Annotated in this window: 53 protein-coding genes (2 of these 53 only partly in view); 25 read left to right on the top strand and 28 right to left on the bottom strand. The window is 65.6% G+C overall.

What is annotated here, in order from left to right; all coding sequences use genetic code 11:
- The 4 genes from ACZ9BC_RS03700 to ACZ9BC_RS03685 all read right to left on the bottom strand — a co-directional run.
- Positions 1–270: the 5' portion of a glycoside hydrolase family 65 protein gene (locus ACZ9BC_RS03700; RefSeq protein WP_476244774.1), read on the bottom strand. It extends 2076 nt beyond the left edge of the window; 270 of the gene's 2346 nt are visible here — the first part of the coding sequence; the start codon lies at positions 268–270; its stop codon lies off the left edge, out of view.
- 132 nt (positions 271–402) lie between these two features.
- Positions 403–1140 carry an HAD family hydrolase gene (locus ACZ9BC_RS03695; protein WP_476244773.1) on the bottom strand — a complete coding sequence of 246 codons (738 nt, stop codon included), beginning with the start codon at positions 1138–1140 and terminating at the stop codon, positions 403–405.
- An 18-nt stretch (positions 1141–1158) separates the two neighbouring features.
- Entirely contained in the window at positions 1159–1425 is a 267-nt protein-coding gene (locus ACZ9BC_RS03690; RefSeq protein ID WP_476244772.1) for a hypothetical protein, read from the bottom strand.
- Between the two features lie 148 nt (positions 1426–1573).
- Positions 1574–2191, bottom strand: coding sequence for an alpha/beta hydrolase (locus tag ACZ9BC_RS03685; protein WP_476244771.1), 618 nt, complete (start codon positions 2189–2191; stop codon positions 1574–1576).
- Between the two features lie 234 nt (positions 2192–2425).
- Between ACZ9BC_RS03685 and ACZ9BC_RS03680 the strand changes: the two genes are divergently transcribed.
- The 5 genes from ACZ9BC_RS03680 (at position 2426) to ACZ9BC_RS03660 (ending at position 7149) form a co-directional block, all read left to right on the top strand.
- On the top strand, positions 2426–2683 hold the full coding sequence (locus ACZ9BC_RS03680) for a DUF6458 family protein (protein WP_476244770.1): 258 nt from the start codon (positions 2426–2428) through the stop codon (positions 2681–2683).
- A 274-nt stretch (positions 2684–2957) separates the two neighbouring features.
- Positions 2958–3764 carry a DeoR/GlpR family DNA-binding transcription regulator gene (locus tag ACZ9BC_RS03675; protein ID WP_476244769.1) on the top strand — a complete coding sequence of 269 codons (807 nt, stop codon included), beginning with the start codon at positions 2958–2960 and terminating at the stop codon, positions 3762–3764.
- Positions 3761–4741 (top strand): 1-phosphofructokinase family hexose kinase, encoded by a 981-nt coding sequence (locus ACZ9BC_RS03670; protein ID WP_476244768.1) that lies wholly within the window; start codon positions 3761–3763, stop codon positions 4739–4741. Before ACZ9BC_RS03675 ends, ACZ9BC_RS03670 begins: the two co-directional genes overlap by 4 nt.
- A gap of 2 nt (positions 4742–4743) precedes the next feature.
- Positions 4744–6810 (top strand): PTS fructose transporter subunit IIABC, encoded by a 2067-nt coding sequence (locus tag ACZ9BC_RS03665; protein ID WP_476244767.1) that lies wholly within the window; start codon positions 4744–4746, stop codon positions 6808–6810.
- Between the two features lie 60 nt (positions 6811–6870).
- Positions 6871–7149, top strand: a complete 279-nt coding sequence (locus ACZ9BC_RS03660; protein ID WP_079598623.1) for an HPr family phosphocarrier protein — start codon at positions 6871–6873, stop codon at positions 7147–7149.
- A 123-nt stretch (positions 7150–7272) separates the two neighbouring features.
- On the opposite strand, the gene ACZ9BC_RS03655 is transcribed toward ACZ9BC_RS03660, so the two are convergent.
- From ACZ9BC_RS03655 to ku, 3 genes are all read right to left on the bottom strand, one after another.
- The gene (locus tag ACZ9BC_RS03655; RefSeq protein WP_476244766.1) at positions 7273–7704 is read right to left on the bottom strand and encodes an SRPBCC domain-containing protein; all 432 of its coding nucleotides are present in this window, start codon (positions 7702–7704) and stop codon (positions 7273–7275) included.
- Positions 7704–8549, bottom strand: coding sequence for a class I SAM-dependent methyltransferase (locus tag ACZ9BC_RS03650; protein WP_476244765.1), 846 nt, complete (start codon positions 8547–8549; stop codon positions 7704–7706). The genes ACZ9BC_RS03655 and ACZ9BC_RS03650 overlap by 1 nt, the downstream gene beginning before the upstream one ends.
- Before the next feature lie 192 nt (positions 8550–8741).
- Positions 8742–9920: a non-homologous end joining protein Ku gene (gene ku, locus ACZ9BC_RS03645; RefSeq protein ID WP_476244764.1), complete on the bottom strand. Its 1179-nt coding sequence runs from the start codon at positions 9918–9920 to the stop codon at positions 8742–8744.
- A gap of 40 nt (positions 9921–9960) precedes the next feature.
- Here ku and ACZ9BC_RS03640 point away from each other — a divergent pair, with 40 nt between their 5' ends.
- The gene (locus tag ACZ9BC_RS03640) at positions 9961–12522 is read left to right on the top strand and encodes an ATP-dependent DNA ligase (RefSeq protein ID WP_476244763.1); all 2562 of its coding nucleotides are present in this window, start codon (positions 9961–9963) and stop codon (positions 12520–12522) included.
- A 134-nt stretch (positions 12523–12656) separates the two neighbouring features.
- Here ACZ9BC_RS03640 and ACZ9BC_RS03635 read toward each other — a convergent pair whose 3' ends face one another.
- A complete protein-coding gene (locus ACZ9BC_RS03635) occupies positions 12657–12914 on the bottom strand; it encodes a hypothetical protein (protein WP_115524082.1) in 258 nt (85 codons plus the stop codon).
- A gap of 611 nt (positions 12915–13525) precedes the next feature.
- Here ACZ9BC_RS03635 and ACZ9BC_RS03630 point away from each other — a divergent pair.
- Both ACZ9BC_RS03630 and ACZ9BC_RS03625 read left to right on the top strand, forming a co-directional pair.
- A complete protein-coding gene (locus tag ACZ9BC_RS03630) occupies positions 13526–15115 on the top strand; it encodes an MFS transporter (protein WP_476244762.1) in 1590 nt (529 codons plus the stop codon).
- 285 nt (positions 15116–15400) lie between these two features.
- Positions 15401–16519 carry an FUSC family protein gene (locus tag ACZ9BC_RS03625; RefSeq protein ID WP_476244761.1) on the top strand — a complete coding sequence of 373 codons (1119 nt, stop codon included), beginning with the start codon at positions 15401–15403 and terminating at the stop codon, positions 16517–16519.
- On the opposite strand, the gene ACZ9BC_RS03620 is transcribed toward ACZ9BC_RS03625, so the two are convergent.
- Genes ACZ9BC_RS03620 through ACZ9BC_RS03600 form a run of 5 tightly spaced genes read right to left on the bottom strand, consistent with a single transcriptional unit; the run spans position 16487 to position 22738 of the window.
- Positions 16487–17260, bottom strand: a complete 774-nt coding sequence (locus ACZ9BC_RS03620; protein ID WP_476244760.1) for an SDR family NAD(P)-dependent oxidoreductase — start codon at positions 17258–17260, stop codon at positions 16487–16489. The two genes, ACZ9BC_RS03625 and ACZ9BC_RS03620, sit on opposite strands and share 33 nt — an antisense overlap.
- Before the next feature lie 45 nt (positions 17261–17305).
- Positions 17306–19186 carry an IucA/IucC family protein gene (locus ACZ9BC_RS03615; RefSeq protein ID WP_476244759.1) on the bottom strand — a complete coding sequence of 627 codons (1881 nt, stop codon included), beginning with the start codon at positions 19184–19186 and terminating at the stop codon, positions 17306–17308.
- Entirely contained in the window at positions 19183–19752 is a 570-nt protein-coding gene (locus ACZ9BC_RS03610) for a GNAT family N-acetyltransferase (protein ID WP_476244758.1), read from the bottom strand. The genes ACZ9BC_RS03615 and ACZ9BC_RS03610 overlap by 4 nt, the downstream gene beginning before the upstream one ends.
- Positions 19749–21134: a lysine N(6)-hydroxylase/L-ornithine N(5)-oxygenase family protein gene (locus ACZ9BC_RS03605; RefSeq protein WP_476244757.1), complete on the bottom strand. Its 1386-nt coding sequence runs from the start codon at positions 21132–21134 to the stop codon at positions 19749–19751. The genes ACZ9BC_RS03610 and ACZ9BC_RS03605 overlap by 4 nt, the downstream gene beginning before the upstream one ends.
- On the bottom strand, positions 21131–22738 hold the full coding sequence (locus tag ACZ9BC_RS03600) for a pyridoxal phosphate-dependent decarboxylase family protein (RefSeq protein WP_476244756.1): 1608 nt from the start codon (positions 22736–22738) through the stop codon (positions 21131–21133). Before ACZ9BC_RS03600 ends, ACZ9BC_RS03605 begins: the two co-directional genes overlap by 4 nt.
- Before the next feature lie 266 nt (positions 22739–23004).
- Between ACZ9BC_RS03600 and ACZ9BC_RS03595 the strand changes: the two genes are divergently transcribed.
- Both ACZ9BC_RS03595 and ACZ9BC_RS03590 read left to right on the top strand, forming a co-directional pair.
- Complete coding sequence (locus ACZ9BC_RS03595; RefSeq protein WP_476244755.1) at positions 23005–23349, top strand: hypothetical protein; 345 nt, start codon at positions 23005–23007, stop codon at positions 23347–23349.
- Positions 23350–23566: 217 nt separating this feature from the next.
- Positions 23567–23950 (top strand): hypothetical protein, encoded by a 384-nt coding sequence (locus ACZ9BC_RS03590; protein ID WP_476244754.1) that lies wholly within the window; start codon positions 23567–23569, stop codon positions 23948–23950.
- A gap of 76 nt (positions 23951–24026) precedes the next feature.
- Here ACZ9BC_RS03590 and ACZ9BC_RS03585 read toward each other — a convergent pair whose 3' ends face one another.
- The 7 genes from ACZ9BC_RS03585 to ACZ9BC_RS03555 form a co-directional block, all read right to left on the bottom strand.
- Positions 24027–24983 carry an NAD(P)/FAD-dependent oxidoreductase gene (locus ACZ9BC_RS03585; protein WP_476244753.1) on the bottom strand — a complete coding sequence of 319 codons (957 nt, stop codon included), beginning with the start codon at positions 24981–24983 and terminating at the stop codon, positions 24027–24029.
- Positions 24984–25071: 88 nt separating this feature from the next.
- Positions 25072–25398 (bottom strand): GNAT family N-acetyltransferase, encoded by a 327-nt coding sequence (locus ACZ9BC_RS03580; RefSeq protein ID WP_115524074.1) that lies wholly within the window; start codon positions 25396–25398, stop codon positions 25072–25074.
- Positions 25399–25510: 112 nt separating this feature from the next.
- Positions 25511–25930, bottom strand: a complete 420-nt coding sequence (locus ACZ9BC_RS03575) for a DUF1304 domain-containing protein (protein WP_476244752.1) — start codon at positions 25928–25930, stop codon at positions 25511–25513.
- 58 nt (positions 25931–25988) lie between these two features.
- On the bottom strand, positions 25989–26840 hold the full coding sequence (locus ACZ9BC_RS03570; RefSeq protein ID WP_476244751.1) for a class II fructose-bisphosphate aldolase: 852 nt from the start codon (positions 26838–26840) through the stop codon (positions 25989–25991).
- On the bottom strand, positions 26840–28306 hold the full coding sequence (locus ACZ9BC_RS03565) for a GntP family transporter (RefSeq protein ID WP_476244750.1): 1467 nt from the start codon (positions 28304–28306) through the stop codon (positions 26840–26842). Before ACZ9BC_RS03565 ends, ACZ9BC_RS03570 begins: the two co-directional genes overlap by 1 nt.
- Before the next feature lie 136 nt (positions 28307–28442).
- Entirely contained in the window at positions 28443–29345 is a 903-nt protein-coding gene (locus ACZ9BC_RS03560; RefSeq protein ID WP_476244749.1) for an NAD(P)-dependent oxidoreductase, read from the bottom strand.
- 19 nt (positions 29346–29364) lie between these two features.
- Positions 29365–30861, bottom strand: coding sequence for a four-carbon acid sugar kinase family protein (locus tag ACZ9BC_RS03555; protein ID WP_476244748.1), 1497 nt, complete (start codon positions 30859–30861; stop codon positions 29365–29367).
- A gap of 170 nt (positions 30862–31031) precedes the next feature.
- Between ACZ9BC_RS03555 and ACZ9BC_RS03550 the strand changes: the two genes are divergently transcribed.
- Positions 31032–31736: a FadR/GntR family transcriptional regulator gene (locus ACZ9BC_RS03550; protein WP_079598642.1), complete on the top strand. Its 705-nt coding sequence runs from the start codon at positions 31032–31034 to the stop codon at positions 31734–31736.
- 96 nt (positions 31737–31832) lie between these two features.
- Here ACZ9BC_RS03550 and map read toward each other — a convergent pair whose 3' ends face one another.
- The 4 genes from map to ACZ9BC_RS03530 all read right to left on the bottom strand — a co-directional run bounded on the left by map (position 31833) and on the right by ACZ9BC_RS03530 (position 36166).
- Entirely contained in the window at positions 31833–32600 is a 768-nt protein-coding gene (map, locus tag ACZ9BC_RS03545) for a type I methionyl aminopeptidase (RefSeq protein WP_476244747.1), read from the bottom strand.
- 64 nt (positions 32601–32664) lie between these two features.
- The gene (locus ACZ9BC_RS03540) at positions 32665–33690 is read right to left on the bottom strand and encodes a LacI family DNA-binding transcriptional regulator (protein WP_254865645.1); all 1026 of its coding nucleotides are present in this window, start codon (positions 33688–33690) and stop codon (positions 32665–32667) included.
- A gap of 17 nt (positions 33691–33707) precedes the next feature.
- Positions 33708–35285: a glycoside hydrolase family 43 protein gene (locus ACZ9BC_RS03535; protein ID WP_476244746.1), complete on the bottom strand. Its 1578-nt coding sequence runs from the start codon at positions 35283–35285 to the stop codon at positions 33708–33710.
- Entirely contained in the window at positions 35282–36166 is an 885-nt protein-coding gene (locus ACZ9BC_RS03530) for a DUF6807 family protein (RefSeq protein WP_476244745.1), read from the bottom strand. The genes ACZ9BC_RS03535 and ACZ9BC_RS03530 overlap by 4 nt, the downstream gene beginning before the upstream one ends.
- Positions 36167–36459: 293 nt before the next feature.
- On the opposite strand from ACZ9BC_RS03530, the gene ACZ9BC_RS03525 reads away from it, so the two are divergent.
- From ACZ9BC_RS03525 to ACZ9BC_RS03500, 6 genes are all read left to right on the top strand, one after another.
- The gene (locus ACZ9BC_RS03525; protein ID WP_476244744.1) at positions 36460–37764 is read left to right on the top strand and encodes an ABC transporter substrate-binding protein; all 1305 of its coding nucleotides are present in this window, start codon (positions 36460–36462) and stop codon (positions 37762–37764) included.
- 55 nt (positions 37765–37819) lie between these two features.
- Positions 37820–38851 (top strand): carbohydrate ABC transporter permease, encoded by a 1032-nt coding sequence (locus ACZ9BC_RS03520; protein ID WP_476244743.1) that lies wholly within the window; start codon positions 37820–37822, stop codon positions 38849–38851.
- Complete coding sequence (locus ACZ9BC_RS03515; RefSeq protein ID WP_079598648.1) at positions 38740–39645, top strand: carbohydrate ABC transporter permease; 906 nt, start codon at positions 38740–38742, stop codon at positions 39643–39645. The genes ACZ9BC_RS03520 and ACZ9BC_RS03515 overlap by 112 nt, the downstream gene beginning before the upstream one ends.
- A gap of 102 nt (positions 39646–39747) precedes the next feature.
- The gene (locus ACZ9BC_RS03510; RefSeq protein ID WP_476244742.1) at positions 39748–41760 is read left to right on the top strand and encodes a pectinesterase family protein; all 2013 of its coding nucleotides are present in this window, start codon (positions 39748–39750) and stop codon (positions 41758–41760) included.
- Between the two features lie 36 nt (positions 41761–41796).
- Positions 41797–43098: a pectate lyase family protein gene (locus ACZ9BC_RS03505; protein ID WP_476244741.1), complete on the top strand. Its 1302-nt coding sequence runs from the start codon at positions 41797–41799 to the stop codon at positions 43096–43098.
- 139 nt (positions 43099–43237) lie between these two features.
- Entirely contained in the window at positions 43238–43450 is a 213-nt protein-coding gene (locus tag ACZ9BC_RS03500) for a dodecin (RefSeq protein ID WP_275725568.1), read from the top strand.
- 85 nt (positions 43451–43535) lie between these two features.
- On the opposite strand, the gene ACZ9BC_RS03495 is transcribed toward ACZ9BC_RS03500, so the two are convergent.
- Positions 43536–43754 (bottom strand): hypothetical protein, encoded by a 219-nt coding sequence (locus ACZ9BC_RS03495; protein ID WP_476244740.1) that lies wholly within the window; start codon positions 43752–43754, stop codon positions 43536–43538.
- A gap of 126 nt (positions 43755–43880) precedes the next feature.
- Entirely contained in the window at positions 43881–44792 is a 912-nt protein-coding gene (locus ACZ9BC_RS03490) for a helix-turn-helix transcriptional regulator (RefSeq protein WP_476244739.1), read from the bottom strand.
- Between the two features lie 206 nt (positions 44793–44998).
- Between ACZ9BC_RS03490 and ACZ9BC_RS03485 the strand changes: the two genes are divergently transcribed.
- The 7 genes from ACZ9BC_RS03485 to ACZ9BC_RS03455 all read left to right on the top strand — a co-directional run bounded on the left by ACZ9BC_RS03485 (position 44999) and on the right by ACZ9BC_RS03455 (position 52517).
- Positions 44999–45820, top strand: coding sequence for an aldo/keto reductase (locus ACZ9BC_RS03485; protein WP_476244738.1), 822 nt, complete (start codon positions 44999–45001; stop codon positions 45818–45820).
- A gap of 60 nt (positions 45821–45880) precedes the next feature.
- Positions 45881–46852 (top strand): aldo/keto reductase, encoded by a 972-nt coding sequence (locus tag ACZ9BC_RS03480; RefSeq protein WP_476244737.1) that lies wholly within the window; start codon positions 45881–45883, stop codon positions 46850–46852.
- Positions 46846–47871 (top strand): SDR family oxidoreductase, encoded by a 1026-nt coding sequence (locus ACZ9BC_RS03475; RefSeq protein WP_476244736.1) that lies wholly within the window; start codon positions 46846–46848, stop codon positions 47869–47871. Before ACZ9BC_RS03480 ends, ACZ9BC_RS03475 begins: the two co-directional genes overlap by 7 nt.
- 148 nt (positions 47872–48019) lie before the next feature.
- Positions 48020–50572, top strand: coding sequence for a rhamnogalacturonan lyase (locus ACZ9BC_RS03470; protein WP_476244735.1), 2553 nt, complete (start codon positions 48020–48022; stop codon positions 50570–50572).
- Between the two features lie 28 nt (positions 50573–50600).
- Positions 50601–51434, top strand: coding sequence for an aldo/keto reductase (locus tag ACZ9BC_RS03465; protein WP_476244734.1), 834 nt, complete (start codon positions 50601–50603; stop codon positions 51432–51434).
- 133 nt (positions 51435–51567) lie between these two features.
- Entirely contained in the window at positions 51568–51834 is a 267-nt protein-coding gene (locus ACZ9BC_RS03460) for a GlsB/YeaQ/YmgE family stress response membrane protein (RefSeq protein ID WP_079598656.1), read from the top strand.
- A 113-nt stretch (positions 51835–51947) separates the two neighbouring features.
- A complete protein-coding gene (locus ACZ9BC_RS03455; protein WP_476244733.1) occupies positions 51948–52517 on the top strand; it encodes a hypothetical protein in 570 nt (189 codons plus the stop codon).
- Positions 52518–52676: 159 nt separating this feature from the next.
- Here ACZ9BC_RS03455 and ACZ9BC_RS03450 read toward each other — a convergent pair whose 3' ends face one another.
- A complete protein-coding gene (locus tag ACZ9BC_RS03450; protein ID WP_476244732.1) occupies positions 52677–53279 on the bottom strand; it encodes a DM13 domain-containing protein in 603 nt (200 codons plus the stop codon).
- Between the two features lie 217 nt (positions 53280–53496).
- Here ACZ9BC_RS03450 and ACZ9BC_RS03445 point away from each other — a divergent pair, with 217 nt between their 5' ends.
- Complete coding sequence (locus ACZ9BC_RS03445) at positions 53497–55716, top strand: HNH endonuclease signature motif containing protein (RefSeq protein WP_476244731.1); 2220 nt, start codon at positions 53497–53499, stop codon at positions 55714–55716.
- 237 nt (positions 55717–55953) lie between these two features.
- On the opposite strand, the gene ACZ9BC_RS03440 is transcribed toward ACZ9BC_RS03445, so the two are convergent.
- Positions 55954–56320: the end of a putative protein N(5)-glutamine methyltransferase gene (locus tag ACZ9BC_RS03440; RefSeq protein ID WP_476244730.1), read on the bottom strand. It continues 470 nt past the right edge of the window; the window shows 367 of its 837 coding nt (coding positions 471–837); the start codon falls outside the window, past its right edge; the stop codon is at positions 55954–55956.

Raw genomic sequence — 56320 nt, 5'->3', positions numbered from 1 at the left:
CGGGATGTACAGGATGCGCTGGCCCGTCCTGGCGAAACCAAAAGCGTTCTCGGCGTGCTTGATGTCCCAGATCTCGTGCAGGCCGTTGATAAAGCTGCCCGGCAGGTCGGAGTCGGCGGCAGCCCAGTGGGCACCGCGGATGCCCAGGTGCCCGTTGCCCAGGGAAAAAAGCGTCTCCAGGGTCCCGGCGTCACCCGGCTCGTGGCGTGTTTCCACAAGCTGCCAAGGGGTGTTCGGGAACCGCTCGCGGTCCGCGGTGATGATGGCCATGGTGTTGGGATCCTTAGGCGTGTGCTGTACAACCGGCACGGCCGGCACAGTGTATTCGTAGGGAGGGAGGTGCTTGGATTGCCGCTGCCGGGGGTGGCAAGCGGTGCCGCCCGGGGGAAGGCGGCGGGCGGGCTACGGCAGGAGTTCCTGGAGGTCGCTGACCACCAGGGTTGCCCCGGCGTCCAGGAGGGTTTGCCGTCCGGCGCCACGGTCCACTCCGATGACGGAATAGAAGGATCCGGCCTGGCCGGCCTGCACGCCGGACACGGCATCCTCCACTACCACGCACTCCTCGCTGGGCAACTCCAGCAACCGGGCGGCATAGTCGTAGGTGGCCGGACTGGGTTTTCCGGGCAGCCCTTCCTTCGCAGCCACCACACCGTCCACTACGACGGCGAAGTGGTGGCTCAGGCCGGCAGCTTCGAGGACCGCGGGGGCATTGCGGGAGGAGGAGACGACGGCGACCTTCAGGCCGCGGTCCAGCGCGGCTTTGAGGAAACGCACTGAGCCCTCGAACGGTTCCACGCCGGCGCTCACGATGTCGTTGAAGATCCGGTTTTTACGGTTGCCCAGGCCCTGGACCGTGGAGTTCGCGGGGTCGTCATCCAAAGGGCCTTCGGGAAGCACGATTCCGCGGGACGCCAGGAAGTCGCGGACACCGTCGAAGCGCGGCTTACCATCGATGTGGTCGAAGTAGTCGCTTTCGCTGTAGCCGGGCACCTGAGGCTGTGAGGCAAGGTAGCCCTCAAACAGTTCCTGCCATGCCTGCTCATGCACGGTTGCAGTGGGTGTGAGGACTCCATCCAGGTCGAACAGGATGGCGGAAGCCCCGGTCCAGGCGGCGGTCTCGGTTGCGGAAGGTGCAGTCATCAGCAGTACATTGTCCTTTCAGACGGCGGGCAGCCGTGAAGACGGGTTGGTGGCGTAAGTGTTGGCTTCGGTGCCCGGGGTGATCTGCACGTGCGGCGGGCGGCTGCCGGCGTAAGAAGCTGCGGCGCGCGGGGGCCGGCTAATCCAGATACTTCTTCCATGATGGGGCTGTTGGCCCCACGGAACAACCCGGCGGGCAAGCCCTGCCCGGCCGGTGTCGTGCAGGAGAGTGCCTGCAGCGGGACGGCCGGCGCAGGTGTTGCGGCCGCGGCATGGTGCCTGCATGTCACTGGCCTCCTCGTCCGCCCAGTTCAGGGCCGCGCTGTTACGGCCGAAGATGAGTGTAAGCGCTTACAAATTTGGCTGGCAACTGTTTTTTCGACCCGCCGGCCTGGCGCGCCAATGTGACGGAAATCTCGGAGGCGGGCAGCCCCTAGCGCAGGGCGTAGTGCCTGAGGAACGCGCTGACGTCCACCATCTCGGCCTTGGACATGGCATGCCCCATGCCAGGGTAGGTCCGGGCGGTCAGGAGGGTGTTCTTCTCAAGCCAGTCAGCGGTGTGGGCGATGGCTTCTTCATTGATCACCAGGTCCGCCTTGTCGCGGCCCCAGAAGAACGGCGGCTTGGGATCAAATGAGTCGGTCAGCGCCAGGAGCTCGTTGTCCAAAACGAAGCCGGACAGCCCCACCACTGCTTTGTACTCCTGCGGATGCAACCGCAGGAGCGTGCTCGCCATGGCCATCCCCTGCGAATATCCCATCAGGCTGACACTGGTGTGCTGGTCCCTGACGGACCTGATCCAGCCGTGAACCTTGCTGGTGATGGTGATGACGTCGGCGAAATCATTGGCCAGGAAGTAGTCCAGCAGGAACCAGCCATAGTGGTCGCCGATGGGCATCGGCGCCCTCAGCGCGGCGAAGGTGAATTCCGCAGGCAGGTAATCGAAGAGGCGGACCATGCGGGACTCGTCGGTGCCGTAACCGTGCATCATCACCAGCAGCGGAGTTCCTGCGCGCTGGTTCTCCGGCTTGGACCACACAACTGTTTCCATCCGCCCAGCCTAGCGATGCCGGTGACCCCCGGGACAAAGCCCTTGCGTCACTGCTTTCCCTCCTGCACCAGGCCTTTCCGCTGCCGGAGCACCGCGCGGGTCATTGAATCCGGCAACTCCGGGCTGTAGCGTGGCGCCTAACAGCAGCATGCTGAGCAGTTGATACGCAGGCAATACCGTTCCAACAATGCCCTACCGGCGCCGCACTTTCCGCGGCCTATAAAGGAGCACGTTATGAGAATCGGATCGTCAATCTTCCTCATCGCCCTGGGCGCCATCCTCGCCTGGGCCGTGGCCCCAGGACTTATCCCCTTTGTGGACCAGGTCCTGGTGGGCTACATCCTGATGGCCGTGGGCGTTATCGGGCTTATCGCCTCACTCATTCTCGCCTCCCCGGGCCGCAGCAGGCGCGTCAGCGAAACCCGCTCCGTGGTGGACCCCAACACTGGCGAGCGCATCACGCGCAACGAAAGCAGGGACGGCGAAATCTAGCCGGGCCGGAAGCGCCGGGAGAGCGCTGCAGGAGTGACCAGGCACGACGTGCCCCCAAGCCCGAAAGCCGGGCCGGACCACCATGGTCCGGCCCGGCTTTTCGCTTGCTCCGTGGCCGCACTCAGCACTCCAGAATCAGCAGGCATTTTGTTTCGTGTTGGTTTCCATTGACAAACCAACAGAATCAAAGATAAAGTCAAGTAACTCAACATCATGTGATGCCAGTCACGCCGAGTAGTCACCGCAATCCCAGCCACTACGCAACGGAGGGTACGTGTTCGCCGAGGAGCGCCAGCAAAAGATTGCCGAGCTTGTTGCCGGCAGCGGCCGGGTCAGCGTGACCCTCCTGGCCGAGCGCTTCCGCATCACTACCGAAACCGTCCGCCGGGACCTTGCCACCCTCGAAAACGCCGGAACCGTCCGCCGGGTCCATGGCGGCGCCGTGGCGGCCGACCGCTTCAGCACCACCGAGGAAAGCGTCAACGAGCGCGCCATCCAGCGGCCCGACCAAAAGGTCCGGATTGCCGAAGCCGCCCTGGCCCTCATCCCACGCAACTCCCCCGGCAGCGTCCTGATCGACGGCGGCACCACCACGGAAGTCCTGGCGGACATGCTCGCCCGGCGCACCGCCGTCGAACATTCCGATGGTGCCGGGCCACGGCCCGAACTGGTGGCCATCACCCATGCCGTGCCCATCGCCGGGAAGCTCTCCAGTGTTCCCGGGATTGCCCTGCACATCCTGGGCGGCCGGGTCCGCGGCATCACCCAGGTAGCCGTGGGCCAGGCAACGGTTGACGCCGCGGGAAGAATCCGCCCGGACATCGCCTTCGTGGGGACCAACGGCATCCACGCAGGCTTCGGCCTCAGCACCCCCGATCCTGAAGAAGCCGCCGTCAAGGCAGCCTTCGTCCAATCGGCACGCCGCATTGTGGTGCTGGCCGATTCCACCAAGCTGGACACGGAAACCCTGGTCCAGTTCGCCTCCCTGAAAGATCTGGACACCTTGATTACAGACAGCGAACCCGGACCTGAACTTGCAGCCGCCCTGGAAGAGGCCGGCGTCGATGTGGTGATCGCATGATCGTCACCTTCACGGCCAACCCCAGCCTGGACCGCACCGTCGCCCTTCCCGGGCCCCTCGAACGCGGTGAGGTGCAGCGCGCCGTCTCCGTCAGCCAGGAATCCGGCGGCAAGGGCGTCAACGTCTCCCGCGCCCTGGTGGCCTCCGGCCTGGAGTCGGTGGCGGTCCTTCCCGGTGCCGACAGCGATCCGGTCCTCGCCGGCCTCCGGGAGAGCGCGGTGCCCTTCGTCTCCCTGCCCATCGGCGAGCCGCTGCGGACCAACGTTGCGCTCACCGAGCCCGGCGGCGTGACCACCAAGATCAACGAGCCGGGCCCCCTGCTGGACGAAAACCAGCAGGAAGCCCTGATCAAGCTGCTGCTGGAAAGCTCCCGCGGCGCCAGCTGGGTGGTCATGGCCGGCTCCCTGCCGCCGGGCTTCCCCGCAGATTTCTACGCAACGGCGGCCCAGCGCCTCCGTTCCTCCGCAGACGGCGCCGCCCCGCGCATCGCCGTCGACTCATCCGGACAGCCGCTCGCCGCCGCCCTCACTGGCGGGGCGGCCGGCATGCCGGACCTCCTGAAGCCCAACGCCGAAGAACTGGCAGAACTGGCCGCCGCGGCCGGCTTTGCCCCGGCCACCGCTGACGAACTGGAAGCGGATCCGGCGGCTGCAGCGGCAGCCGCCGCCGCCGTCGTACGTACCGGTGTGGGTGCTGTGCTGGCAACTCTCGGATCCAAGGGAGCTGTGCTGGTAACGGCCGACGGCGCGTGGCTGGCCACGCATCCGCCGGTCGCCGCGGTCAGTACGGTGGGCGCGGGCGATTCCGCGCTGGCCGGTTATCTGCTCGCCCACGGCCAGGGCGCCGCCCCGGCCGACTGCCTTCGCCAGGCAGTGGCCCACGGTGCCGCTGCCGCCTCCCTGCCCGGTTCCACTGTTCCGGCAGTTCACCAAACCACCCCGGATGCCGTAACCATCACGGCCCTTCGAAAGGATTGACAGTGACTCAGCTCATCACCACGGAACTGGTCGAGCTCGACCAGAACCTGGGCAATGCGCCCGAGGCGGTGATCCGGCATCTGGCAAGCAAGGTAGCTGCCGCCGGACGCGCAACAGAGGTTGAAGGCCTCTTCGCCGACGCCTTCGCCCGCGAACAGAAAACCGCCACGGGCATCCCCGGCGGCATTGCCATCCCGCACTGCCGCTCGGCTGCCGTCACGGAGCCCACCCTGGCCATGGCCCGCCTGGACCCTAAGGTGGACTTCGGCGCCAAGGACGGCCCCGCCGACCTCATCTTCTTCATCGCGGCCCCGGACGGAGCAGACCAGGCGCACCTGAAGCTGCTCTCCAAGCTGGCCCGCTCCCTGATTAAAAAGGACTTCACCGCAGCCCTGCGCGCCGCGTCCTCCCAAGAGGAAATCGTCGAGCTGGTGGACGGCGCCCTCGCCGACAAGCCGGCCGCCCACGCTGCCGCCGCCCCGGCGGACGCAGCTGGATCGCTGAACGCGACCGGCCAGTCCGGGGCTTCGGCAGTGGCACATGCGGGCGCAGGTGCAGCAACTGGTTCCTCCGGCCCCAAGCGCCTCGTGGCCGTGACCGCCTGCCCCACCGGCATCGCCCACACCTACATGGCTGCCGACTCCCTCGTGGCCGCAGCCCAGGAAGCCGGCGTTGACCTGCAGGTGGAAACCCAGGGTTCCTCCGGGGCCAAGCCACTGGATCCCGCCGTCATTGCCGCAGCGGACGCCGTGATCTTCGCCGTGGACGTGGACGTGCGCGGCAAGGAACGCTTCGCCGGCAAGCCTGTCATCAACGCTCCCGTCAAGCGTGGCATCGATGAGCCGGCCAAGATGGTCCAGGAAGCACTGGCCGCCGCGGACAACCCGCACGCCCGGCGCGTCCCGCACTTCGGTGCCGAGGAACAGGCTGAGCACGACGCCGAGGAAAAGGGCGAGCACATCGGCCAGAAGCTGAAGCGTGCGCTGCTCACCGGCGTCAGCTACATGATTCCGTTCGTCGCCGGCGGCGGCCTGCTGATCGCCCTCGGCTTCCTGCTGGGTGGCTACGACATCACCGAAGTCGCAGATGACGTGGTTCTCAACAACAGCTTCGGCAACCTGCCCGAGGGCGGCCTGGCAATCTACCTCGGCGCGGTGATGTTCAAGATCGGCGCCCTCTCCATGGGCTTCCTGGTCCCGGCGCTGGCCGGCTACATTGCCTACGCCATTGCTGATCGGCCCGGCATCGCACCCGGCTTCGTTGCCGGTGCCGTCGCTGGATTCATGGATGCCGGCTTCCTCGGCGGCATCATCGGCGGCCTGCTGGCGGGCTACATCGCCCACCTGATCGGGACCTGGCAGGTGCCCCGCTGGCTGCGCGGCCTGATGCCCGTGGTGATCATCCCGCTGCTCGCTTCCATCTTCGCCTCCGGCCTGATGTTCCTTGTCCTCGGGGGCCCCATCGCAGGCCTGACGGCAGCCCTCAACGGCTGGCTCACCGGCATGAGCGGCGCCTCGGCCGTCGTCCTGGGCGTCATCCTCGGCCTGATGATGTGCTTCGACCTCGGCGGCCCGGTCAATAAGGTGGCTTACGCCTTTGCGGTGGCCGGCCTGAGTGCCGGCAACGCCGATAACCAGGCGCCATGGCTGATCATGGCAACCGTCATGGCTGCGGGCATGGTCCCGCCGCTGGCCATGGCCCTGGCTACGGTTCTGGACAAGAAGCTCTTCACCCTGAACGAGCGTGAAAACGGCAAGGCAGCCTGGCTGCTGGGTGCGTCCTTCATCTCGGAAGGTGCCATCCCGTTCGCCGCCAGCGATCCGCTGCGGGTCATCCCCGCCAGCATGGTGGGCGGTGCCCTCACCGGCGCACTGTGCATGGCTTTCAACGTCACGTCCCAGGCACCCCACGGCGGACTGTTCGTCTTCTTCGCCATCGGCAACTTCTTGATGTTCGTCGTCGCAGTCCTCGCCGGAACCATCGTCAGCGCGCTGGCCGTGGTGGCCCTCAAACGCTGGGCAGCCCCCAAGACCGCTGCTACGGTGGAAACCGTTCCAGCAACGGTCTGATCCGGCCAACTACCCATCCGGCGCTGAAGCACAGCAAGCCGAAAGACAAAAGGAGCAACAATGCCAGAACGCACCGCAACCGTCGCCAGCCGCGTGGGCCTGCACGCCCGCCCCGCCGCCATCTTTGCCGAGGCAGCCGGAGAGTTCGACCTGGACATCACCATCGCCCGTGAAGGCGAGCCGGCCGACGAGGCCATGGATGCCGCCAGCATCCTCTCCCTCATGAGCCTGGGCGCCTCCCACGGCGACGTGGTGGTCCTCCGCGCCGAAGGCGACGGCGCTGACACCGCGCTGGACCGCCTGGTCCAGATCCTGGAAACGGATCACGACGCCGAGTAGCAGCACAGCGTTGTGACAGCAGCGTGCCGGCGGCCGCCGTCGCGCGTGTCCCCCAGGGGATCCGCACGACGGCGGCCGCCGCTGTTTAATCCCGCCGCGCTAATTCCGCCGCGTCCGGGTAGATCAGCCGCGCTCGGCGATCTTCTTGACGTCTGCCACGAGCATGTCCCACATGCCCTGGGCGTGGGCGGCCGCCTCCTCGGTGGCGTTGTTGTCCTGGCTGAGGGTGAGCCTGGTGGCGCCGCCCTGGTCCTCGAGGGTCCAGGTCAGCGTGTGGTAGTTTTCCGGCTTGTCGTCTTCGCCGCCGAGCGGGCTGAAGTGCGTATGGACAAGCCTTTGGCCGGGCTCCACCTCGAGGATGTAGCCCTTGTCCTCATAGGCCTTGCCCTCCCACTCGCCGCGCCAAACGATGGGCCCGCCAACAATCCAGTCCGTCACCAGGTCCGCGCCGAACATAAACTCCTTGACGGCCCGAGGGTCGGTAATGACGTCCCAGACATGGCTCGCCGGAGCACCGATCACGATGGACGACGTTGCCACGTGGTTTCCCGGCATTAGCCAGCCTTCTTCGCGGTGAACAGCAAGTACTCCCACTCCATCTGGAACGGCGAATCGCCGTGCGCGTCCCCGAAGGAATCAGCCAGCTCCGTGAGGGCCTGGTCCAGTGCTTTGACCTTTTCCGGGTCCTCGCCGATGAACTTGTACACCGAGATGGTGGGTCCGTAGTGGGACTTGAAATAGCGGACAAAATCGGCTGGCTGATGGAAGCTGCGGACCGCCAGCGTCTGCTTGCGCGCCTTGGCCTCGGTAACCCTGTCCCCCAGCAGTTCCCGGACGTGCTCCTCGCTCCCCCACAGCGGTGCGGGCTGGGCACCGGGCGGGGGCGGCGGGGCGAAGGGCTTCATGGTGGCGAACATCTTGCCAATGAACCCTTCCGGGGTCCAGCTCAGCAGGCCGATGGTGCCGCCGGGCTTGCAGACCCGGACCAGTTCGTCGGCAGCAGCCTGGTGGTGCGGCGCGAACATAACGCCGAGGCAGGACATCACCACGTCGAACCCGGCCTCGCCGAACGGCAGGGCCTCGGCATCCGCCTCCTGCCAGTCCAGGCTGACTCCCCGGTTCGCGGCCTCCCGGCGGCCGGCCTCGAAAAGCTCGGGCGTGAGGTCGCTGGCCACCACCTTGGCGCCCATCATCGCCGCCGGAATTGCCGCATTGCCGGAGCCTGCTGCCACGTCCAGCACCCGGTGGCGGGACGTGATTCCGCATGCTTCCACCAGGATGGCGCCCAGTTCCAGCAGCATCTCGTCCGCCAAGGCCGGGTAGTCCCCGGACGCCCACATGGCCCGGTGCTTCTGCTTCAGCGCCCGGTCTGCCTCCGCCGTATCCGTCTGATCGTTCATGGTCCGCGCTCCTTTACTGGCCGCTCAGGTGTCAGCACGCTGTGGGCACAGCGGAGGCTGCGATGCGACTCATTGTGGACGCGCAGTAGCCCGCTGTAAAGATCGCACTGCTTCCGAGGCTGACCCAGGTGGATCGCTGGCCCGTCAGGCAGTCCCCATCCGGTCCCGCGGGTGTACTGCCCGGATCCCGGATCAGGCTGGCTTGCGGGCCCTGGTGGAGGTGGACTTCGCGGCAGGTTCAGCGGAGGCTTTGCCGGACGCCGTCTTGCTGGCGGTCTTGCTTGCTGTTGTCTTCGCTGCGGTCTTTGTCCCGGTTGATTTGGAGGCCGATGACTTCGCGGCGGTGGACTTCGTTTCGGCCGACTTGGCAGCGGTGGATTTTGCTGCCGTGGTCTTGGCGGTTCCGGCTTTGGCAGCCGTGGACTTTGTGGCCGGCTTTGATGCCGTGGAGGTGGTCCCCGCTTTTGCTGCCGCCGTCTTTGTTCCGGAGGCCCGGCGCGCGGGCTTGGCCTCCTCCTCGCCGCTGTCCTCCTCCTCATCGGACTCTCCGCCGGATTCATCGCCGGATGAGGCCGCCGCCCCGGCGCCGCGCTTCCGGTCCAAGCTCCGTTTCAGGGCTTCCATCAGGTCAATGACTTCGCCCTTGCCGCCTTCGCCTTCCTCCACGCCAAAGGTTGCTTCCGTATCCAGGGCGTCGCCCTGCTCGAGTTTGGCCTCGATCAGCTGGCGCAGCTGCACCTGGTACTCGTCCGTGAAGGAGACGGGATCGAAGTCCGCCGCCATGGACTCCACCAGCGCGGCTGACATCTCGCGCTCCTGGGGTGAGATCTTGACGGACGTGTCCAATGCGGGGAAGTTGGCTTCACGCACCTCGTCGGGCCACAGGAGGGACTGCAGCACCAGCACGTCGTCCTTGATCCGCAAGGCGCCCAGGCGTGTCTTTTCCCGCAGCGCGAACTGGACAATGGCCACCCGGTCCGTGTCCTCAAGTGCCCGCCGCAGCAGCACGTAGGCCTTGGGCGTCTTGGAATCCGGCTCCAGGTAGTAGCTTTTCTCGAACATCATGGGTTCCAGCTGCTCGGACGGGACGAACTGCACCACCTCGATCTCGTGGCTGTTCTCCGCCGGAATGGACTTGAGCTCGTCCTTGGACAGGATGACCGTCCGGCCGTCTTCCTCGTAGGCCTTCTCGATGTCCGAGTAGTCGATGACCTGGCTGCAGACCTCGCAACGGCGCTGGTAGCGGATCCTGCCGCCGTCGGCATTGTGAACCTGGTGCAGACTGATGTCATGATCTTCAGTGGCGCTGTAGACCTTCACGGGCACGTTGACCAGGCCAAACGCGATGGCACCTTTCCAGATGGCTCTCATTCCTACAGTCAACATCAGTCCGGGCCGGAGGTGAAGCCCTATGGCGGCAAGTAAGGAGCGTGTCCGCGTTGCCGGACGTGAACTCACGCTCACCAACCTGGACAAAATCATCTATCCGGAGACCGGCACCACCAAGGCCGATGTCCTTGCCTACTACGCCGCCGTCGCCCACGTCCTGATCCCCGCGGCAGCCGGCAGGCCGGCCACCCGCAAAAGGTGGGTCAACGGAGTGGGCACCGCGGAAAAGCCGGGCGAGGTGTTTTTCCAGAAGAACCTCGAGGACTCCGCACCGGGCTGGCTCCCCCGGGCCGCCATCACCCATAAAGACCGGACCATCCATTACCCCATGGTGAACGACCCCGCCACGCTGACCTGGTTCGGCCAGATCAATTCCCTGGAAATCCACGTGCCGCAGTGGCAGGTGGACTCCCACGGGAACCAGCTGAACCCGGACCGGCTGGTCCTGGACCTGGATCCCGGCGAGGGAGCGGGCATCGAGGAATGCGTTGAGGTGGCGCTCCTGGCCCGGGCCATCCTGCAGGACGTGGGCATGGACCCGGTACCGGTGACCAGCGGCAGCAAGGGCATCCACCTGTACGCCGCCCTGGACCGCAGCCAGAGCTCGGACCAGATCTCGGCGTTCGCCCGGGAGCTGGCGCGCGCTTTGGAGGCGGACCATCCGGACCTGGCCGTCAGCGACATGAAGAAGACCCTCCGCAAGGGCAAGGTGCTGGTGGACTGGAGCCAGAACAACGCGGCGAAAACCACCATCGTGCCTTACTCACTGCGCGGCCGCCCCACCCCCATGGTCGCCGCGCCCCGCACCTGGCGGGAAATCAGTTCTCCCGGGCTCAAGCACCTGGACTATAAAGCAGTCCTGCGGCGGGTGCAGGACGGCAAGGACCCGTTTGCCGCCGTCGTCCAGGCCGCGGGCCATCCGGCCGACGACGCAAGAGGGCACGACGTGAAAGGGCACGGCGGGAACGGGCATGGCGGCGGCGGGCACGACGGGAACCCGCGCCTGGGGAAGTACCGCTCCATGCGCGACCCGCAGAAGACGCCCGAACCGTTCAGCGGCGCGGCAGGCAGCGGCGACGCGTTCGTCATCCAGGAGCACCACGCCAGCCGGCTTCACTTCGACCTCCGCCTGGAGTATGAGGGCGTCCTGGTGTCCTGGGCGCTGCCCAAGGGCGTCCCGGAATCCGGCGGCAAGAACCACCTTGCCGTCCAGACCGAGGACCACCCGATGGACTACCTCACCTTCCAGGGGACCATCCCCAAGGGTGAATACGGCGCAGGCGAGATGACCATCTGGGACCACGGCACCTATGAACTGCATAAATGGATCAACGGCCGGGAGGTTATCGTCACCCTCACCGGGTCCGAGGGCGGGGGCCTGGGCGGGAGCAAAAAGTTCGCGCTGATCCACACCGGCCGCGGGCAGGGCAAGGACGCCGAGGGGCAGTGGCTCATCCACCTTATGGACACGGAGCATCAACGCGGACGACGGCGGCACGCGGCGCCGCCTCCAGAGCCGCCGGAGGTGCCGGAAGAGGAGCCTGAGGACGCGCCGGATAAGAAGGCGCCGGAGGACGCGCCGGAAGAGAAGGAGGCACCGGCCGCCGCTTCGCGCCCGAATCTCCCACCCCAGGATTTCGGGCCCATGATGGCCACGTCTGGTGACACCGCCGACCTCAAGGGCAGCAACTGGCAGTTCGAACTCAAGTGGGACGGGGTGCGCGCCATCATGGTCGCGGACGAAACCACTGTGCGCATTTTCAGCCGCAACGGCAACGACGTCACCCGGACCTATCCTGAACTGACCGACCGGCAGTGCTGGCCCGGGCAGCCGTTCGTCGCAGACGGTGAGATCATCGCCGTCGGACCCGCCGGCAGGCCTGACTTCGGACTGCTGCAGGGCCGGATGAAGCTGACCCGGCCGGCCGACGTCGCGAAGGCACGCACTGCCATCCCGGTCCGGCTGGTGCTGTTCGACCTGCTGTACAACGACGGGACGGACCTCCGGCGGTTGCCGCTCACCAAGCGGCGCCAAAGGCTGGAGCAGTTCTTTCGCCCCTCCGGCTGCCCCGCGGACCTTTCCCTTGTCCTCGAGGACAAGGTTGAACACATCCTGGAAAGCGCCCGGGAGCTGGGCCTCGAAGGCGTGATGGCCAAACGGACTGACAGCCGCTACGTGAGCGGACAGCGGACCCGCACCTGGATCAAGCTCAAAATTGAACAGACCCAGGAAGTGGTTGTGGGCGGCTGGCGGCCGGGCAAGGGCGGCCGCCAGGACACTGTGGGTTCACTGCTGGTGGGCATCCCTGATGGGGACAAACTGGAGTACGTGGGGCGGGTGGGCAGTGGATTCAGCACCCGGGAGCTCGCCGAACTCCGGCAGACGGTGGAGCGCCTCGCGAGGAAAACCTCACCGTTCCATGACGTCCCACGCCCCGACGCCGCGGACGCCCACTGGATTGCCCCGCAGCTCGTGGGTGAGGTGGCCTACAGCGAGTGGACCGGCCCCGGGCGGTTGCGGCATCCCGTGTGGCGTGGCTGGCGGCTCGACAAGGAACCGTCCGAAGTGGTCCGCGAAGCCTGAGCCGGGCCCGTGAAGCACACCTTCATCCGTGACGCGGAAATTGCCTGGCGACCACCACATAGTGGGGTCGCCAGGCAATTTCCGTGTCGGTGGTTATTCAGGGTGTCGCCAACGCGATGGTTGTCCGGGCCAGGTCAGGACGAGTGGGGCATCTGCGGCCGGCTGGTGCGGTGAACGGCCGTCACTGCCGCTTCGTGGCCCATCCTGCCAAGGCCGGAGCCGCGTTCCTTCGGGTGCCGCCGCTTTCCGTTGCCATCCGGCCACGCGTTCTGCTGTGGCATTCCGGTTGCACCGGCCACTGCGGGACCAGGCAGGTCCGGAGTGTTCATAGCCGCCGCCAGGTGGTCGGCAAGCTCGGGTTTGATGTGTGATGTACGGACTTTGTCAGCCATGTGATCTTCCTTTCCGCGATGAAACGAAGTGTTGCCCGTTGCCGCCACGGGGGCGTCCGGGGATCGCTGAAAATGCCAGCGGACTGTAATGCGCACCGTGCCCAGCAAGTGTTGCGGGCCTGACCGGAGGGGCGGGGCACAGCCGGACCCTGTCCGGCTGCACGCATCCGCCTACTCAAAAAGAAGGATTCCCATTGCTCCACCATAGGCACCGAGCAGCCGCCTGTGAACCCCTTGGCCCGAGGACGGAAAAGAAGGCCGACGGCGGTCCTTGAGGCCCGCGCCACGACGCCGCTGCGGGGACGGAAGGGAGGCACGGAGACTGGGTGAGGGCGCTCACTTTTGGCGACGGAGTACCCGCAAAAAGCATCCCAAACCGGGTTGCAGCCAAAAAAATTCGGTAACGATCCGTGCCGGCGGGCCCCATCCCTGTAATGACGCGGGAAAAGGCGGGAAAACAATGTGGGAAAAGTCAGCGTAAACGGCCCCAAAAGAGCTGATCCTACGGCATTTCGGGCGGGGAAGCCATGGTTTTCCCGTAAAATTGAAGGCCTGCCCGGAGCGGGGCAGCTACAAGTCGCAAGCAAATGACCTCCACAGGAGTTGCCCAAATGCCCACAGACCGAAGCATGACCGACTCTTCAGCAGGCGCCAGGAACGCCAGCGGAACAGACCAGGCAGCCACCACGGCTGCCAAGAAGCCCCGGCGGCTGCCACGCCGCCGGCTCAAGGAATCCGATGTCAACGTCGTGAACCAGCCGATGCTCAAAAAAGCACTCGGCGGCACCATCGTCGGCAACACCATGGAATGGTACGACGTTGGCGTTTTCGGCTACCTCATCACCACCATGGGGCCGGTCTTCCTGCCGGAATCCGACCCCACCACGCAGACCCTGTTCCTGCTCGGAACCTTCGCCGCCACGTTTATCGCCCGCCCCCTGGGCGGCGTGATCTTCGGCTGGATGGGCGACAAAATGGGCCGGCAGAAGATCCTTGCCGCCACTCTCATGCTGATGGCCGCGAGCACCTTCGCGATCGGCCTCCTGCCCGGCTACGCCCAGATCGGCCTGTGGGCCGCCGGCCTGCTGGTGCTGCTGAAAATCGTGCAGGGCTTCTCCACGGGCGGCGAATACGCCGGCGCCACCACGTTCGTCAGCGAGTACGCACCGGACAAGCGCCGCGGCTTCTTCGCCAGCTTCCTGGACATGGGCAGCTACCTGGGCTTCGCCCTGGGTGCCGCCCTGGTCTCCGCCCTCCAGCTCACCCTGGGACAGGCTGCCATGGAGGAGTGGGGCTGGCGCATCCCGTTCCTGGTTGCCGGTCCTTTGGGCCTGGTCGCCATTTACTTCCGGAGCAGGATCGAGGAATCTCCCCAGTTCCAGGCCACCCTGGATGCCCAGGAGGACATCGCCAAGAACGCTGCCGCCTCCGACGAGGCCGCTGCCAAGGGCCCGGTGGGCATCGTCAAGGCCTACTGGCGCTCCATCATCGTGGCCATGATCCTGGTGGCCGCAGCCAACACGGCCGGCTACGCCCTCACCTCCTACATGCCCACGTACCTCACCGAGGCCAAGGGCTACGACGAAGTGCACGGCACCCTGCTGACCATTCCCGTCCTGGTGGTCATGAGCCTCTGCATTCCGCTGACCGGCAAGCTGTCCGATCGGATTGGCCGCAGGCCGGTCCTGTGGATCGGCGCCCTGAGCACGGTGGTCCTGGCAACGCCGGCCTTTATGCTGATCGGCATCGGTGAGATCTGGTCCACCCTTGCGGGCCTCGCCCTGATCGCTTTCCCGGTGACCTTCTACGTGGCCAACCTGGCCTCCGCACTGCCGGCGCAGTTCCCCACGTCCAGCCGCTACGGCGCCATGGGCATCGCCTACAACTTCTCGGTGGCGATCTTCGGTGGGACCACCCCCTTCGTTGTTGCCGCCCTGATCAGTGCAACCGGGAACGACATGATGCCCGCGTACTACCTGATGGGCACGTCCCTGGTGGGTGCGGTGGCCATCTACTTCCTGAAGGAATCAGCGCAGCGGCCGCTGCCGGGCTCCATGCCCAGCGTTGACACCAAGGCCGAAGCCCGGGAACTGGTGGCCACCCAGGACGAGAACCCGCTGATCGACCTGGACCAGCTGCCATTCGAAACGCAGGACGTCACAGACGCCCGTGCGGCCGAAAAGGTTCCCACCGGGGTCTAGATTTCCGGCGGGAGGCAGGCGCGTCTTGTAGCCCACGCTTCAAAGGCCCGTCCGGCATGTTTCCTTGGGGGAAGCATGCAGGGCGGGCCTTTGCCGTGCCGCTTTTTCATTGCCCCGCGGCGGGACAGGCAGGCCTGTGTGCTGGGCCGGTCCTCTCCTGGGCCGGTCCATGTCCTAGTGTGTCCGTGCGGCGCCGAAGGATATGACTCCGTTCAGGGAGTCCGGCAATAACTTTTGATGGGGCCGTCAACGGGCCCGGACACACAACGGCGGGGATGGTGCGGGATGAAACGGGTGGTTGAGCAGGTCCGCGCCCTCCACCGGCTGGAGCCTGCCAACAATGACCACCTCGCGGCGCTCCGGGTGGCCGCCAGCGTGGCGGTCCCGTCGCTGGTGCTTCTGGTTGCCGGCCGGCCGGACCTCATCATCTATGCCGTGTTCGGGGCGCTGACGGGTATGTACGGGCGGAACGAGCAGCATCAACTGCGGCTCCGCCACCAGGCCCAGGCTGCACTGGTGCTCCTCTCCGGCGTAGGCGTGGGCGTGTTCCTGTCCGTCAACCATCTTCACTCCTGGTGGCTGGTGGCTGTTGAAGCCGTGCTTGCCGGGGTGGGCTCCGTGTATTCCGATCGGGTGCGGCTCAAGCCCAACGGCCCGTTCTTCGGCATCCTCGCGCTGGGTGCCTGCGCTTCCGTCCCCACGGTGGTTCCCTGGTACGTGGCCATGCTGATTGCCGCAGGCAGTGCCGCGTTCTCCCTGGCTGTGGGCTTCAGCGGCTGGCTGCGCCGGCGGTCCTGGCAACGCGGGGCCGCGAGGAATCCGGGTTCGGCCGGGCGCCGGGAGGTGATGCTGCACGCCACCAGGTATGTGCTGGCAGTGGGGGCCGCGGGTTCGCTGGGCGTCCTCAGCGGCAGCGGCCACCCGCACTGGGCCATGGTGGCGGCTGCCGTCCCGCTGGCCGGGGCAGACCTCCCCAGCAGCGTGCGCCGCGGCGTCCACCGCATCGTGGGGACGTTCGTGGGGCTGGCGGTCACCGCCGTCGTCATTCTCCCGGAACCGTGGACCCTCACTGGGCTGTTCCCCGGGCAGCAGGCCATCCTGCTGGCGCTGCTGGTGATCCTGTTCCAGTTCACCACTGAGCTGTTCATGACCCGGCATTACGGCTTTGCCATGGTCTCCTTTACACCCGTCATCCTGCTGATGACACAGCTTGCCGCACCCATCGACCCCGCCCTCCTGATCCTGGAGCGTGGCGTGGAAACGCTGGTGGGGGCGCTGGTGGGAATCCTGGTGGTGGTGGCCGTGCGGCGGGCGGGGTCGAGGACCCCTGCGGCCCTGCTGGGACGGGCTCCCCTGGTGGGGCGTCTGCCCTTATTTGGGCGTGCGGGGAGGCCCCGCCACTAGTTTGGCGGGAGCTACGCGCGCCACCGCGGCCACCACCTTGTACCGCTTGGACGGGATGGACACCGCCCGTCCGCGTTCGTTGTCGGCCAGGCCTTCGCGCACCACACGGCCGGCGTGCAGCCAGGCCCACGACGGCGCCACGGATTTGTCCATGCCCATCCGGTCGTGGAACTCGGTGTGGGTGAAGCCGGGGCAGACCGCCGTGACCTTGATGCCCTGCCTGCGGTAGGCGAGGTTGGCCCAGCGGCTGAAGCTCACCAGCCACGCTTTCGCCGCCGAGTACGTGCCCCGGGGCAGGAAGGCGGCAATGCTGGCCACATTGATGATCCGGCCCTCACCGCGCTCCAGCATGCCTTTGAGGGCAGCGTGCGTGAGCACCATGGCCGTTTCGCCGTGCAGCTTCAGGTGCTTTTTCTCCTCGGTGATGGAATTGTCCTCGAAGTTGTGCAGCAGCCCGATCCCCGCGTTGTTCACCAGGATGCCCACCGGCCGCTGCGAATCGGACAGGCGTCCGACGACGGCGGTCACGCCGGCGTCGTCGGTCAGGTCCGCGGGAAGCACCTCAGCCATGATTCCGTAGCGCCGTTCCAGGTCCGCCGCCGTATGTTCAAGGCGGGCCCGGTTCCGCGCCACCAGGACCAGGTTGGTGCCCTGCGCAGCAAGCTGGCGGGCGAACTCGGCGCCCAGCCCCGCGCTGGCCCCGGTGACGAGTGCGGTTGTTCGGGAAGTGGTTGGCATCATGCTGCCAGCCTAGCCACTTTGACCTCCGCCGGATGTTCCCTGCTTTTACCGCCCGGCGAACTTCGCCAGCGGGTTGGCAAGGCGCCCGGCCATCTGCAGCCCGCCCGAGGGATCCGCGAGGTCCAGCATCTGCTGGTTGTTGCGGAGCTGGAGCCGGTTGAGGCAGGACAGTTCGAAGTCCGGGGCGAACAGGTCGTGGCGGGCGAACTGGTCCGCCAGTTCCGGGTGCTGGCCCTGATAGTCCGTGATGGCGGCTGCTGCCGTGCGCCAGAAATCCTCCTGGCCCAGGATCCCGTCTTCTTCCAGGAGTGCTGCGAGGAAGCGGAAGATGCAGTCGAAGATGTCTGTGAAGATGGCCAGCACCTTTTCCCCGTCCGGGATGGCAGCCTGGATCCGGGACACCTCCTCGGGAAGGTCCAGCCGGTCCCCCATCACCACGATCTCCTCGGCGATGTCCTTCATGATGGCCTGGACGGGGACGCCGTCCTCGAGGACCAGGATGACGTTCTCGCCGTGCGGCATAAACGCCAGCTCGTACTGGTAGAGGCAGTGCACCAGCGGAACCAGGTAGGCCTCGAAGTAGCGGCGCAGCCAGTCCGCCGGCGCCAGCCCGGAGCGCCTAATCAGCGCGGAAACCATCGGCTTGCCCGCGGAATCGGCATGCAGGAGGGAGGCCATGGTGGCCAACTGCTGCCCGTCCTGCAGCAGCGGCAGGGGGCTTTCCCGCCACAGGGCAGAGAGCATCTTGCGGTAGGGGGATCCGGGAGCCGACCCCGCCTCGTAGTAACCGTTGTGGTAGCCAAGGGCGGCGATTTCGCCGATCATGGTGAATCCGCGCTGCTGCAGCGCCCCGTCATTCTCGATCAGGGTGCGCAGCCAGTCGTTGATGGCCGGTGTTGCCTTCATGTACTGCGGCGACAGCCCGCGCATGAACCCCATGTTCAGGACGGACATGGCGGTTTTGACGTAGCTCCGGGCCGGGGCGCTGGTGTTGAAGAAGGTGCGGATGGACTGCTGGGCCTGGTACACGTCCGTCCCGGCCCCCAGGTAAATGATGCGGCGGCGGGCGATCTCCGCCGCGAAGGTGACCGTGAGTTTGTTTTCCCACTGCCACGGGTGGACGGGCATAAAGAAGTACTGCCCGGGGTCCAGGCCCTGGAGCTGCAATTCGTTGGTGAAGTCGCCGGCCAGCGGGCCGAGTTCGGCATCCAGGTGCGCCCGGTAGTCCAGCCCTGCACTTGAGGTGAACACGGCGTGGCTGCGGTGGACGGCGATCCATTGCAGCCGGACCGGGGCGCCGGTCTCCGGGGCAAACGCATGGTAGTCGCTGATGCCGAAGCCCAGCCGGCCGTTGTTGGCCACGAAGCAGGGGTGGCCCTCGGTCATGCTGCGTTCGATGGCCTGGAAGTCGGCGGCGGCATCGCGCCCGCCCGTAACGCCGGCTGCGAGTTCGGCGGCGGACGGCTGGCCGGCCCACTGCTTGTAGGCGTGGCTGGCCAGGGTGCTGCTGATCTCCTCCAGGTAGACCGGGAGCATCTGGATGGTGATGCCGAGGGTGGTGTGGAACGCCGTGATGAACTCCAGCACGTCCAGCGGCGCTTCGGCGCCGTCCCGGAAGCACCGGATGGAACCGGCGTCGATGGACCAGTGGTCAAGTTCCAGGATCCGGGCGCAGAAGCGGTACTCGTGCGAGCCGTCACCGCTGCGGAGCCGGTAGCTGCCGGTCCCCTCATCCCCCGGTTCATCACTCAGGAGTTCCGGAGCGATGATCCGTTCGTGCGAGAACTCGGCGAGCGCTTTGCGGAGCAGGTGCCGGTTGGCCTTGTCCCACCGGTCTCCGGCGAGGTGGGGTGCGGCGTTGGCAGTGCCGGCGGTGGCAGGGTCCGCGGCAAGGGCGGACACAGCGGAATCGAGGTGGACGGTCACAGTGAAGCTCCCTGCGGGACGGTTGTGGACAAAGTGTCGAGTGCGGCGCGGGCGGTGAGGTAGTCGGAGCGGCTGCAGAAGCTCAGCAGGGCGTCCTTGTCCGGCAGGGTGACGATGCCTGCGGGCTGGAAACCAAGCCGTTCATTCAGTGCGTGGATTTTGGTGTTCCGCGCATCCGGCTCCACCACGACGCGCTGCACCTCCGGCCTGGCGAACAGGTGGTCCAGGACGGCGTCCATCACCGCCGTGGTGTACCCGGGTTCCGGGCCTTCCGACGGCGGCGCCACCAGCAGGTGCATACCCACGTCGCCGGGCTGGACGGCGTATAGGCCTGCCAGCGGCGAGGACTCCGGGAGGTACTCCTCCATCAGGAAGGCGGGGACGCCGCCGTCGAGCCCCAGCAGGGCGTGGTGGTGCCCGCTGGCCTGGATCCTGGCGTATTCCTCCACCACATCGTCGACGCCGGCGGAGAGCATGCCCCAGAACGAGGCGTACGGCCGGGTGACCCAGCTGTGCAGGAGCGGCGCGTCGGCCTTCGCGTCGAGGCAGCGGAATGTGAACCTCATGCGGACACCCCTGCCGCAACGCTAATGTCCGTGCCTGTCCCCACGTCCGCGCTTGTCCCCACGTCAGCCCGGGCGCCAGTGCCCGTAGGTGATCCGAACTGCTGGAACGCGATGCTCCGCTCCACCGGGTAGACCTCGCGGCCGGTAATTTCCCGCAGGATGCAGGAGTTGCGGTACGCGCCCATGCCCAGGTCCGGGGTGACGAAGCCGTGGGTGTGCAGCTCGGCATTCTGGACGAAGATTTCGCCGGGTTCGACGCCCGTGCTGTAGTTCCGGTCCACGGCGAACCGGCCGGCGCTGTCACGGGCGATCCGGTCCTGCACGCCGGCGAGGAACCCGGGCTCCCGGTAGCCGTAGCCGGTGGCCAGGACCACTGCTTCACTGTCCAGGGTGTAGGAGCTGCCCTGCTCGCCGTGGTGCAGGTGCAGGATGTGCGTTCCGGCCGCTGCGTCCCATTGTGCTGCTGCAAGGGTGGAGTGGGTCAGCAGTTGGGTGTCCACCATGCCGGAGAGGCTCTTGGTGTAGAGCAGGTCGTAGATGGCGTCAATGAGTTCGGAGTTGATCCCCTTGTAGAGGTTCTTCTGCGTCTTGTTGAGGTGGTCGCGCTGGTGCTGCGGGAGGCCATGGAAGTAGTCCACGTACTCGGGGGACGTCATTTCGAGGGTCAGCTTGGTGTATTCCAGCGGGAAGAACCGGCCGGAGCGGGTGACCCAGTTGAGTTGGTAACCGTGGGCGTCGGCCTCCTGCAGGAGCTCGTAGTAGATCTCGGCCGCGCTTTGGCCGCTTCCCAGGATGGTGATGCTGCGCTGCTGCTGGAGTTCGGCCTTCCGCGCCAGGTAGTCGGCGTTGTGCAGGACAACTCCCCCGCGGCCTGCCGCTGCGTCGGCAACGATTCCGGCAGCCGCTTCCGGAACATAGGGGGATGTGCCGGTGCCCAGCACCAGCCGCCGCGCTAAAAGCACTTCCGGCCCGTCCGGACCGGAGACAGCGAGCCGGTACACGCCGGCGTCGTACGTTACATCCAGCACAGCCGTGCCAAAACGGACGGAAGGCAGTTGGCCGGCCACCCACTGGCAGTACTGGTTGTACTCGGCCCGGAGCGGGTAGAAGTTCTCCCGGATATAGAAGCGGTAGAGGCGTCCGGCCTGCTTCAGGAAGTTCAGGAACGAGTAGGGCGAGGTGGGGTCAGCCAGGGTGACCAGGTCCGCCATGAAGGGGACCTGGAGGTGGGCGGGTTCCAGCATCATCCCGGGGTGCCAGTCAAAAGACGCCCGCTGTTCCAGGAAGATGCCGTCCACGCCCTCCAGCGGTTCGGTGAGCGCGGCGAGGCCCAGGTTGAAGGGCCCGGCGCCGATGGCAGCGAAGTCGTATATGCGGGTCATGCGGACACCTCGCTCTGCAACAGGTCCGCGCCGGTGCGGCGCAGGAGCCCGATGATCTCGGCGATGTCCTCGAGGGTGGCCTCGGCGTTGAGGAGGGTGAACTTCAGGTAGTGGCGGCCGCCCACCTTGGTACCGGCCACCACGGCCTCACCGGAGGCGAAAACGGCGGCACGGATGGCCGGGTTGAGGACGTCGGCGGTGTCTTCCGGGAGCCGGACGCCGTCGGCGACGGGACGGTACCTGAACACCAGGGTGCTCAACTGCGGTGCAGCGGCAAGTTCGAAGTCGTCGTCGGCGGCAAGGAGCGAGCCAACGCGGGCGGCGAGGTCGATTGCTTCGTCGAACAGGGCGCCGATGGCGTCGGCACCCATGATCCGCAGGGTGAGCCACAGTTTCAGGGCGTCGAACCGGCGGGTGGTCTGGATGCTCTTGTCCACCTGGTTGGGAATGTCGGCCAGCGCCGCGCTTTCAGGGTTCAGATAGTCGGCGTAGTAGGTGATGTGGCGCAGCATGGCGGACTCGCGGACCAGGAGGGCGCTTGAGCTTACCGGCTGGAAGAAGGTCTTGTGGAAGTCAACGGTGACTGAGTCCGCCAGGCGGGTTCCGTCCAGCAGATGCCGGTAGCGCCCGGAGACCATCAGCCCGCCGCCGTATGCGGCGTCGATGTGGAACCAGGCGCTGTAGGCTCGGGCCAGTGCGGCGAGGTCGGCGAGGGGATCCACGGCGCCGAAATCAGTGGTTCCGGCGGTTGCAACCACGGCCATCGGCGTCAGGCCGGCATCACTGGCTGACGCCATGGCGTCGGCGAGCGCGGCCGGGTCCATCCGGTGGTCGGCCGTGCAGGGAACGGTGATGACGGCGTCAAAGCCGAGGCCCAGCATGGAGGCGGACTTCTGGATGCTGAAGTGGCTGTCCTCGGAGGTGAAGATCCGCAGCGTGTCCAGCAGGGCCGGAAGGCGGAGCCCGCTGCGTGCGGGGTCCCGGCGGAGGCCGGCGACGGCGTGGTTGCGCGCGATCAGCAGGGCCTGGAGATTGGACTGGCTGCCGCCGGACGTGAAGATGCCGTCCGCGTTGTCACCGAGGTGCAGACGTTCAGCCGTCCAGTCGATGAGGCGCCGCTCGATCATGGTGGCCCCGGCGCTCTGGTCCCAGGTGTCAAGGGAGGAGTTCACGGCGGACAGGATGGTCTCTCCCACCAGGGCGGGGATCACCACAGGGCAGTTCAGGTGGGCTGCGTACTTTGCGTCATGGAAGTAGATGGCATCCCGCAGGTAGACGGCTTCGAGTTCCTGCAGCGCGGCCGCCGTGTCCGGCAGCGGGGTGTCCAGGTCCACGGCGCCGACGCGCGCCTTCATCTCTGAAGGCCCGACGCCGGTAAAGGGCCGGGTGGTCCGTTCCAGCTTGGTTGCCACTGCGGTGACGCCCTGCAGTACCTGGGCCACATAGCGGGGTGAGTTCCTGGCGTTGAAAAGATGGTTGGTTGCCCCCAGCGCGAGCTCCACCCGCGAGCCGAAGTCCTGCCCCGGCGGATCCTGTTTGGCGTGGACATCGCTGTTGTGCGGGTCATCCACTTGTAACTCGTCGAGGCGGGGCATCAGCGACACTGGTCATCCTTCGGTCAGCGGTTTTTCTTGACTTGCAAAGGCAAGCCTTACTTAGGTGAACCTTTTAATCAAACTTTTGTGTTGTATTTCTCCGGAGCCGCAGAAACCCGGGGTTTTTGAAGTCCCAAAGAGGTCATTGACTGGCGGGCAGGAGCGTTCTGCTGCAGAATGCCCTTCACCCTGCAACTGCCCCGAGGCCGGAAGACTCTCGGCTAGGCTGGGGTTTCCGGCGGCTTGGCCGGAACGCTGAAATGCAAGGGGGAAGCATGGATCAGCCGCCATCCGGAGCCACCGGATTCCGGGAAGTGGACCGCGACGGGAACCCGCTGCCGCATGAAACCGGGGCCACAGAGCCTTCTGCCTGGACGCCCGGCGCGTGGGCGGCCGTGAATCCGTTCATTGTGGTGCTGTGGCTGTTCGCCATTGGGCTGATTGCCGGTGGCGCTGCGGCCTTCTTCTACGGCATCGGCAACCAGTTCTCCCCGAACGGGCAGGTGCCCATGTCGTTCCTGGTCCTGACCAACGCGCCCTACGCTATTCTCCTCGGAATCGCAGCACTTTTGTGCCTGCTGTTCTGGCACGCGCTGCAGTGGCAGAAGCGGCTCGGATAGGTGAAGCAGCCTACGCAGCCACCCGCAAGACACGTCGCCAATACCCACTCGGCGTGACGCCGGATCCGCTAACGCGGGGTGTGCCTTGGACCACAAGCTGATTTGCGTGACGATTAGTAAGCATGCTTAGGTATTGGGGTAAATGAACCTCCGCAAGCAGTTCGCGGCGGAGCTGCCAACGCCGGCAGTTTCGTGAAGAAGCCCAAGGATGAACATCATGACCAGCGTTACAGAAGATCACTTGACGGCGTTTGGGGAACGCACAGAGGGAGCACTGGCTCCCGTCGGAACCACCGAACCCGTGGACGTGGGGCTTCTGGTCACCCTGAATTCGCGGATGCATTGCCGCACCCCGATGCAGCGCATTGATCCTAACGAACTGCCCGTACGGCAGCCTGTCTACGTTGACGGGACAGGAGTGGTTCCCCTTGGTGCAGGTGCCGCCGCCGGCAACGTCGTGACCTACCGTTGCGCCTGCGGCTTCACCATCGATGATCCCGCAGCTGATGCCGCCTGCTTCAACGCAACCGAATTCAACGCAACCGAATTCACTTCAGCCCCGTTCAACTCGGATATGGGCGATCACGCCCTCGCCAGCTGACTGGCACTGGAACTACCGGCAGCTGGAGACACTGTTCCCGGACTGTGCGGCTACCGCCGTTCCCAATGCGCTGCGGCTACCGCGCGTAGGCCCTGGCCTCCTGCACGGCCTGCCGTGTATCAGCAAGAACCAGATCAGCATTGATGGCGGCGGCGGCCCGAAGGCCGGCTGCCGCCGCCGTCATCACCTGGGCTGAGACGTCCGTGGCATTGCCGGCGGCCCACACCCCGGGGCAGGACGTGCGCCCGGATTCATCCGTCTCCAGGCAGGTGCCCTCCCCCTCGTCCAGGCCGCACGGTTCAAGCCCAAGGCGCTGGAGCATATTCGCTTTGCTGACGGTTGCGGGACTGACGGCCAGCACATCCAGCGGGACAACGGGACCGCCGTCGAGCACCACCCCCACAAGCCTGTCGTTGGCGGTCTCCAGCCGTTGGACCCTGCCGTCCACCACACGGACATCCCGGACACGCAGCTGCTCTTCCTCTTCCGGGCCCAGGGGCAATGCGCCGTTCAGGAGCAGCGTCACGTCGGGGCTCCACTGCCGGAAGGTCAGCGCCTCAGGAACGGCGTTGGCGTCCGATGCCAGGATGCCGATCCGCTGGTTCCGGATTTCCCAGCCGTGGCAATACGGGCAGTAGAGGACGTCCCGTCCCCAGCGTTCCGCCACGCCGGGAAGCTCCGGCAGTTCGTCGGTGATCCCGGACGCGATCAGCAGGCGCCGGGCGCTGATGGTGGAGCCGTCCTTGAGGCTGAGAATGAAATTGCCGCCGTCGCGGCTGGCTGACGTCACGAACCCCTCAACCGCCGTCCCGCCATAGCGGGCCAGCTCCTCCCGGCCCGCGGAAACAAGCTCCCTCGGGCTCATGCCTTCGCGGCTGAGGAAACCGTGCACTCCCTGGGCCTTCAGGTTCCGCTGTTCCCCTGCGTCGATGACCACAACGGACCGCAAGGCCCTGGCCAGGGCAACGCCCGCGCTCAGGCCCGCCGGGCCGCCGCCGATAATTGCCACGTCGAACAGTTCCCCGTGAACCATGTTGTCCCTCCCGGTCTGCCATAGGCCTGCTTTCCTGCAGATGGATTACCCGGTGGGGAAGGCCTCTAACGGCGGGGAGCTTTTGCGCTCACTCAGGCCAGTCGACGAACTGTTCGTACCCCTCGTGCTTCCGCAGGTAGCCGGCAATGAACGGGCAGTGCGGGACGATGCGTTTGCCGGTGGCCACCACATCATCGAGGGCGAAGTGCGCCAGGACTTTTCCCAGGCCCCGGCCCTCGAAGTCCGGCCCCGTTTCCGTGCGGATGAAATCGATGTGTCCGGGAAGGTCCTCGAAGAAGGACTGGACGGCCAGCGTGCCGCCCACCAGCAGTTCGTAGCGGTGCTGCGCATCATTGCGCCGCAGCGTGACATCCGGCGTGAACTTATCCTCGGTGGACATCGTGTTCTCGGTCATGGTTCGACATTGGCACTACTTCATCCCGCTGGCAATGCCCGCGCAGCAAGACTAGGGCTACGAAAAAAGACCCGGCCCCGGCAGCAGGTACACGGTCAGTTAGCGGCCAGCTTTAAGCCGCTACGGCGAGGAGGCCCAGGACGACGGCGAGGAGCGGCGTGGCGCCCTGGGTCACGGCCGCGCGGAGGTACTTTTTGCCGGTCAGGGCGAGAACCAGCGCTGCGAGGACCATCGAGCCGCAACTGGCGAAGACCAGTGTCCAACCCACTGTGGACTGCCCGGCTGTGGACTGCGCTGATCCTTCGGGTGCCAGCGCGATGCAGCCGATGCCGATGAAGGCGCCGATGGCCAGGAAGAGGTTGTAGAAGCCCTGGTTGTAGGCGAGCGGCCTGGTGGTCTCGGCGTCGGACTGGGAGGCAACCCCAAAGCGCTTCCAGGTGGCCGGCCGGGTCCAGGTCAGGGACTCCATGGTGAAGATGAAAACGTGGAGGGCGGCAGCGAGGAAGGCAAAAAGGAGGGAGGCCAGGATCATTGCTTGATCCTAGCCTCCCTGCCTTATGGCGCCCTTACGGTAGCCGCAGTGCAGTCCGTCAGCGCGTCAGCATGCTCAGCGCAGCCGTGGCGAATCCCCCTGCAGACCGGTTCCAGTGGCCCAGCAGTGCCTGCAGGTTTTCGCCGTCGGCGCGGTGCGCCGGCAGCTGTTCCTGCAGGGTGGCCAGCACGCCGGTACGGAGCTCGGTGTTGAAGTTGACCTTGCCCACGTTCATGGATGCCGCCTTCACCAGTTCCTCCGCCGGAATGCCGGAGGCGCCGTGCAGCACCAGCGGGATGTGGGTCCGCACCGCGATGTCCTGCAGCACGTCCCACCGCAACTGCGGTTCTCCCTTGTACTTGCCGTGCACGTTGCCCACGGCCACGGCAAGTAGCTCAGCTCCGGTGCGGGACACGAAGTCTTCCACCTGGGCAGAGTCGGTCAGGCCGGCCACGGAAACACCGGCCTCATCCGCACCGAAGGCGCGGTCCTCGTCGCCGGGCAGGCCGCCAAGTTCCGCTTCAAGCACGACGTCGGAGCCCAGCAGTGCGCGGGCAGCGACCACCAGCGCGATGTTGTCCTCGAAGGGAAGGGAGGACCCGTCGGCGAGGACGGAATCCGCCCCGGCCGCGACGGCGTCGGCCATCACTGTCAGGTCCGAGGCGTGGTCCAGCTGCACTGACACGGGAACGGAGGCCGCGTCCGCCAACCCGCGCAGCGCTGCGATCAGCCGCAGGCCGTTGGGGGTGGCGGCGGTTTTGGGCGCCACCAGCAGGATGACGCCACGGCCGGACTCCTCAGCAGCGCCCACCACGGCCAGGGCGGTGGTGAAGTCGTAGCAGGTGAAGGCGGGGACTGCTGAGCCCTGCTGCAGGGCGGAAGTGACAAGGAGGTCCAGTCGGGTGCGCATCAGACGCCCAGCCCTCCCACCAGGATCCAGGCGACGAAGGTCAGCGCGAAGCCGGCCAGGCCCAGGATGGTGGTCAGGACCGTCCAGGTGCGCAGCCCGTCAGAGACGGTGAGGCCGTAGTAGCGGACCACGGTCCAGAATCCGGCGTCGGTGACGTGGGACAGGCCTAGCGATCCGAAGCCGATGGCGATCACGATAACGGCGATCTGGGCAGGGCTGTACCCGCCTTCCATCACCGCGGAGGTGAGCAGGCCGGTGGTGGTCACGATGGCCACGGTGGCCGAACCCTGCGCTGCGCGGAGGGCCAGGGAGATCACGAAGCCCAGCGCGATGACGGGCAGGCCCAAGTGGTCCAGGGTCTGGGAGAGCGCGGCGCCGATGCCGGATGTACGCAGCACTTCACCAAACACGCCGCCGGCGGCCACCACCATCAAGATGGAGGCGATGGGAGGCAGGGCACCTTCGAAGATTTCGCCGGTTTCCTTCAGCGACCAGTTGCGGCGGACGGCCAGCAGGAAGAAGGAGAGGCCCACGGCCACCAGGAGCGCGAAGAACGGGTTGCCGATGAACGCGGCCAGGCCGTACCAGGAGTTGTCCTTGGGGATTGTGAGGGTCCCAAGGGTGCCCAGCAGGATCTGCACGATGGGTGCGGCGATCAGGAAGATGATCAGGCCGGGGCGGGGCGGGGCAATGGCTGCAGCGCCGGGGCCGTCGTGGCCAACCTTGACCAGCGAGTCTGAGCCGAATTCCTCGACCTGGGCCTTGACGGACGGGAGGAGCTCGTATTCCTTGCGGTTCATGATGCTCGCCACCCAGTAGGACAGGAAGCCCAGGGGCACGCAGATTGCCAGCGAGATCAGGGTAATAAGTCCGATGTCGGCGCCGAAGACGCCGGCGCCTGCCACGATGCCGGGGTGCGGCGGGACGGCGACGTGGATGGCCAGCATGATGCCGGCCATGGGAAGGCCGAACTTCACGGGGTGCACGTTGGCGATCTTGGCAAAGGCGTAAACGATGGGCACCAGAACAATGATGCCCACCTCGAAGAAGACGGGGATGGCCACCAGGAAGCCGACGGCGGTGAGCGCCACGGCCACGCGCTTGGCGCCGAGCTTCTCGGTGAAGTGGGAGGCGAGGGACTGGACGCCGCCGGAGACCTCGATCATGCGGCCCAGGACGGCGCCGAGTGCGATCAGCAGCGCCACTTTGCCCATGGTGCTGCCCACGCCGTTGGCCACAACGGTGAACACGTCCTTGAGCGGGATCTGGGCGGCGACGGCCACCATGATGCTGACGGTCAGCAAGGCAACAAAGGCCTGGATCTTGAAGCGGATGATCATCACCAGCAGCACGGCAATGCCGAGGGCTGCGATGGTCAGGAGCAGCGGAGTGCCAAGCTCAACTGCGGGTTTGATGGCCGGGGCGTCGGCCGCCCGCAGTATCAGCGGGTTTATCAGGTGGTTCATGAGGGTGTCTCCTTTGACGAGCCAGTCTTCCAGAAGACGGGCACTCAGGCGCTTGTTTTTTCTAAGGGGGAAACGCTGGAGGTACGACGACGGCGAAGGGGGGACCGCCGTCGTCGTACGTTATGGGGAAGGCGGCTTACTGCTTGGTCCGCTTGGCGGGGGCAACCACCTTGATGACGGCGGAGTCATCGGCCGCGGCCAGTCCCTGGGCCTGGCCCAGGAGGTAGAGCTGCTCGGCGGCGGCGGCAACCGGGGCTGCCAGTCCGGCCGCGCGGGTGGCTTTGCCCACGATGCCCATGTCCTTGACGAAGATGTCCAGGCGGGACAGGACCTCGGCGCCTTCCTCTGTGTAGGCCTCGAGGATGCGGGGGCCGCGGTTGGAGAGCATGAACGAGCCGGCGGCACCGGCTTCGAGGGCGGCGAGGGTCTTGGCCTGGTCCAGTCCCAGCGCGTCCGCGAGGGCCATGGCTTCGGCGGCGGCAGCGATGTGGACGCCGCAGAGGAGCTGGTTGACGGTCTTGAGGGCCTGGCCGTCGCCGGGCTTGTCACCCACCACGGTCAGCGTGGAGGCCAGGAGTTCCAGGGCGGGGGCAGCCTTTTCGCGGGCTTCGGGGGAAGCGCCCACCACGATCAGCAGGTCGCCTTCGCCGGCGCGTTTGGGGCCGCCGGACAGCGGGGCGTCCACCAGTTCGACGCCGTATTCGGCCAGCTTCTCCACGGTGGCGGGGATGGCTTCGGTGCCCACGGTGCTGCCGAGGATGACCACGGCGCCCGGCTCCAGCACGGAGGCCACGCCGTTCCCGCCGAAGAGGACATCGTTGAGCTGTTCGCCGTTGCGGACGGCCAGGAGCACGGCGTCCGCGCCCTTGGCAGCTTCGCGGGCAGTGGCGAAGGTGGCGATGCCGGCTTCTTCGGCCAGCTTCAGGCGGGGTTCGGCGATGTCGAAGCCGTGGACGGTGAGCTGGCTGGCGAGGCGGGTGGCCATGGGCAGGCCCATGGCGCCCAGGCCCAGGACGGTGACGGTGTAGTTGCTGGTCATGGTGTTCTCCTGTGAACTCTTAGAAGGTGTTGCTGAGTTTGCGGGTGACGTCGGCGAGGGACTGGTCGGCGCCTACGTTGCCGGCGAAGACGATGTACGGGATGCCCTTTGCGGGGCCGTCCACCGGTTCCCACAGGCTGACGATGCCGGGGAGCATGGGGCCGCGGACGATGGCGTGGCGGATTTCCAGGCCGTGTGCGGCCACATCGGAGGATGTGATCCCGCCCTTGGCGATGACGAACCGCGGCGGGAAGGTCTTCAGGGTCCGGTTGACCACGGCGACCACGGCTGCCGACACGGTGCGGGCGATCCTCAGGCTTTCGGCGGGGTCGTCGGTCTTGATTAGCAGGCGGCTGGTGTGGACGATGACGTCTCCGCCGCGGAGGGCTTCCACAATGCTGGTGACTGTCTGGTCCAGGTGGTTGGCGGCGGCTGCTTCATCGCCCAGCAGCTTTTCGACGTCGATCTCGATGATCCGGGCCGAACTGTGCTGTTCGGTCAGGGCCTTGAGCTGGCGGGTGGTGACTCCCACGTGCGATCCGACGACGATCAGGCCGCCCGCCTCGGACGGTGTGTTGCCGGCGTAGGCCTCGGCTCCGGTCAGTTCGGCGCGGATTTCCTGGCCGATGTGGGCGCGGCCGAAGGGCGGGCCCACGCGGTAAAGGAGCTTCTTGCCGCGGCGTTCTGCTTCTTCCAGGCCCAGGGCCAGGGCACGGAGATCGTTTTCGGTGACGATGTCCGCCACGATCGGGGTGGAATTGGTGGCGGCCTGGATGGCGTCGGCGATTGCGTTGGCGCTGATCGTTGCGCTCTCGGCAGGGTCTGCGGCTGCGGCGCCGGCGCGGACGATGTTCAGGTCCAGCACGATCACCGAGTCCGCTGCAAAGCGGCCCTGCGACTTCTCTTCTACGTAGTCGGCCATCACGGAGGTGGTGAAGCCGAAGGTGGCGTCCTTGGCGAATTCGGTTTCGGAAACCGCGGTGAGTGTCCCGGCGGCGTCACCTGTGCCCCGCATGTAGTGGACGCCGCCGATGGTGACGCGCCCGGCGTCGGGGAAGGCAGGGACCAGGACCACGCCGTCGGTGGTTTCGCCGCTGACTTCCTCAACAGTGGCGGCGATGACGTCAGGTTCCAGCGGGTAATGGCCGCGGAGGGTGGAATCGCTGCGGCTGACAAAACCCAGGCGCAGCGCATCCGGCGAGCCGGCGGCGGAGAGGGCGTTGCGGACCACTTCCGCGTTGCGGGCGGCTGCTTCGGCCGGATCGAGGCTGCGGGTGTTGGTCAGGACGTACACCGCGGGCTTGGCCTGGCCGAAGGCCCAGATGAAGTCTTCAACCTCCCAGCGGGTGAGCACGGGCAGGTCCGAAACGGACTGCGTTCCAGTGGGGTCGTCGTCGAGCACTACCAGCACCCGGGGAACCTCTGCGTTGGACGCGGCCAGCGTGTCCGCAACCAGCCCCGCCGGGATCTGGATTTCAGCCGGGTAGGCGGCCAGAAGGTCTGCTTCAAGCGTCACAGTGCACTCCGTTGTGTAGTGATCCGAGGTGGCGGATCCTGATGTAAATGTATCTGTAAGATGTCTGACATCTTGCATATGATGCTAGTGTGGCATAGGACATAAAGAGGCGCAAGTAGACTTGTCCGACATATCCGCTGGGCAGGGGCTCGGCAGGGATCGGGGGCAGCATGGCAAGGAAATCGCTGGTCGGCGTCGTGGCCGACGAGCTGTTGGACCGCATCATCGAAGGCGAATTTCCGCCTGGCGCCACAGTTCCCGGAGAGCACGAACTGAGCGCGCGGCACGAAGTAAGCCGGATGACCGTGCGTGAAGCCATGAAAACCCTGCAGGCCCAGCAGATCCTCAGCGTGGAGCGGGGCCGGGGCACCTTCGTCAATCCCCTGAATCGCTGGACCTCGCTGGAGGCCGTCCTGCGGGCGGCGTCCGAGGGCAAGAACGAGGCCGAGTCTTCCGTCCAGCTCATCGAACTCCGCAGAATGCTGGAGACGGGCGCCTGCGAACTGGCCGCCGGGAGGATCGCGGAGGCGGACATCGCGTCCCTGTTTTCCTACATTTCAGCCATGAAGGCAGCCCATGCCATCAATGACGTTGCCGCCTTTGTCGAGGCCGACCTTGCCTTCCACGACGTGATCCTGCGCGCCTCGGGCAACGTGTTTGTGTCCGTGCTGTTCGAGCCGCTGCACCGGGTCCTGGAAAAGCGGCGGGCAGAAACTTCCGCCGTACCGGAAATCCAGGTCCATGCCATTGGGCATCACGAGAACATCGCGGATGCACTCCAGTCCCGGGATGCAACACGGGCACGGGAGGCCATGGATGCGCACATGCAGCAGACCCTGGATGACCTGAAGAACCTGGTGCTGCCCGCCAAATAAGGGCGCCGGCGCCAACGGGGATCGGCGCGGAAGGGGCTGTGCGCGTTCAGGATGCTGACAGGTCCGTTTTCAGCGGCCCTGTTACGCCTGCGCCTGCTATGGCAGGGTGAGGATTTCGGCTCCGTCAGCGGTGATGGCGATGGTGTGCTCGGTGTGTGCCGTCCGGCAGCCCGTGGCACTTCGGAGCGTCCACCCGTCGGGGTCGGTGACGAGCTGGGCGGTATCCACCATGACCCAGGGCTCCAGTGCGAGCAGCAACCCGGGGCGGAGTTTGTATCCCCGGCCCGGCTGTCCGGTGTTGGGAACATGTGGGTCCTGGTGCATGGTCGATCCGATGCCGTGACCGCCAAACTGGGTGTTGATCGGGTACCCCGCCTCGCTGAGGACGGAGCCGATGGCATGGGAGATGTCGCCGATGCGGGCGCCGGGCCCCGCTGCGGCTATTCCTGCACTCAAGGCGCGTTCGGTTGCGCTGATCAGGGCGACGCTCTCCGCCGGCCTTGATTCGCCCACGATGAAGCTGATGGCAGCGTCTGCAGCAACTCCGGCCTTGGTGACGGCGAGATCGAGGGTCAGGAGATCGCCGTCGGCAAGCGTGTAGTCGTGCGGCTTCCCATGCAGCACGGCATCGTTGACGCCTGTGCAGATGTAGTGGCCGAAGGGCCCGCGTCCGAAGGAGGGCTCGTAGTCCACGTAGCAGGACTGCGCTCCGGCGTCGAGGATCATGGCCTTGGTCCACCGGTTGATGTCCAGGAGGTTGGTGCCCACCGCACTCCGGCTCTTCAGGGTCTGCAGGATGTTGGCGACCAGGGAGCCCGTCTCCTTGGCCCTGAGCAGTTCGGCGGGGTTCAGGATCTCGATCATGCGGCGGCCTTCCTTACGCAACCAATATCTGTTCCAACCATACGGATCGGCCGGCCCGGATGCGTTACGGCGCCTGCCGCCCGGGTGGGGCCGTTGTTCCGCGGACTACCAGCTCCGTTGCCACTTCGAGGGCAGAAGGCAGCTGGGCAAGCTGCTGGTCCTGTTGTTCGGCCAGGATGCCCACCGCCATGGAGGCCAGTTGCGCCAGCGGCTGGCGGACGGTGGTGAGGGGCGGCGATGTCAGCGCCGCCTGGGCGATGTCGTCAAAGCCCACAATGCTCAGGTCCTGCGGGACCCGCAGCGAGCGTTGCCCCGCCGCATTCATCACGCCCATGGCCTGCAGGTCGCTGCCGGTGAAGATGGCCGTGGGCGGCTCGGGCAGATCCAGCAGGTCGGCGCCAAGCCGCATGCCGGACTCAATGCTGAAGTCGCCGTCCCGCACCAGTTCGGGCAGCACGGGAAGGCCTGCCTCGTGCAGGGCTGCCGCGTAGGCCGCATACCGCGCCCGGCCGTGCCCGGGGCTGTGTTTCCGTCCCGTGATGATGCCGATGCGGCGGTGGCCCTGTTCGAGCAGATGTCCGACGGCGGTCAGCGCACCGGAGAAGGACGCGGGGCTGACGCTGGGGATGGGCAGGCCCTCGGTACCCTCCGGATCGATCGCCACCGCCGGGATTTTCAGCGTCCGAAGGGTGGTCACCAGCATGGATCCCTTCCTGGGAGCCAGCAGCAGCACCCCGTCCAGCCGGTTCACCGATGGTTCCCGCAGCTTCCGCCAGCGCTCGGCCGTGGCGTGCTCCGCCCGGGCATACGCCACCGCGTAGCCCAGGCGGTCCGCCGCGGCTTCCACGCCGGCCATCGTTTCCAGGATCCAGGGCGAATCGAAGTTGTTGACCACCAGCTGCAGCATTCCCGGCTGGCCCGCCGGAGTGTTGCGCTTGGAGTAGTCGAGTTCCTCCAACGCCTGCTGCACCTTGGCGCGGGTAGCCTCGGAGACGTGGGTGCGTCCATTGAGCACCTTGGACACGGTGGGCACGGAGACGCCGGCAGCCGCCGCGACGTCAGCGATCTTGGGACGCGGGGTGGCGGTCAACGGTGCAGTCCTTGGGGTCATGTGGTTGCGGCGGCGAGTTGCGGGGCTGTGGCCCGGCGCACGGGCGCGGTGTCCACCCGCACGGGTCCCACGATAACACTGCCGCCTTCCTGCGATCCCAGGGGTGACGTGGCGAAGATGCCTAGCTCGGCACCGATCCACCTCCCTTCCACCACCTCAAAATTCCAGCCCTGGACTTCCCACGGCTCACCCGGGCCGGTGCGCCAGGCAAAGGTGGACCGGGGTGTTCCGTCCGTGCGGATCTGGAGCTCGATCCTCGAACCCGGCAGCACAATCCTCCGGCCCGGCGCCTGCTCGTGGGGCCCGTCTCCCCCGGTGCCGCTTCCCAGGACGTACCCCTCGGACGTCCGCACAATTCCCAGCCAGGCGTATTTTTGGCCCAGTACCACCACACCGGCACGCGTTCCTGGCGGAACATCCTGCAGTTCAAGGGACGTGGTGAAGGTGGAGGGCGTGCCCGGGAGGATCTGCCCGAGCACGTTGGGAAGCTCCCTCAGGTTCACCGGATCGTTGGCTTTTGGCCTGAGCACAAGGTGCCCACCCCCGCACTGGTGCGCCCAGCCGTGCTGCGGATTCGCCTGCCAGTGCCACTGCGGCCCCAGCGTCGCCGTCGAAAAATCGTCGCTGGCAGGTGGCGCTGCATCCTTCGGCGAAGTACCCGCCGGGTAGGGGTGGCTGGAGACGGGGGTGCCCGGTCCGCCGTCGGACGCCCGCGCGCCCATCCATGGCCAGCCGTCGTCATCCCAGCCCATAGGTTGCAGGTGGACCACCCTGCCGTAGGGCCCGCGGTCCTGGAAATGCAGGAACCAGTCTTCGCCGCGTGGACTGGTTACCCAGGCCCCCTGGTGCGGACCGTTCACCGCGGTATCCCCCTGCTCCAGGACGCGGCGCCCTTCGTAGGGACCGAACGGGGAGCGGGAGCGGAACACCGACTGCCAGCCGGTGGCCACGCCGCCCGCCGGAGCGAAAATCCAGTACCAGCCGTCCCGCTTGTAAAACTTCGGCCCCTCCAGCGTGGTGTAGCCGGGCAGGTCCCCGCCGTTGATGACGTGCGTGCCGTGGTCCAGCAGGCGGCTGGCATCCGGGCTCATGCGGTGGACCGTGAGCCGGTTCTTGACCCCCACCCTGCTGTGGGCCCAGCCGTGGACCAGGTACGCCTGGCCGTCGTCATCCCAGAGCGGGCACGGGTCAATGAGCCCGCGTCCGGGGTAGAGCAGGTGCGGCTCAGTCCACGGACCTTCTGCCTTTTCGGCGCTCAGGACGAAAATGCCGTGGTCCGGATCCGGATAGAAGATCCAGAAGCGCCCGTCGTGGTAGCGCAGGGAGGGCGCCCACACCCCGCCGCCATGGCGGACCAAGGAGTAATGGCTGCCTTGCGGCAGATGGGGAAGGGCGTGCCCGGCGTGCTCCCAGTCAACAAGGTTCCGGGAACGCAGGACGGGCAGCCCTGGCACCCGGTTGAAGCTGGAGGCGATGAGGTAGTAGACACCCCGGACCTGGACCGCGTCCGGATCCGGCCAGTCGGCATTGAGGATCGGGTTGGTGTATACGGGGACGGCGTTTCGGGATGTCATGGTGTCCTGTCGGGAGAGCTGAGGGCCGGGATTCCGGGATGGTGCTGAAGGAGTTCCAAGGCTTGCGTTGGTGTGTCCACCGGCCCGTCGTGGATGACGGCATGCAGGGACTGGGCCAGCGGACTGGCGGCGTCGGCGACGGCCTTTTCAGACCACGCCACGGCCGGTCCCGCTCCCAGGTAGCCGGCTGTCCTGACGAACCAGGGACGGAGGCGGCCGCCCTGGCCCAGGACAACACTGACCGGGGCGCCGTCGACGGTGGTGCTGATGGCCAGCCAGGGCGAGCGGCTTCCGTGGGCAGCCGCATCTCCTTGACCGTTGGCTGACAGCACCAACGGCTGGGAGCTTGGGACCGGGAAACGCCAGAAGATCCCGCCGTAGCCGGCGCCCGCCCGTCCTTTGACCGCCGACGACGAAACCTCCAGGCGGCCGACGTTGCCCGCCGGAACCATCACCGATTCCACGGACAGGCTCCAGGTCCCCGGCTGCGGGTGGCTGAAGCAGCGGATGCTCCGCTGTTCAACGGCCACGTCCACCCCTTGCTCCGAGCGCCACACCACCCTTCCGGCGGCACCGGTTGGGGAAGCTTCGGTTGGGGAGTCCGTCCAGCCCGAGGGCACTTGGCGTCCATGATTGGGCAATACGGCCGGGCCGTCCGGCGTGAAGGTGGTGCCGCCCCAAAAATTGGTGCCGTTGAGGTCGGCGAAGGCGATCGACAGGCCCAGATGGTGAGGGTGGTCTTCCGGTGCCACCTCCGTAAGCGTGGCCCCTGCCAGGGAACGGACCGGATGAAGGTATGGCCGGGGTGAGCTGGGCCCGGGAAGGTCCCGGCCGCTATGCCGGCCCACCAGGGTATTGAGATTGGGAGTTCGCTCTGCCATCAGGCCTCCTTCCTGCGAGTTGCTGCGTGGCAATGGAGAACAGCATAAGCATCGCGGAAACAATCAGCAATAGCTAAAGAAAGTTTCTGATTCTGAGTGATGCAGCTTTGGAAAATTGTGTTGACAGTCACAGTCATTCCTTGCTAGAAATCGTTTACTCACCTTTTCCTCTTGCCGAAAACTCGCGTTCCGGAACCGCAACTTCAGCGGGGTCTCGCGCAAGAGAATCAGAAAGTTTCCGTTCGGATGTACCGATTGCCCATCACGGGGCAGCCATAGAAAGGCGTCATTCAATGAAGAAGACAGCAACCACCGGGATCCCGCGCAGGATCTTCCTGGGCGCGGCCATAACAGCCGCCGGATTGGCCTTGAGCGGCTGCGGCGGTGGGTCATCACCGGCGGCAGGCGGGAACGTGGAACTGAACTTTGTCTACTGGGGCGACTCCAACCGGGCCAAAATGACCGACGCGGCCATCAAGATCTTTGAAGAGAAGAACCCCGGCATCACCGTCAAGAGCGAATACCAGGACAGCGGCCCCTACGCGGACAAGCTTGCTACCCGGTTCGCGGGCGGCAACCCGCCGGACGTGCTGAACATGGCGAACCGCAGCCTGCTTGAGTATGCCCAGCGCGGCACGCTGGCTGACCTGAAGTCCCTGCCTGAGATCGACCTCGCCAACATTCCCGCCACCATCCAGAGCCGTGGTGAGGTGGACGGCAAGCTGTACGGGCTGGCCACCGGCGTCACCACCATCGGCATGGTGGTCAACAAGACCATCACGGACCAGGCCGGCGTCACCATCCCCGACGACAAGACCTGGAGCTGGGAAGATTACGCAAAATTTGCCACCGAGGTGACCCAAAAAACGGGAGGAAAGATCTACGGGGCCGGGTACGACGTCGCCACTGAAACCGGACCCATCCTTTTCGCCCGGCAGCGCGGCGAGGACTTCTACACCAAGGACAACAAGCTCGGTGTCAGCGAGGAAACCATCCGTGAGTGGTTCCAGTACAGCGTTGACCTGCGGAATGCCGGCGGCTATCCCCCGGCGGGCTTCTTCGAACAAATCGGCGGCTCGCCCGCGCAGTCCTACCTTGCCAAGGGAACGGTGGCTTCCCAGATCATTCCCATCAACAACTTCAAGGGCTACAACGAGGCGTCCGGCGGAAACCTGGTGCTGCTCCGCATGCCCGGCGAAACCACCGGCGAGCGCCGCGGCTACTCCGCTGACCCGAGCATGCTGTGGTCCATCGCCGCAAAGTCCAAGCACCCCAAGGAAGCTGCCAAACTGCTGAACTTCCTCATCAATGACGCGGACGGAGCGGTGGAGACGCTGACCCAGCGCGGCGTGCCCATCAACCCTGATGTGGCCGATGCCATCAAACCCAAGCTTGGCAAGGACGACACCGCCTTCGTGGACATGGTTGCCGCCATCCAGGAAGACGAGCTTGCACCGGCCTACGTGTACCCCAAGGGCGCAAGCGTGGTGGCTGACACCCTCAAGCAGCTTGCCACCGAGGTTGAATTCGGCCGTGTCACTCCGGCGGACGCCGCCAAGACCTTCCTCGAGAAGAGCAATGCAGCCATCAACAAGTAATCCGGGCCATTCCGTCCGGACAGCGCACCACCAGAAGCAGATAGGAGCCTGACGCATGTCAGTGCTGACCAAACAAGCTCCCGGCGCGGCCGCCGCCCTGGCCTCCGAAGGGCCGGGCAAATCCAGGAGGGGAACTGCCCGGCGGAAGAACCAGCGCTCGGGGTACCTGTTCCTGCTGCCCTGGTTCCTGGGCATGCTGTTCACCATCATCCCGTTCTTCGCGTCCCTCTACCTGGCGTTCACGGACTACAACCTGTTCACCGAGCCGAACTTCGTGGGCCTGGCGAACTTCCAGGCCATGACCGAAGACCCCCGGCTCTGGCAGTCGCTGAAGGTCACGTTCATCTACACGTTCGTGTCCGTGCCCATCTCGCTGGCCGTTGCCCTGCTGATCGCCCTGGTGCTCAACCGGGGGCTGCAGGGGCTGGCCATCTACCGTTCCATCTACTACCTGCCTTCACTGCTGGGCGGCAGCGTGGCCATCGTGATGCTCTGGCGCTACATCTTCGGGAACGACGGCATCGTCAACGGCTTCCTGGGCCTGTTCGGGATTGCCGGCCCGGCCTGGGTCACTGACCCCGACTTCTCGCTGAGCACCCTTATTGTGCTGAATGTCTGGACCTTCGGCTCGCCCATGGTGATCTTCCTGGCAGGCCTGCGGCAGGTCCCCACCATGTACTACGAGGCAGCCTCGATTGACGGTGCGTCCAGGTGGAGGCAGTTCCGCAGCATCACCATTCCGCTGATCAGCCCCATCATCTTCTTCAACCTGATCATGCAGCTCATCGGGTCCTTCCAGACCTTCACGCAGGGTTACGTGATGAGCGGCGGAACCGGCGGACCGGCGGATTCCACCCTGTTCTACAACCTGTACCTCTACCAAAAGGGCTTCACGGAATTCGAGATGGGGTATGCCTCCGCGATGGCCTGGCTGCTGCTGATGATCATTGCGATTTTCACCGTTAAGGCAACCCCATGGCACTCCTCGAACTACCCACGAAGCGCAAACAAGACAAGCCCGCCAAGCCGAAGGACCCGGAAGACGCCCTGGCGGGGACACCCACCACCCGCTTTTCCCGTCACCTGATCCTGTGCCTGGTGGGCCTGGTGATGCTGTACCCCTTGCTCTGGCTGGTTTCCAGCTCCTTCAAACCGAGCAATGACATCTTCCGGCAGCTGGGGCTGTGGCCGGAAAACTGGGACTTCAGCAACTACGAACAGGGCTGGACGGCACTGAACCAGCCGTTCCACGTATACCTGATCAACTCGATGATCGTGGTGGTGTTCTCGATCGTGGGCAACATCTTCTCCTGTGCCCTGGCCGCCTATGCGTTCGCACGCATGGAGTTCACGGGCCGGAAGCTTTTCTTCGCACTGATGCTGGGCACCCTGATGCTGCCCGGCCACGTGCTCCTGGTCCCGCAGTACATCATCTTCTCCCAACTCGGCTGGCTGGACACCTACCTGCCCCTGATCGTGCCGAACTTCATGGCCACCAACGCGTTCTTCATCTTCCTGATGGTCCAGTTCATGAAGGCCCTGCCGAAAGAACTGGACGACGCCGCGCAGATCGACGGATGCGGACCCTTCCGCACGTTTCTCCGGGTCATTTTGCCGCTGTGCGTTCCCGCCATGGCCACCACCGCCATCTTCACGTTCATTTCAACCTGGAACGAGTTCTTCGGTCCGCTGCTCTATATCCAGAACCAGGACCTCTACACCGTTCCCCTGGCGCTGCGCGCCTTCATGGACTCGGAAGGCCAAAGTATGTGGGGTCCCATGTTCGCCATGTCGGTGGTATCCATCGCCCCGATCATTGGATTCTTCATTGCGGGCCAGAAATACCTCATCAACGGCATCGCCACCACGGGTTTGAAATAGCCCGGGGCTGACGCAAGCCCCTTTCCCTTCCGCACGCATCACTGAACACCCTATTGAACCCTGGGCTGGAGGCTGCCCGGGAACAAAACAAAGGAGTTTTGCATGAGTTTGCGACGTCTATTCGGCGCGGCTGCCGCCGTCGTTATGCTGGGAAGCCTCACGGCGGCACCAGCCCAGGCAGCACCGCCCGGTCCGGGCCAGGAAGCCGGCGCACCTGCCGCTACCGCCACCCAGCCAGGAGGCACGCCGGAAGCGCTCTGGAAGCAGACGCCGGACGGCTTCGCGGCGCTGCCCGGATACGGGCTGCCGGGAACAACCGGCGGCCAGGCCGGCAGGATGGTCACCGCGTCCACCATCCAGGAACTCAAGGACTATGCCGGGGCCGACGAGCCCCTGGTCATCTTCACCAGCGGCAGTCTTGCCGCCTCGGACTACGTCAAGATTCCCGTCGCCGCCAACAAGAGCTTCATCGGCGTGGGGGCGGGCGCGGAAGTGGTGAATGCCGGCTTCAAACTCATCAACGTCTCCAACGTCATCTTCCGGAACTTCACCATCCGGGACTCCTATATCCCCGGCGACTGGGACGGCAAACGCCCGGACAACGACCGCGACGGCATCCAGCTGGACACCAGCCACCACGTCTGGGTTGACCACATGGCCATCCAGCGGATGGGCGACGGACTGATCGACACCCGCAAGGACTCGGACCTGGTCACCTATTCATGGAATGTGTTCGCGGACAACAACAAGGCTCTCGGCGTGGGCTGGACCGCCAACGCCGTGACCCGGATGACCATCCACCACAACTGGATCCGGAACACCACCCAGCGCAACTTCAGCCTGGACAACACTGCGGCGGCGCATGTCTACAACAACTTCCTGCAGGACATTGGCCAGTACGGCATGATGGGCCGCAACGCCGCCAAGGTGGTCCTCGAAGGCAACAGCTTCAGCGCCGTGCAGGACCCCATAGTGGCAAAGGATCCCGCCACCGAAGTAGTGAACCGGGACAACGTCTTCAACGGCACCCGCGGCCGCAAGGACAACGTGGGAGCCGCCTTCGATCCGACGCAGAACTACAGCTACCAGAAGGACGACGCCGCCCGGGTGCCGGAGATCGTGGCAGCCGGAGCGGGCCCGCGCGGGAACAGCGCCCCGAATACGACGACGGAGATCACCGTTGCCCTGGACGGTACCGGGGACTTCGGCAGCCTTCAGGCCGCCATCGGCTCGATCCCCAGCGGCAGCACGCTGCCGCGCACCATCACGGTCAAGCCCGGCACGTACCGGGAATCCGTCAATATCTGGGCTGACCGGCCCAACCTCACCATCCAGGGCGCAACAGCCAACCCGGCCGACGTCGTCATCACCTACGACCTTCCGGCCAACGGCGTGAAGTTCTTCGGCGGCACCTGGGGTGCGGGCGGCAGCGCCACTCTCAACGTCCTCGCCGAGGGCACCACCGTCCGCAACCTGACGGTGGAAAACGCCTACGACGAAGCCGCCAACGGCGGCAGCCAGGCACTGGCGGTCCGGAGCGTGGCGGACCGTATAACGTTCGACGGCACCCGCTTCCTGGGCAACCAGGACACCTACCTCGCAGACACCACAGGGCGGGACGCCACCGCCCGCACCTACCTCAAGGACTGCTACATCGAGGGTGACGTGGACTTCATTTACGGCCGGGGAACTGCTGTCCTGGACGGCTGCACCATCCACTCCCTGGACCGCGGCAGCACCACCAACAACGGCTACATCGTGGCTCCAAGCACCAAGGACTCCAACCCCTACGGCATCCTGATCGTCAACAGCACCCTCACCTCTGACGCGGCGGCCGGCACCGTCAGCCTGGGCCGCCCGTGGTTCGCCAGCAGCGATCCGCAGGCGCACCCCATGGCGGTAATCCGGGATTCGGTGCTGGACAGCCACATCGCCGTCCAGGGCTGGGCGGACATGAGCGGCCACTCCTGGAAGGAAGGACGGTTTGCCGAGTACAACAACTCAGGTCCGGGCGCCCATGTGAATGAATTCCACCCGCAGCTCCCACCGGAAGACGCCCCGAAATTCACCAAGGAAACCTTCCTTGGCGACTGGACCCCGGCGGGACGTGGTTGAGATGGCCGGCAGCAAACACCCCAAGGAGCATCGAAGATGATGTCCATCCCCCTGTCCATCGTCATGGCCACCGGCTTTGCCCTCAGTTCGTCAGTTCCCGTACCAGCGCCGCATGCTGCTGACCGCAACCCGATCTCCACCGACCTTGGGAGGCAGACTCTTGCGGCAGGTGACGGATGGGCGTCTGCCGACGGCGGCACCACCGGGGGTGCCAATGCAGCGCCGGAAGACGTGCACAAGGTTTCAACGAGGGATGAACTTGCCGCGGCAGTGGCCGGAAACGAGCCCAAGATTGTGTACGTAGAACAGCACATCAACGCAAATACCGCCCCGGACGGAACTCCGATCACCTGCGAAGACTACGCAGCGGACGGCTACTCCCTGCACGCCTACCTCGCAGGGTTCGATCCCGCACACTGGACGGGGCAGGCATCCGGCCCCCTCGAAGATGCCCGCAAGGCATCAAGCGCCAACCAACGGAAGCAAATCCGGATCAACGTCGGCGCCAACACAACCATCGTTGGCCTGGGCGACGTCCAGCTCACGGGCTTTACGTTGAACATTGATGGGGTGGACAACGTGATTGTCCGCAATCTCCGCCTCTCCGACGCCTACGACTGCTTCCCGGGTTGGAACGGGGACACCTGGAAGACCGAGTGGGACAACCTGGTGGTTTCAGGCTCCACCCACGTGTGGCTGGACCACTTGACACTCGATGACGGCGGAACAGCCGACGCTGAACAGCCCGAGTATTTCGGTGAGCCCTTCCTGCGGCACGACGGTCTCCTGGACGTCGTCCGCCAGGCAGACCTGGTGACCATTTCCTGGAGCAGGATGGTGGGACATGACAAATCCCTGCTGTGGGGCAATGGCGACGGTGCCACCGGCGATCGTGGCCGGCTCCGCGTCACGCTGCACCACAACGAATTGGTTGATCTTGAGCAGCGCGCACCCCGGGTTCGGTTTGGGCAGGCCCACGTATATAACAACGTGTACAGGGTAACCAGCCCTGACCGTTACCAGTACTCCTGGGGCGTCGGCGTGGAGTCCAGCATCATCGCGCGGAACAACACCTTTGAGCTGGCGGCGGGCATTCCTCCTGCCCAGATCATCCGAAACTTTGGTGGCACTGGAATAGATGAAGAGGGCACCTGGGTGAACGGGCGCCGTGTCAGCGTACTGGACGCCTATAACGCGGCCAATCCGTTCGAATCACTGGCTCCCGAAGTATCGGGCATACCCGGCCCGCATCTGCCCATTGAACCTGCACCGGCCGCACAACAACGGGTTGAACGGGGAGCAGGATCCGGGCTGCTGGACTCAGCCACCACGCACTGAGTCGATCCTCATAGGAGAAGCGACACCACGTCATATCCACAAAGGGCAGGCCGATAAGGGCTGGTCAGGGCTCTTGGAGTGCTACTAGTCTTCAAGAACGGCCCGCAACCGGGAGCAACGATGATCAAGAGGAGCGAAGTTGTCCAACCACACGTACAGCATTTCTGAAATTGTCGGCACATCGACCCAGGGAGTGGATGACGCCGTCCGCAACGGCATCGCCAAGGCATCGCAGACCCTCCGCAACCTCGACTGGTTTGAGGTGAAGGAAATCCGCGGCCACCTGGAAGAAGGCCAGATCGCTGACTGGCAGGTGACCATCAAGCTCGGTTTCCGGCTCGAAGAGCACTAAATACACGCCAACTGACCCGCAGTCAAACGCCGCAAAACCTGGTTTTGACGGCGTTGGCTGCGGGTCAGTTTGGGTTAAAGCGGCGCTAGTTGGCCGAGACGGCGCCCGCTGAACGCCGGCGCCACACGGTGGGAACGCCGTCGAACGCGGGAAACACGTGCCCTTCGAAGAAGGGCAGCACGGTGTGCGGGTCCTGGTCCGGGCTCCAGAGACCGGACACCGGGCAATGCGAGCCGGTGGCCGTGGAGGAAGCGGTGCCGGCGTTACCCGCCTGGCGTTCCTTGAGCAGTGCGATGCGTTTCATCGTTGAGACCATCCTTGGTGGCGAAAAGCTTGTTTCTCCAGCCTAGGAACAGTAAAACCGCCCACCAATGGGCGCCTGGCCAGAATCGGCGCGTCGGCTTGGCCAGATGCACAGCAGGACCCGCGCTCAGGACGCCTCTCCCCGTTCGACGACCGCCGCATCCGGGCTGGAAATACTGCGCTCCCCAACCGGGGCGGGGCCGGCGCCCAGGCTGGCCAGCAGCGCGAGGGCGTCCGACGACGGCGATCCAGGCCGGGCGGAGTACACCCGCAGCGTCTGGTCGGGTTCGTCCGGAAGGGCAAGGTTTTCAAAGTTCAGTTCCAGGTCGCCCACTGTCGGGTGGTGCAGCCTGACGGTGCCGGCGGACCGGGTTGCCACCCGGTGCCCTGCCCACCATTGCCGGAAGTGCTCGCTGTTCACCGCGAGTTCGCCCACCAACTGGTTCGTCTGGGGGTCGTTGGGGTGCCGCCCTACGTCGATCCGAAGGGCTCCGGCGGCTTCCGCCGCCACGGTTTTCCAATCGCGGAACAAGGTCCTGGCCGCCGGATCGAGGATAAGCCAGCGGGTGAGGTTCCTTTCCCCGGCAGGAAGCGCCGCAAAGTCCGTAAAGAGAAGGAAGGCCATCCGGTTGCCCGCCAGGACGTCGCTGCGGCGTCCCAGCAGCATGGCCGGCACATCGCCCACAGCATCCAAGAGGTGGCGCAGCGCCGACCGGACACCCTGGACTGACGGGCTGCCGGGGGTGCGGGGATTGCTCGCGCAGTTTTCCAGCAGGTCCATCATGTGCGCATGCTCGCTGCTGTCCAGGCGGAGCGCCCGTGACACGGCCTCAAGCACGGCGCGTGAGGGGTGGATGTTCCGGCCCTGTTCCAGCCGGACGTAGTAATCGGTGCTGACCCCGGCGAGCCGGGCCACTTCCTCGCGCCGCAGGCCGGGGACCCTGCGGGCGCCGGTGGTGGGGCCCGCTCCCGCGTCCTCCGGGCTCAGCCGGGACCGCATGGCTTTAAGGAATTTTCCGAACTCGGCGCTTTGACCCATGGTGACCATTGTGCCCGGCAAGGGTGGTCCGTTCTACAACGAAGGTAGGACTGGCAGTCCTAGGAAAAACAGGATCAGCCTTTCCTGCTGACTAAGAGACAAAAACTGCATAGGCTCGATGGTGAGCCAGCGGAAACCGCTTTCTCTGCGTCGAGCAACCGGCACCTTCCCAGCAGCACAGCACCAGCACTATGCAAGGAGCACCCATGTCAGAGCTGACACTCAACAACGGCGTCACCATCCCCCAGCTTGGCCTCGGCGTTTTCCAGGTCCCGCCCGAGGACACCCAGCGGATCGTGGAGGACGCCCTTGAAGCAGGCTACCGCCACATTGATACCGCCGCCGGCTACCGGAACGAGGCAGGGGTGGGCGCGGCGATTGCCGCTACCGGCATCCCGCGTGAGGACATCTTTGTCACCACCAAGCTCCGGAACGGCGAGCAGGGCCGGGCGCAGGAGGCCTTCCAGAACAGCCGCAAGGCGCTGGGCCTGGACTTCGTGGACCTTTACCTCATCCACTGGCCGGTCCCCTCGCAGGGCCTGTACGTCCAGGCCTGGAAGGAGATGGAGCGGCTTTACGAGAACAACCAGATCCGGGCCATCGGAGTCTCCAACTTCCTGTCCGAGCACCTGGACACCCTGCTTGAGTCCGCCGAGATCGTCCCCGCCGTCAACCAGATTGAACTGCACCCGAGCTACCAGCAGGCGGACCTGGCAGCAAAATGCCGGAGCCTGGGCATCGAGGTGGAGGCTTACAGTCCGCTGGGCCGGGGTGCGGACCTCAACGGAAACGCCGTCACCACCGTCGCGAATGCGCACAACGCCACCACCGCCCAGGTAGTGCTCGCATGGCACCTCGCCACCGGCAACATCGTTATCCCGAAGTCTGTCGATCCGGCCCGCATCCGGGAAAACTTCGCGGCCTCGTCACTCACGCTTTCCGGCGAGGAGCTCGCGGTCATCACCGCCCTCGAATCGGGGGCACGCCTCGGTTCCGATCCCGCCGTCGCCTCCTTCAGCCAGCTTTAGCCGGTTTCGGGAAGCTCAGCCACCGGCTCGGCAGGCAGTACCACCGAAAGGATCCAACAAATGCAGTACACCCATCTGGGCCGTTCCGGCCTGAAAGTCTCCCGACTCTGCCTGGGCACCATGAACTTCGGGCCGCAGACCGATGAGGCGGACGCCCACAGCATCATGGATTCCGCCCATGACAACGGCATCAATTTCTTCGATACCGCCAACGTCTACGGCGGTGCCGGGCACCGTGGATGGACCGAGGAAATCATCGGACGCTGGTTTGCCAAGGGCGGCGAGCGCCGTGAACACACGGTGCTGGCCACCAAGCTTTACGGCACCATGACGGACCGCCCCAATGAATCCAAGCTGTCCGCGCTCAATATCCGCCGCGCCCTGGATGCCAGCCTCAAGCGGCTGCAGACGGACTACATCGACGTCTACCAGTTCCACCACATCGACCGGGACACCCCCTGGGACGAGATCTGGCAGGCCATCGAAGTAGCCGTGCAGCAGGGCAAGATCCTGTACTCCGGCAGCAGCAACTTTGCCGGCTGGCACATTGCCCAGGCGCAGGAAGCGGCCCGCCGGCGGCACTACACCGGACTGGTCAGCGAACAGTCCATCTACAACCTGTTCATGCGCCAGGTGGAGCTCGAGGTTATCCCGGCCGCGCAGCAGTACGGCCTCGGTCTTATTCCGTGGTCCCCGCTGCAGGGCGGGCTTCTGGGCGGGGTGCTGAAGAAGGAGCGCGACGGCGTCCGCCGCACCGAGGGACGGGCAGCGGAGACGCTGAAGAAGCATGAGGAGCAGATCCGCCAATACGAGGACTTTGCAGACGAACTGGGGCACGAACCCGGAGACGTGGCCCTGGCCTGGCTGCTGCACCAGCCTGCGATCACGGCTCCCATTGTGGGTCCGCGGACGCAGGAACAGCTGGACGCCGCCATCCGCGCCCTTGGTGTCACCCTGGACGCGGATGCCCTCAAACGGCTGGACGACATCTTCCCCGGGCACCGGACGGCCCCGGAAGACTACGCGTGGTAGACCCGCTGCATGAAGCCGATACGGTGGCGCCGAGGACAATCCTGTTTCTCGGCGGCACCGGGGTCATCAGCACAGCGGCAGCCGAACGGGCCGTCGCGCTGGGCCACCGGCTGACCATCCTCAACCGGGGCCGGTCCACGCGGCCTGTCCCGAAAGGGGTGGAGGTCCTGGCCGCCGACGTCCGTGACGCAGCCTCCGTCCGGGACGTGCTGGGCGGGCGGGAGTTCGACGCCGTCGCCGACTTTATTGCCTACACTCCGGATCAGGCGCAGGCCAGCCTGGACCTGTTCAGGGGCCGGACGGGGCAGTACGTCTTCATCAGCTCCGCTTCGGCCTACCAAAAGCCGCCCTCCCGCCTGCCGATCCGGGAGTCCACCCCGCTGAAGAATCCCTTCTGGCAATATTCGCGGGACAAGATCGCCTGCGAGGAACTGCTCTACCGGGCCTACCGGGAGGAGGACTTTCCACTCACGGTGGTGCGTCCCTCGCACACCTACGACCGCACCAAGATCGCCATGGTGGGCGGCTGGACGGACATCCACCGGATGCGCTCCGGGCTGCCGGTCCTGGTGCACGGCGACGGCACATCCCTCTGGACGCTCACCCACAGCCGCGACTTCGCCAAGGCTTTCGTGGGGCTGCTCGGCAGGCCGCAGGCGGTGGGTGAGAGCTACACCATCACCTCGGACGAGTACTTGCCCTGGAACCAGATTTACCGGCTGTTCGCGTGGGCCGCGGGCACCCCTGAGCCTGACCTCGTCCACGTTGCGTCCGAAACCATCGCTGCGCACAGCCCTGAACTTGGCTGCAACCTGCTCGGCGACCGGTCCCATTCGGTGATTTTCGATAACACCAAGATCAAATCCTTGGTTCCGGATTACACGGCCACCATCCCCTTCGCGGACGGTGCACGCGAGATTGTCCGTTGGTATGACGCCAACCCCGGACTGCAGGTGGTGGACCGGAGCTACATGGACCTCAGCGACCGCCTTACCGGGTGGGCACGCAAGGGCGTCTAACGGCGGCGCCGTGCTTGGTTTCCGGCGTTTCTACAACGTTCTAAATACCCTCTTCGAGCAACTCTTGCAAGGGCTTGTTTTGTGCCCTCCCCCCACTCTAAGTTACTGGGGAAGCGTTTTCCCGTCTCACGATTGAAAGGATTCATCGATGAATCCCCACAGGACTCCCCTGCGCCTCCTCTCGGTAGGGGCCGTCGGCCTCGCACTGACCATTGGCTGCCTCGCTGCCCCTGCATCCGCCGTCGGACCCTCGGCCAAGCCCGCCAGCCCCGCCGTCCAGCTGGACCACCTCGACCGTGGACTGGTGGCCGCCGGAACGTCCGAGGGCGTCTTCCTGAGCTGGCGCCTCCTGGGGCATGAAGCCACCGGGTCCTCAGCCACCGGCCTTACCGGGACCGACTTCACCGTGTACCGCGACGGCCAGAAGCTCGTCACCGTCACCGACAGCACCAACTACCTGGACCCCGCTGGAACCGCAGCGTCGCAGTACCAGGTGCGGGCCGTCGTCGGGGGCGTTGAACTGGACCGCAGCGCAACCGCCACATCCTGGGGCGGCAACTTCAAGGACATCCCGCTGAAGAAGCCGGCCGACGGTGTCACGCCGTCCGGGCAGGCCTACACCTACGCGGCCAACGACGCGTCGGTGGGCGACGTGGACGGTGACGGCCAGTACGAGTTCATCGTCAAATGGGACCCGAACAACTCCAAGGACGTCTCACAGGTGGGCTACACGGGCAACACCTACGTGGACACCTACAAAGCGGACGGCACACTCCTGCACCGGATCGACCTGGGCGTGAACATCCGCTCCGGCGCGCATTACACGCAACTGCTGGTCAACGATTTCGACGGCGACGGGCGCGCCGAGATGATGATGAAGACCGCACCGGGAACCAAGAGCACCAACTACAACGCGGACGGCAGCATCGCCTCCAGCGCGTTCATCACCCTGCTGCAGTCCGACGTCGACGCCGGCTACGCCAACACGGACGACTACCGGATGAGCGCGGCGGACTACTACCAGCACATGGTCAAGACGTTCCAGGGCTGGACCGAGCACCCGGAGGTCAAGGCCGGCAACTGGCCCGCCACGCTGGAGGAGGCGTTCGGCATCGCTCCCCAGTACCAATACCCGCTGTCCAAGGCCGACGCGGAGGCGCTGGCCAACCACTTCATGGACGCCTATGCCCCCTCGCGCAGCGCCCGGAACAACCTGCGCGCCTTCGAGGGCTTCATCGTGTCCGGGCCGGAGTACCTCACCGTCTTCGAGGGTGCCACCGGCAAGGAGCTGAAGACAGTAGCCTACGAGCCCGGCAGGCACGACGACGGGTTGATGTGGGGCGACTACGCCATGGGCCGCATCGAGCCTGGCAACCGCGTGGACCGGTTCCTCGCCGGCGTCGCCTACCTCGACGGCAAGAAGCCAGCGGCGGTCTTCGCCCGGGGCTACTACACCCGCACCACCCTGGCCACCTACACCTGGGACGGCACCGACCTCTCTCCCGTGTGGAACATCGACTCGGGCTGGACACCCATGACCAACCCGTTCAACGATTCGCCGCACGGCCGCGATGGAACCGATCCGGAGTACGGGAAGCTCACCACACAGGGCTTCCACTCGCTGAGCGCGTCGGACGTGGACGGCGACGGCAAGCAGGAGATCGTCTACGGCTCCGCAACGATCGACGACGACGGCTCGCTGCTGTACAGCTCGTTCGGCACACTGCCCACCGGCAGCGCCGCGCCCGGCGAAGCGGCGCGGCTGGGCCACGGCGATGCGATGCACGTGACGGACATCGATCCGGCACGGCCCGGCAAGGAGATCTTCACGGTCCACGAGGGCGCCACCTACGCGCCCTACGGCTACGCCATGCGCGACGCCGCCAACGGCGAAGTGCTGTTCGGTGACTACTCTGGCAAGGACACCGGCCGCGGCATGATCGGCGATGTGGATCCGGCCGTACCCGGCATCGAGAACTGGGCCATCGGCATGCAGTCCGCCGACGGCGACAAGCTCTCCACCACCGGGCCCGGCACCAACATGAGCATCAAGTGGGCGGCGGACATGACCACCCAGATCATCAACGGCTCCGGCGACCAGACTCCCACCATCGACGACTGGAAGCGCGGCCGGCTGTTGACCGCGGACGGCACCCGAACCAACAACGGCACCAAGGGCACGCCTAGCCTGGTGGCGGACGTGGTGGGCGACTGGCGCGAGGAAATGCTCGTCCGCACTGCCGACAGTTCCGCCCTGCGGATGTACATGAGCACGGAAGTGACCAGCCACAAGCTGTACACACTGATGCACGATCCGCAGTACCGCGCCGAGGTTGCCCGGCAGAACACCACCTACAACCAGCCGTCGTACACCGACTTCTATTTCGCCTCGGATATGGACTTCGCCAATGTCCCCCTGCGCGCGGCATGGCTGCCGGGCAGCGTCAAGGCACTGGAGCACGTCCTGGAGGACCTCGTGGATTCGGGTGATGTTGCGGGACCGGTAGCCAGCCAGTTGGCTGCCAGCGTCCAGCAGGCAGCCAAGGCGGTGGAGGATGGCGACGCCGGCAAGGCCGCCCGGACCGTCCAGCGCTTTGTGGACTTCCTTGCCCAGCAGAAGGGCCCGGACCAGGTATCGGACACTGCCCGGGTGGTGCTGAACCACAATGCGGAGAATATTCTCCGGGCTTTTGGGGGCTAGGACGCCCTCTACGGGAGAGACTGTTCAAATGACACTTGCACCGCTCATCAAACTCAATGACGGATACTCCATCCCGCAGCTGGGTCTTGGCACCTGGCCGCTGGATGACGATCAGGCGGCCACCGCCGTCGTGCAGGCCTTGGAAGCCGGCTACCGGCATATCGATACCGCCGTGAAGTACGGCAATGAACGCGGTGTCGGCAACGGCATCCGCGCCAGCGGCACGGACCGCAGCGAGCTCTTCATCACCACCAAGCTGGACGGCCAGTTCCAGGGCAACGACAGGGCGGTGGAGGGCCTGGAGGGCTCGCTGAAGCGGCTTGGGCTGGAGTACGTGGACCTGCTGCTGATCCACTGGCCCCTGCCTGCGCGGGATGAGTACATCTCCACGTGGAAAACATTCGAACGGCTGCAAGCGGAGGGCAAAGTCCGGTCCATCGGGGTCTCAAACTTCAAGCCTGCCCACCTGGAACGGCTTATGGCGGAGACCGACGTGGTCCCTGCGGTCAACCAGATTCAGCTCACTCCGGCCATTACGCGGGGCCCCGAGCGGGAGTTCCATGAAAAGCATGGGATTGTCACGGAGTCCTACAGCCCGCTGGGCGGATCCGGGGCAGGCCTGCTGGGTGCTCCCATCCTGTCGCAGCTGGCCGAAAAGCACGGAAAAACACCCGGTCAGCTGGTCCTGAGATGGCACATTCAGCATGGACTTGTAACGATTCCGAAAACTGCTGATCCGGACCGGATGAGGGAGAACCTGGACATCTTTGATTTCGCCCTGGATCCGCAGGATCTCGCGGAATTGTCCATCCTCGACGAGGGTCCCGGGGCCGGCAATGATTCCGACGTAACCGGGCACTAAAACAGGCCTGAAGTGCGCTTTTTGTTATCTTCGGGGTTGGCAAAGAGATAGTAAGCATGATTACTATTGATGCAGAAGGATGAAGTGCTTCCGGGATCCGGAGGCCTCCTTTACTTAGGAAGAGGAACGAAAAATGGGATTTATTGCATTTCTGATTCTCGGACTTATTGCTGGTGCGATCGCTAAGGCGATCCTTCCGGGTCGTCAGGGTGGCGGCTGGCTCATCACCCTCGTGCTCGGCGTCGTTGGGGCCCTCCTCGGCGGCTGGATCGGCGGCATGATCTTTGGCACCGGACTGCAGGAGTTCTTCTCCCTGCAGACGTGGCTGCTGGCCATCGGTGGCGCACTCATCGTGCTGCTGGTGTACGGCATGATCACCAAGCGCAGCGTGCGCGGCTAACACGGCGCGCAAGCCAGGAAACCGGCCTGGGGACCACAATCCCCCAGGCCGGTTTTCACTTTCCCGGCCACGAGGCCGGAACTGAAAACCTTCTCACGGAGCAGGAGTTCATCGTGAAAAACAAACTTCTTTTGGGCGTTGGAATTGCCGCGGGCTACGTCCTCGGATCGCGGTCCGGCCGCGCCGCTTACGACAAGCTCAAGGCGCGGGCAGCGGGCATCTGGGACAGCAAGCCTGTCCAGGACAAAGTGGCTGTTGCCACCGAAGCCATCAAGGAAAAGGCACCCGATGTTGCTGACCAGCTGACCGAGGCGGCACGCCGGGCAGGCACCGTCATTGGCTCTGCCATGCACCGTGACAGCTCCCCGGGCGGCGCCAAGTCCACCACCTCCGACGACGCCACTTCCGCGGGTGCCTCCGGTACCGGTGCTGCTGGTACTTCGGGTACATCGGGCGGGTTCGGCACGTCGGGCACTGCCGGCACTACGGATACGCTCGGGACGTCAGCCACCCTTGGCACGTCGGGCACCCTTGGCACGTCCGCCGGGACTACCGGTGCGGCCGGGACCTCCGGAACGCTCAGCGACGACAGCGAGCTTGGCGAGGACCACATCCCCGCCCACAGCACCCACCCGGAAACAACCAACTTGGGCACCTCCGGTGAAGCTGGCTCCAAGCCTTAGCTGACGCCACGGCTTCCGTTTCATGACGCGGAAGCTTTTCTTGACACGGGGGCTGCGGGAACTCTGTGTTACAACTGAATCGCATTGCTGGCCGTCGCGATCCTTGGGGGACGCGGCGGCCGGCGGCGTTTCCGCTGACTGGGCGCGGGTTTCCAGTCCTCAGGCCCCCAGTTCAGCAGCACCGAAAGATACGCTGAACTGCACGCACCATAAATCCACTGACCGGTATTTTGAGAGGTCCACTCCGGCGGGTATCTCATAAACCTGGTTACCTTGGTTTCCCTTGATGAGGCCCAGATCGTAATACTCGGCAGAGCCTGCGGTGAACCACCCGTCCGTCCCCTCCACCACATGGGCCGCGCTTAACCAGACGTGCACATCGGGCCCGTTTGAGGTGTCGAGGTTTTCCAGCGTAAGGAAGCGGGAACCATCCGGCTGCTGGACGATACGGACCGTGCCCGTCGTCGTGTGTTCGTGGCTGATCAGCGTGCCCACCGCGAGTTGCTTTGGGCCGGAAGGCGTTGACGGCTCCGGGGTAGCGTCAGCAGAGCCACCCGGCGCTGTGGCACGTGGCATCTGTTCGGCGGGAGTTGGAGTCCCGGCAGGCGCGCTGGCGACGATCGGGAGCTGCTCATCCACCCGCACATCCACGAAGAGGAGCCAGGGCTTGAACACCACAAGCCCAATCACCAGGCCCAGGCCGGCGACTGCTGCTGCAAGCGCCCACAGCCGCTTACGGCCAGGACTATCGGTTCTGCGCATGCCTTCATGGTCCGCGCAATGGTTTATTGAAGCAATGAGGGCCCGGGGTTTAACCAGGAGTTTCAGACGATCCCACCAACAGATTTATAGACCCCGCTGCTCTCGCAATCCTGTCGGTTCTGGTGAAGTAACGGAGGGATGACAGCGATGCATCCGGTTTTCCACATAGCGGTTTTGGGCACGCTGTTTTGTCAGTGGTAGCTGGCAGAGTTGTCCCATGGAGGCCATTGGGGAGCAGCTTGCGGAGTTCGGCAGTCCCGCCGTCGCGCTCCCGCGGGTTCTCCGGGCTGCCGGTGGTTCCCTGCATGACGGGTACGACGGCGACGCCCCGCTGAGGATGCCCGGGCGCCTTCACGCCGTCCCGGCAAAGCCGGCCGCTGACATTCCTGTTCCTGACGCACACCCCTGCCCCGGCGCCGGCCCGACTGCATCCGAACCTGACCCCGGCAGCGCTGCACCTGAATCCAAAACCGCCCCTTTTTCGGCATCCGCTGGCACCGGGACGGGCAGGTCACCGATTGCACCCGATCCCACCCCTGCACCCATCGTCGAGGATCCGGTTGGCTTGGCCGGGATCGGAAGGCTGCTGGTGGAAGCTGCTGTTGCCGCCCAAGATGAGCTGGCCCGGACGGACTATGTTTCAGCGGCCAATTTCGCCGGGCAGGTCGAGGACCTTTCCCGGACCGTGGAATACCTGCAACTGCTCGCCACCTCCACCGTGGACCGGACCCGGACCCAGGCCATCACCGCCGCGGACACCGCCCGCACCAGCCAGGCCAGGGCGGGCCGACTTGGGCGACCGGGCCGGGGCTGGGTAACCGGCTGGGACGCCAACGGCGTCGAGACCCTCAACGAGACCGACGCGAACTGGCCCGCCCCCACAACCGACGCCCCAACACCTCATCAGTCCACACCCGCAGCCGGGATCGACCGCCCTGTGCTGACCTCTTCGGTGGTAACAGCATCAGTGGTGACGTCGCCGGCTGACGATGGGTGCAGGAACACCGCCGAGTTCCTCCGGCTCCGGCTGAGGATCCCCCTGCGCGAAGCCCGCCGCCGCCTCACCCTCGCCCACCACACCCTGCCCCGCACCAGCCTCACCGGCGAACCCCTCCCGCCGGCACGCGAACACCTCACCACAGCCCTCACCCCCACCAACACCACCGGCGAACCCGCCCACACCACCACTGATCCGGGCATGATCACAGGGCCGGTGCTCTCCTCACACGCCGCGACCATCATCACCGCCACCCTGGACCGGCTCCAGCACCACACCACCCCCGACACCCTCGACCGGATCGAACAGCACCTCACCACCACCGCCGCGAGCGCCGACCCCGACTTCCTCACCCGCCTGGCCCAGCGCTGGAGCGACACCATCGACGCCGACGGCACCGAACCCACCGAAGAAGCCCTCCGCCACACCCAAGGCGCGTTCATCCGCAAACCACGCCACGGCCTGCACCGCGTCGAGATCTTCGCCACCACCGACCAATACGAACACCTCCTCACCGTGATGAACACCGCCACCAACCCCCGCACCGCCACTCCCAACACCAGCACCACAAACCCCGACCTCGACCCCGACCCCGACCCCGACGAACGCACGAACCCGGGGCGGGAGGCCAGCGTGGACCTGGGCCGGGAAATCGGCGTGGACCTGGAACGCCGCACCCGGGCACAGCAACAACTCGACGGTCTCGTCTCCGCCGTCAAAGCAGCCCTCACCACCAACACCCTGCCCACCACCGGCGGCAACCGCCCCCAAATCATCGCCACCATCAACTACCAAGACCTCCTCCCCCACCACCCCAACCCCGACCACAACCCCTGGCCAACCACAGACACAGCCACCAGCACGGAGACGGGCACCGGTGCAGGGGCCATCGGCACGGAAACAGGCGGCAGCGAAACCGCGGCCGGAAACGGGGCAGGTACTCACAGCGGGGCTGGGGCCGGGACGGGGGCGTTCGTGTTCACCGGACCCGTCGCCGCCACTACCCTGCGCAAAATCGCCTGCGACGCCGACATCATCCCCGCACTCCTGGGCACCAACGGCGAAATCCTCGACCTCGGCCGCAAAACACGCCTCTTCACCCCCGCCCAACGCCTCGCCCTCACCGCCCGCGACCAAGGCTGCACCTTCCCCAACTGCACCATCCCCGCACCCTGGTGCGAAGCCCACCACATCACCTACTGGTCACACGGCGGACCAACCACCACCACCAACGGCGCCCTCCTCTGCACACACCACCACCACCTCATCCACAAAGAACAATGGACCATCACCACCACCCACGGCACCCCAACATTCATCCCCCCACCCCACATCGACCCCACCCAAAAACCCCAACAAAACCACTACTTCAAACCCCCACCACCACCCCGCCCCACCCCAGGGAATAAAAGGGGGGAGCCCGAAGGAGCAGCCGAGTGATGTCACGCGCCGAAGCAGGTGACTGATCCGCAGACCGCCCACGCTTGCATGGAGGCACGGCACCGGAATTGTCTCAACTGGCGGCGGTCATGGGCCCATGCGTAATCGTTGTCCCGGGGAGTTCAACTCCAACCGATGCCGCTCCTTGGATAGGTGCGACCCGAGGCCCCTCGTTGAATAGGCGGAGGACGTCCGGAGGACATGTACCGAGCCCTGCCGGGAGGGAACCCCTCGGAACTAGCGCGGCAGTGCTCCGGCAAAGTCAGGCAGCACCCCGACAACAACCGTGCCGTCCAACTCCTCCGAGCGGACGATCCTTACGGTGAAGCCCGCAGCAGACACAATCGAGGCGGTTGCCAAGGCCTGCTGCTCGCTCGTTTCGATGAGCAGATGACCTGCAGGACCAAGCCAGTCGGGAGCAGCAGCGGCCACACGCCGGTGGACGTCGAGACCGTCCGCACCACCGTCAAGGGAGAGTCTTGACTCATGGAGCCGGGCTTCCGGCGGCATGGTCCGGATGGCCCTGGTGGGAACATACGGCGCGTTGACGGCGAGCACTTGCACGCGGCCGCGGAGCAGCAGTGGGAGTGCGCCGAAGAGATCG

This window comes from Pseudarthrobacter sp. TE3704, from assembly GCF_056279405.1.
Note: the sequence above shows the minus strand (reverse complement) of the source record. Positions and strands in the feature narration are given on the sequence as shown.

Coding starts and splice junctions, on each gene's coding strand:
- ACZ9BC_RS03595 (WP_476244755.1), top strand. CDS start 23,005: ATGGATCAGCCGCCATCCGGAGCCACCGGATTCCGGGAAGTGGACCGC.
- ACZ9BC_RS03580 (WP_115524074.1), bottom strand. CDS start 25,398: ATGACCGAGAACACGATGTCCACCGAGGATAAGTTCACGCCGGATGTC.
- ACZ9BC_RS03490 (WP_476244739.1), bottom strand. CDS start 44,792: ATGGGTCAAAGCGCCGAGTTCGGAAAATTCCTTAAAGCCATGCGGTCC.
- ACZ9BC_RS03480 (WP_476244737.1), top strand. CDS start 45,881: ATGCAGTACACCCATCTGGGCCGTTCCGGCCTGAAAGTCTCCCGACTC.
- ACZ9BC_RS03510 (WP_476244742.1), top strand. CDS start 39,748: ATGAGTTTGCGACGTCTATTCGGCGCGGCTGCCGCCGTCGTTATGCTG.
- ACZ9BC_RS03535 (WP_476244746.1), bottom strand. CDS start 35,285: ATGACATCCCGAAACGCCGTCCCCGTATACACCAACCCGATCCTCAAT.
- ACZ9BC_RS03625 (WP_476244761.1), top strand. CDS start 15,401: ATGAAACGGGTGGTTGAGCAGGTCCGCGCCCTCCACCGGCTGGAGCCT.
- ku (WP_476244764.1), bottom strand. CDS start 9,920: ATGAGAGCCATCTGGAAAGGTGCCATCGCGTTTGGCCTGGTCAACGTG.
- ACZ9BC_RS03525 (WP_476244744.1), top strand. CDS start 36,460: ATGAAGAAGACAGCAACCACCGGGATCCCGCGCAGGATCTTCCTGGGC.
- ACZ9BC_RS03550 (WP_079598642.1), top strand. CDS start 31,032: ATGGCAAGGAAATCGCTGGTCGGCGTCGTGGCCGACGAGCTGTTGGAC.
- ACZ9BC_RS03655 (WP_476244766.1), bottom strand. CDS start 7,704: ATGCCGGGAAACCACGTGGCAACGTCGTCCATCGTGATCGGTGCTCCG.
- ACZ9BC_RS03670 (WP_476244768.1), top strand. CDS start 3,761: ATGATCGTCACCTTCACGGCCAACCCCAGCCTGGACCGCACCGTCGCC.
- ACZ9BC_RS03605 (WP_476244757.1), bottom strand. CDS start 21,134: ATGACCCGCATATACGACTTCGCTGCCATCGGCGCCGGGCCCTTCAAC.
- map (WP_476244747.1), bottom strand. CDS start 32,600: ATGATCGAGATCCTGAACCCCGCCGAACTGCTCAGGGCCAAGGAGACG.
- ACZ9BC_RS03575 (WP_476244752.1), bottom strand. CDS start 25,930: ATGATCCTGGCCTCCCTCCTTTTTGCCTTCCTCGCTGCCGCCCTCCAC.
- ACZ9BC_RS03610 (WP_476244758.1), bottom strand. CDS start 19,752: ATGAGGTTCACATTCCGCTGCCTCGACGCGAAGGCCGACGCGCCGCTC.
- ACZ9BC_RS03590 (WP_476244754.1), top strand. CDS start 23,567: ATGACCAGCGTTACAGAAGATCACTTGACGGCGTTTGGGGAACGCACA.
- ACZ9BC_RS03485 (WP_476244738.1), top strand. CDS start 44,999: ATGTCAGAGCTGACACTCAACAACGGCGTCACCATCCCCCAGCTTGGC.
- ACZ9BC_RS03470 (WP_476244735.1), top strand. CDS start 48,020: ATGAATCCCCACAGGACTCCCCTGCGCCTCCTCTCGGTAGGGGCCGTC.
- ACZ9BC_RS03635 (WP_115524082.1), bottom strand. CDS start 12,914: ATGGCTGACAAAGTCCGTACATCACACATCAAACCCGAGCTTGCCGAC.
- ACZ9BC_RS03690 (WP_476244772.1), bottom strand. CDS start 1,425: ATGCAGGCACCATGCCGCGGCCGCAACACCTGCGCCGGCCGTCCCGCT.
- ACZ9BC_RS03530 (WP_476244745.1), bottom strand. CDS start 36,166: ATGGCAGAGCGAACTCCCAATCTCAATACCCTGGTGGGCCGGCATAGC.
- ACZ9BC_RS03460 (WP_079598656.1), top strand. CDS start 51,568: ATGGGATTTATTGCATTTCTGATTCTCGGACTTATTGCTGGTGCGATC.
- ACZ9BC_RS03695 (WP_476244773.1), bottom strand. CDS start 1,140: ATGACTGCACCTTCCGCAACCGAGACCGCCGCCTGGACCGGGGCTTCC.
- ACZ9BC_RS03640 (WP_476244763.1), top strand. CDS start 9,961: ATGGCGGCAAGTAAGGAGCGTGTCCGCGTTGCCGGACGTGAACTCACG.
- ACZ9BC_RS03505 (WP_476244741.1), top strand. CDS start 41,797: ATGATGTCCATCCCCCTGTCCATCGTCATGGCCACCGGCTTTGCCCTC.
- ACZ9BC_RS03630 (WP_476244762.1), top strand. CDS start 13,526: ATGCCCACAGACCGAAGCATGACCGACTCTTCAGCAGGCGCCAGGAAC.
- ACZ9BC_RS03495 (WP_476244740.1), bottom strand. CDS start 43,754: ATGAAACGCATCGCACTGCTCAAGGAACGCCAGGCGGGTAACGCCGGC.
- ACZ9BC_RS03450 (WP_476244732.1), bottom strand. CDS start 53,279: ATGCGCAGAACCGATAGTCCTGGCCGTAAGCGGCTGTGGGCGCTTGCA.
- ACZ9BC_RS03660 (WP_079598623.1), top strand. CDS start 6,871: ATGCCAGAACGCACCGCAACCGTCGCCAGCCGCGTGGGCCTGCACGCC.
- ACZ9BC_RS03515 (WP_079598648.1), top strand. CDS start 38,740: ATGGCACTCCTCGAACTACCCACGAAGCGCAAACAAGACAAGCCCGCC.
- ACZ9BC_RS03650 (WP_476244765.1), bottom strand. CDS start 8,549: ATGAACGATCAGACGGATACGGCGGAGGCAGACCGGGCGCTGAAGCAG.
- ACZ9BC_RS03445 (WP_476244731.1), top strand. CDS start 53,497: ATGGAGGCCATTGGGGAGCAGCTTGCGGAGTTCGGCAGTCCCGCCGTC.
- ACZ9BC_RS03680 (WP_476244770.1), top strand. CDS start 2,426: ATGAGAATCGGATCGTCAATCTTCCTCATCGCCCTGGGCGCCATCCTC.
- ACZ9BC_RS03570 (WP_476244751.1), bottom strand. CDS start 26,840: ATGCGCACCCGACTGGACCTCCTTGTCACTTCCGCCCTGCAGCAGGGC.
- ACZ9BC_RS03620 (WP_476244760.1), bottom strand. CDS start 17,260: ATGATGCCAACCACTTCCCGAACAACCGCACTCGTCACCGGGGCCAGC.
- ACZ9BC_RS03520 (WP_476244743.1), top strand. CDS start 37,820: ATGTCAGTGCTGACCAAACAAGCTCCCGGCGCGGCCGCCGCCCTGGCC.
- ACZ9BC_RS03685 (WP_476244771.1), bottom strand. CDS start 2,191: ATGGAAACAGTTGTGTGGTCCAAGCCGGAGAACCAGCGCGCAGGAACT.
- ACZ9BC_RS03585 (WP_476244753.1), bottom strand. CDS start 24,983: ATGGTTCACGGGGAACTGTTCGACGTGGCAATTATCGGCGGCGGCCCG.
- ACZ9BC_RS03465 (WP_476244734.1), top strand. CDS start 50,601: ATGACACTTGCACCGCTCATCAAACTCAATGACGGATACTCCATCCCG.
- ACZ9BC_RS03560 (WP_476244749.1), bottom strand. CDS start 29,345: ATGACCAGCAACTACACCGTCACCGTCCTGGGCCTGGGCGCCATGGGC.
- ACZ9BC_RS03565 (WP_476244750.1), bottom strand. CDS start 28,306: ATGAACCACCTGATAAACCCGCTGATACTGCGGGCGGCCGACGCCCCG.